At 65.4% G+C, this 56,626-nt stretch carries 51 protein-coding genes and 1 pseudogene (1 of these 52 only partly in view); 20 read left to right on the top strand and 32 right to left on the bottom strand.

Features of this window, described 5'->3' with window-relative positions; translation table 11 throughout:
• From ABL840_RS29905 to ABL840_RS29895, 3 genes are all read left to right on the top strand, one after another.
• Positions 1–681: the 3' end of an RHS repeat-associated core domain-containing protein gene (locus ABL840_RS29905; RefSeq protein WP_418116059.1), read on the top strand. It extends 4,074 nt beyond the left edge of the window; only the last 681 of its 4,755 coding nucleotides appear in the window; the start codon falls outside the window, past its left edge; it ends in the stop codon at positions 679–681.
• Positions 678–1,073 carry an immunity 50 family protein gene (locus ABL840_RS29900; RefSeq protein ID WP_093301823.1) on the top strand — a complete coding sequence of 132 codons (396 nt, stop codon included), beginning with the start codon at positions 678–680 and terminating at the stop codon, positions 1,071–1,073. The genes ABL840_RS29905 and ABL840_RS29900 overlap by 4 nt, the downstream gene beginning before the upstream one ends.
• A gap of 197 nt (positions 1,074–1,270) precedes the next feature.
• Positions 1,271–1,702 (top strand): hypothetical protein, encoded by a 432-nt coding sequence (locus tag ABL840_RS29895; protein ID WP_143042933.1) that lies wholly within the window; start codon positions 1,271–1,273, stop codon positions 1,700–1,702.
• 270 nt (positions 1,703–1,972) lie between these two features.
• Here ABL840_RS29895 and ABL840_RS29890 read toward each other — a convergent pair whose 3' ends face one another.
• The 10 genes from ABL840_RS29890 to ABL840_RS29845 form a co-directional block, all read right to left on the bottom strand.
• Positions 1,973–2,677: a GntR family transcriptional regulator gene (locus tag ABL840_RS29890; RefSeq protein WP_093301822.1), complete on the bottom strand. Its 705-nt coding sequence runs from the start codon at positions 2,675–2,677 to the stop codon at positions 1,973–1,975.
• A 20-nt stretch (positions 2,678–2,697) separates the two neighbouring features.
• Positions 2,698–4,044 (bottom strand): C4-dicarboxylate transporter DctA, encoded by a 1,347-nt coding sequence (locus ABL840_RS29885; protein WP_093301820.1) that lies wholly within the window; start codon positions 4,042–4,044, stop codon positions 2,698–2,700.
• Positions 4,045–4,268: 224 nt separating this feature from the next.
• Positions 4,269–4,721, bottom strand: a complete 453-nt coding sequence (locus ABL840_RS29880) for an SRPBCC family protein (RefSeq protein WP_093301819.1) — start codon at positions 4,719–4,721, stop codon at positions 4,269–4,271.
• A gap of 122 nt (positions 4,722–4,843) precedes the next feature.
• Complete coding sequence (locus tag ABL840_RS29875; protein ID WP_176947466.1) at positions 4,844–6,004, bottom strand: ABC transporter substrate-binding protein; 1,161 nt, start codon at positions 6,002–6,004, stop codon at positions 4,844–4,846.
• Between the two features lie 38 nt (positions 6,005–6,042).
• Positions 6,043–6,369: a hypothetical protein gene (locus ABL840_RS29870; protein ID WP_093197362.1), complete on the bottom strand. Its 327-nt coding sequence runs from the start codon at positions 6,367–6,369 to the stop codon at positions 6,043–6,045.
• A 6-nt stretch (positions 6,370–6,375) separates the two neighbouring features.
• Positions 6,376–10,908, bottom strand: a complete 4,533-nt coding sequence (locus ABL840_RS29865; protein WP_093301817.1) for an RHS repeat-associated core domain-containing protein — start codon at positions 10,906–10,908, stop codon at positions 6,376–6,378.
• Positions 10,909–10,937: 29 nt separating this feature from the next.
• Positions 10,938–11,375 (bottom strand): DcrB-related protein, encoded by a 438-nt coding sequence (locus ABL840_RS29860; RefSeq protein WP_093301815.1) that lies wholly within the window; start codon positions 11,373–11,375, stop codon positions 10,938–10,940.
• 30 nt (positions 11,376–11,405) lie between these two features.
• Positions 11,406–11,870, bottom strand: coding sequence for a hypothetical protein (locus ABL840_RS29855; RefSeq protein ID WP_418116058.1), 465 nt, complete (start codon positions 11,868–11,870; stop codon positions 11,406–11,408).
• On the bottom strand, positions 11,854–15,027 hold the full coding sequence (locus ABL840_RS29850) for a type VI secretion system Vgr family protein (RefSeq protein ID WP_093301814.1): 3,174 nt from the start codon (positions 15,025–15,027) through the stop codon (positions 11,854–11,856). The genes ABL840_RS29855 and ABL840_RS29850 overlap by 17 nt, the downstream gene beginning before the upstream one ends.
• A 25-nt stretch (positions 15,028–15,052) precedes the next feature.
• On the bottom strand, positions 15,053–15,535 hold the full coding sequence (locus tag ABL840_RS29845; protein WP_093197348.1) for an Hcp family type VI secretion system effector: 483 nt from the start codon (positions 15,533–15,535) through the stop codon (positions 15,053–15,055).
• A 376-nt stretch (positions 15,536–15,911) separates the two neighbouring features.
• On the opposite strand from ABL840_RS29845, the gene ABL840_RS29840 reads away from it, so the two are divergent.
• The 3 genes from ABL840_RS29840 (at position 15,912) to ABL840_RS29830 (ending at position 20,388) form a co-directional block, all read left to right on the top strand.
• Positions 15,912–16,298, top strand: coding sequence for a tripartite tricarboxylate transporter TctB family protein (locus ABL840_RS29840; protein WP_093197345.1), 387 nt, complete (start codon positions 15,912–15,914; stop codon positions 16,296–16,298).
• A gap of 10 nt (positions 16,299–16,308) precedes the next feature.
• The gene (locus ABL840_RS29835) at positions 16,309–17,829 is read left to right on the top strand and encodes a tripartite tricarboxylate transporter permease (RefSeq protein ID WP_093197342.1); all 1,521 of its coding nucleotides are present in this window, start codon (positions 16,309–16,311) and stop codon (positions 17,827–17,829) included.
• Positions 17,830–18,252: 423 nt separating this feature from the next.
• A complete protein-coding gene (locus ABL840_RS29830; RefSeq protein WP_418116057.1) occupies positions 18,253–20,388 on the top strand; it encodes a DNA/RNA non-specific endonuclease in 2,136 nt (711 codons plus the stop codon).
• Between the two features lie 22 nt (positions 20,389–20,410).
• Here the strand turns inward: ABL840_RS29830 and ABL840_RS29825 are convergent, their stop codons facing one another.
• Positions 20,411–20,779, bottom strand: coding sequence for a hypothetical protein (locus ABL840_RS29825; protein ID WP_176947465.1), 369 nt, complete (start codon positions 20,777–20,779; stop codon positions 20,411–20,413).
• A 131-nt stretch (positions 20,780–20,910) separates the two neighbouring features.
• Positions 20,911–22,260, bottom strand: a complete 1,350-nt coding sequence (locus tag ABL840_RS29820) for an MFS family transporter (RefSeq protein ID WP_093301811.1) — start codon at positions 22,258–22,260, stop codon at positions 20,911–20,913.
• Between the two features lie 483 nt (positions 22,261–22,743).
• On the opposite strand from ABL840_RS29820, the gene ABL840_RS29815 reads away from it, so the two are divergent.
• Complete coding sequence (locus ABL840_RS29815; RefSeq protein ID WP_093301809.1) at positions 22,744–23,499, top strand: SDR family oxidoreductase; 756 nt, start codon at positions 22,744–22,746, stop codon at positions 23,497–23,499.
• A 20-nt stretch (positions 23,500–23,519) separates the two neighbouring features.
• Here ABL840_RS29815 and ABL840_RS29810 read toward each other — a convergent pair whose 3' ends face one another.
• The 3 genes from ABL840_RS29810 to ABL840_RS29800 all read right to left on the bottom strand — a co-directional run bounded on the left by ABL840_RS29810 (position 23,520) and on the right by ABL840_RS29800 (position 29,966).
• On the bottom strand, positions 23,520–24,152 hold the full coding sequence (locus ABL840_RS29810; RefSeq protein WP_093301808.1) for a response regulator transcription factor: 633 nt from the start codon (positions 24,150–24,152) through the stop codon (positions 23,520–23,522).
• Positions 24,149–26,329, bottom strand: coding sequence for an ATP-binding protein (locus ABL840_RS29805; protein WP_093301806.1), 2,181 nt, complete (start codon positions 26,327–26,329; stop codon positions 24,149–24,151). The genes ABL840_RS29810 and ABL840_RS29805 overlap by 4 nt, the downstream gene beginning before the upstream one ends.
• An 88-nt stretch (positions 26,330–26,417) precedes the next feature.
• Entirely contained in the window at positions 26,418–29,966 is a 3,549-nt protein-coding gene (locus ABL840_RS29800) for an indolepyruvate ferredoxin oxidoreductase family protein (RefSeq protein WP_093301804.1), read from the bottom strand.
• Between the two features lie 268 nt (positions 29,967–30,234).
• On the opposite strand from ABL840_RS29800, the gene ABL840_RS29795 reads away from it, so the two are divergent.
• From ABL840_RS29795 to ABL840_RS29755, 9 genes are all read left to right on the top strand, one after another.
• Positions 30,235–31,122: a LysR family transcriptional regulator gene (locus ABL840_RS29795; protein ID WP_093197325.1), complete on the top strand. Its 888-nt coding sequence runs from the start codon at positions 30,235–30,237 to the stop codon at positions 31,120–31,122.
• A gap of 109 nt (positions 31,123–31,231) precedes the next feature.
• The gene (locus tag ABL840_RS29790; protein ID WP_093301802.1) at positions 31,232–34,030 is read left to right on the top strand and encodes an ExeM/NucH family extracellular endonuclease; all 2,799 of its coding nucleotides are present in this window, start codon (positions 31,232–31,234) and stop codon (positions 34,028–34,030) included.
• Between the two features lie 620 nt (positions 34,031–34,650).
• Positions 34,651–34,920, top strand: coding sequence for a hypothetical protein (locus ABL840_RS29785; protein WP_093301801.1), 270 nt, complete (start codon positions 34,651–34,653; stop codon positions 34,918–34,920).
• Positions 34,921–35,221: 301 nt separating this feature from the next.
• Positions 35,222–35,581, top strand: a complete 360-nt coding sequence (locus ABL840_RS29780) for a hypothetical protein (RefSeq protein ID WP_143042932.1) — start codon at positions 35,222–35,224, stop codon at positions 35,579–35,581.
• A gap of 118 nt (positions 35,582–35,699) precedes the next feature.
• Entirely contained in the window at positions 35,700–36,029 is a 330-nt protein-coding gene (locus tag ABL840_RS29775; protein ID WP_143042931.1) for a hypothetical protein, read from the top strand.
• Positions 36,030–36,853: 824 nt separating this feature from the next.
• On the top strand, positions 36,854–37,582 hold the full coding sequence (locus tag ABL840_RS29770) for a hypothetical protein (protein ID WP_143123838.1): 729 nt from the start codon (positions 36,854–36,856) through the stop codon (positions 37,580–37,582).
• Between the two features lie 38 nt (positions 37,583–37,620).
• Complete coding sequence (locus ABL840_RS29765; protein ID WP_093301798.1) at positions 37,621–37,941, top strand: hypothetical protein; 321 nt, start codon at positions 37,621–37,623, stop codon at positions 37,939–37,941.
• Positions 37,942–38,230: 289 nt separating this feature from the next.
• Entirely contained in the window at positions 38,231–38,782 is a 552-nt protein-coding gene (locus tag ABL840_RS29760) for a DUF4304 domain-containing protein (protein ID WP_093301796.1), read from the top strand.
• A 121-nt stretch (positions 38,783–38,903) separates the two neighbouring features.
• Entirely contained in the window at positions 38,904–39,224 is a 321-nt protein-coding gene (locus ABL840_RS29755) for a hypothetical protein (RefSeq protein ID WP_143042929.1), read from the top strand.
• A 128-nt stretch (positions 39,225–39,352) separates the two neighbouring features.
• On the opposite strand, the gene ABL840_RS29750 is transcribed toward ABL840_RS29755, so the two are convergent.
• Positions 39,353–39,577, bottom strand: coding sequence for a hypothetical protein (locus ABL840_RS29750; protein ID WP_093301795.1), 225 nt, complete (start codon positions 39,575–39,577; stop codon positions 39,353–39,355).
• Between the two features lie 2 nt (positions 39,578–39,579).
• On the opposite strand from ABL840_RS29750, the gene ABL840_RS29745 reads away from it, so the two are divergent.
• Positions 39,580–40,557: an IS5 family transposase gene (locus ABL840_RS29745; RefSeq protein WP_418115967.1), complete on the top strand. Its 978-nt coding sequence runs from the start codon at positions 39,580–39,582 to the stop codon at positions 40,555–40,557.
• Between the two features lie 92 nt (positions 40,558–40,649).
• Here the strand turns inward: ABL840_RS29745 and ABL840_RS29740 are convergent, their stop codons facing one another.
• From ABL840_RS29740 to ABL840_RS29710, 7 genes and pseudogenes are all read right to left on the bottom strand, one after another.
• Positions 40,650–40,955, bottom strand: a complete 306-nt coding sequence (locus tag ABL840_RS29740) for an SMI1/KNR4 family protein (RefSeq protein ID WP_093308113.1) — start codon at positions 40,953–40,955, stop codon at positions 40,650–40,652.
• 93 nt (positions 40,956–41,048) lie between these two features.
• Positions 41,049–41,546, bottom strand: coding sequence for a hypothetical protein (locus tag ABL840_RS29735; RefSeq protein ID WP_143043091.1), 498 nt, complete (start codon positions 41,544–41,546; stop codon positions 41,049–41,051).
• 118 nt (positions 41,547–41,664) lie between these two features.
• Positions 41,665–42,258, bottom strand: coding sequence for a DUF4272 domain-containing protein (locus ABL840_RS29730; RefSeq protein WP_093308114.1), 594 nt, complete (start codon positions 42,256–42,258; stop codon positions 41,665–41,667).
• Positions 42,189–42,947: a transposase gene (locus ABL840_RS29725; RefSeq protein ID WP_418116056.1), complete on the bottom strand. Its 759-nt coding sequence runs from the start codon at positions 42,945–42,947 to the stop codon at positions 42,189–42,191. Before ABL840_RS29725 ends, ABL840_RS29730 begins: the two co-directional genes overlap by 70 nt.
• Positions 42,948–42,951: 4 nt before the next feature.
• A pseudogene (locus tag ABL840_RS29720) lies at positions 42,952–43,203 on the bottom strand (transposase); the annotation flags it as partial.
• A 428-nt stretch (positions 43,204–43,631) separates the two neighbouring features.
• Complete coding sequence (locus tag ABL840_RS29715; RefSeq protein WP_418116055.1) at positions 43,632–43,910, bottom strand: transposase; 279 nt, start codon at positions 43,908–43,910, stop codon at positions 43,632–43,634.
• 93 nt (positions 43,911–44,003) lie between these two features.
• Positions 44,004–44,435 (bottom strand): hypothetical protein, encoded by a 432-nt coding sequence (locus ABL840_RS29710; RefSeq protein ID WP_143043076.1) that lies wholly within the window; start codon positions 44,433–44,435, stop codon positions 44,004–44,006.
• A gap of 43 nt (positions 44,436–44,478) precedes the next feature.
• Here ABL840_RS29710 and pyrF point away from each other — a divergent pair, with 43 nt between their 5' ends.
• The 3 genes from pyrF to ABL840_RS29695 all read left to right on the top strand — a co-directional run bounded on the left by pyrF (position 44,479) and on the right by ABL840_RS29695 (position 46,259).
• Positions 44,479–45,183, top strand: coding sequence for an orotidine-5'-phosphate decarboxylase (pyrF, locus tag ABL840_RS29705; RefSeq protein WP_093308073.1), 705 nt, complete (start codon positions 44,479–44,481; stop codon positions 45,181–45,183).
• 119 nt (positions 45,184–45,302) lie between these two features.
• Positions 45,303–45,731, top strand: coding sequence for a hypothetical protein (locus tag ABL840_RS29700; RefSeq protein ID WP_143043077.1), 429 nt, complete (start codon positions 45,303–45,305; stop codon positions 45,729–45,731).
• Between the two features lie 132 nt (positions 45,732–45,863).
• A complete protein-coding gene (locus tag ABL840_RS29695) occupies positions 45,864–46,259 on the top strand; it encodes a hypothetical protein (RefSeq protein ID WP_418116054.1) in 396 nt (131 codons plus the stop codon).
• Positions 46,260–46,429: 170 nt separating this feature from the next.
• Here ABL840_RS29695 and ABL840_RS29690 read toward each other — a convergent pair whose 3' ends face one another.
• Genes ABL840_RS29690 through ABL840_RS29650 form a run of 9 tightly spaced genes read right to left on the bottom strand, consistent with a single transcriptional unit; the run spans position 46,430 to position 56,563 of the window.
• Positions 46,430–47,326 carry an NAD(P)-dependent oxidoreductase gene (locus ABL840_RS29690; protein WP_093197301.1) on the bottom strand — a complete coding sequence of 299 codons (897 nt, stop codon included), beginning with the start codon at positions 47,324–47,326 and terminating at the stop codon, positions 46,430–46,432.
• A 9-nt stretch (positions 47,327–47,335) separates the two neighbouring features.
• Positions 47,336–48,790 (bottom strand): aldehyde dehydrogenase family protein, encoded by a 1,455-nt coding sequence (locus ABL840_RS29685; protein ID WP_093308063.1) that lies wholly within the window; start codon positions 48,788–48,790, stop codon positions 47,336–47,338.
• 25 nt (positions 48,791–48,815) lie between these two features.
• Complete coding sequence (locus ABL840_RS29680) at positions 48,816–50,237, bottom strand: amidase (RefSeq protein ID WP_093308065.1); 1,422 nt, start codon at positions 50,235–50,237, stop codon at positions 48,816–48,818.
• 4 nt (positions 50,238–50,241) lie between these two features.
• Entirely contained in the window at positions 50,242–51,735 is a 1,494-nt protein-coding gene (locus ABL840_RS29675; RefSeq protein ID WP_093308066.1) for an ABC transporter substrate-binding protein, read from the bottom strand.
• 49 nt (positions 51,736–51,784) lie between these two features.
• Entirely contained in the window at positions 51,785–52,600 is an 816-nt protein-coding gene (locus ABL840_RS29670; protein WP_093308068.1) for an ATP-binding cassette domain-containing protein, read from the bottom strand.
• A complete protein-coding gene (locus tag ABL840_RS29665) occupies positions 52,597–53,592 on the bottom strand; it encodes an ABC transporter ATP-binding protein (RefSeq protein WP_093308070.1) in 996 nt (331 codons plus the stop codon). The genes ABL840_RS29670 and ABL840_RS29665 overlap by 4 nt, the downstream gene beginning before the upstream one ends.
• A gap of 5 nt (positions 53,593–53,597) precedes the next feature.
• Positions 53,598–54,494, bottom strand: a complete 897-nt coding sequence (locus ABL840_RS29660; RefSeq protein ID WP_093197286.1) for an ABC transporter permease — start codon at positions 54,492–54,494, stop codon at positions 53,598–53,600.
• Positions 54,491–55,441 (bottom strand): ABC transporter permease, encoded by a 951-nt coding sequence (locus ABL840_RS29655; protein ID WP_418116053.1) that lies wholly within the window; start codon positions 55,439–55,441, stop codon positions 54,491–54,493. The genes ABL840_RS29660 and ABL840_RS29655 overlap by 4 nt, the downstream gene beginning before the upstream one ends.
• Before the next feature lie 36 nt (positions 55,442–55,477).
• A complete protein-coding gene (locus ABL840_RS29650; protein ID WP_093305574.1) occupies positions 55,478–56,563 on the bottom strand; it encodes a tartrate dehydrogenase in 1,086 nt (361 codons plus the stop codon).
• Between the last annotated feature and the right edge of the window lie 63 nt (positions 56,564–56,626).

Below are 56,626 nucleotides of genomic sequence, written 5' to 3'. Positions count from 1 at the left end.
AAGGAAGAGATCGCTTTCTACCAGTGCGACCATCTGGGCACACCGCAGGAGCTGACGGATCATGAGGGGCGTGTGGTCTGGTCGGCGAGCTACAAGGCTTGGGGTGAGGCGAGGCAGGCGATCAGCGAGGCTGGCAGGAAAGCGGGGTTCCGGAATCCGATTCGGTTTCAGGGGCAGTATTGGGATGAAGAGACGGGGCTGCATTACAACCGGCATCGGTACTACGACCCGCATGGTGGACGGTTCGCCTCAAATGACCCTATTGGTCTGGCAGGGGGGACAAACCTCCATCTGTTTGCGCCAAATCCAGTGCAATGGGTTGACCCATTTGGGTTTACGTGCCACTCCACGAGGCGTGCTAGTTTGAGGGAGATTCGCAGGCAGCTTGGCATTCCGATATCTCGGCAACCTATAAAGCAAAAAATGATCCCGCTGACCGACTCAGCAGGTGGCTGGATTTTGGGAAGTAACAAGAAACCAGTTGTGACCCGAGAGCTAACTTATCAAGTCAATGGAAAGAATATAGTTATTCAAGATCATTCTGCTGGGCACTACTACGGCGAAGATGGGGTTGGCGATCAACCATCGCATCACAATGTTCGCCCCGAGGAAAACACCCGGACAGGAAAGGTTGCCATGATGGATGACCATTATTATTTTAATTGCCGGAACAAAAAATGAATTTACCCCGAAAGATGTTAAATCCGCAGGCGCTACTTTCTCTTTATGGGGAATTTCCTTCTTTGAGTGGTTCGGAAATAATTGAGTTTTTGTTGAGACGCGATGAGCCTCATGCTTTAATAAAGGTTATGACAGAAAGCAAACCCAAATATGCACCAGTCAGGTGGCCTAAAAATTACGACGTGATTTATCTGGGTTTTTCATTCATTGGGGTAAAGAGAATGGCTGCGAGCAATTGGGGGCGTGCAAACGTCGTGGATCAATTTGAATTCGAAGAGATGGATGCACTGATGTCGATACGAGTATCTTGTAAAAATGGATTTTCGATTTCTCTGGATTGCGACTGGATTTCGATTGACAGCGTTGTTCCCGGATGCATTGGAAGCCCGTAGCGGCACCACATCGGGTCGTGTCGGAAAATGCAAGGACTAACGAAGTTGATAAGAATTTACGGTGCGAGGCTTGGTGAGCTACAAGACTTGAACTGAGGCAAGGCGGCTACTAGACAGGCGAGCAGGAAAGCGCGATGTCGGAATTCGATTCGAGAGGCATGAAGAGATTTGGGTCATTGCAGCCGACTGAATGAGGTATGAAAGTCTTGTTTTCTAGAGTTGATCCATTTTCCGAGCCTCAGGGTTTTGATATGGGGGATTTTTCGATTGAATTCGAGGGTAAAAAAATTTCTTCCCAAGGAGATGCTCGAAGTTTGATGATGATTTATATAGCAATTCCCGATTTGATATTCGGTGTTCTGGGGTTGCAAGGTGGGCGCGGGATCTACAGTTTCGTGGGAGCGGATTCCTCTTTTTCGGTGAGATTTAAGTCTAGAGGGAACGAGTTTGAAGTTTCGCAGCGCAAGGCAGTAAAAATAATTTGCGACAAGGTTGATTTTTTGAGCGCCCTTTGCGCTGGCGTAGATGATTTTCTTGTATCAGGAAATGAATTGAAAATTTCTGACTCGATGCACTCTGATCTTCACACTGCTATCGAGAGGTTGAAGCAAACCAAACTGGGGAAGTGAATTTGTCGAAGCTCTTATTCTGCGGTGCTGTGAGAGTGACGTGATGAGCGTATTGGGGCCGGTTGCGGGCCGAACCTGTGCTATTCGCCATATTTGTGCTTTTGCCGTAGAACAGATCGGGGCGTCCGCTTCTGCCCCAATACAACTTTCCGGGCACACCGCAGGAGCTGACAAATCACGGCACGCCTATAGCTCGGCTGGCCACGTATCAGGGCGGGACTCGCGCCGTTCCCGGCCGCACCAGCGTTGCGGGGCGCAAACCCCCGCGACTCACCGCCGCGCGCGCGGCAACGCCACCGGTGCCAGCGTAGCCTTGAGCCTGCTGGTCGCATCCGGCTCCGCCGCCGCATCCACCTCCAGCGCCCGCTCGACATTGCCAATGTGCTCCAGCATCAGCTGCCGCGCCCCGGCCGTGTCCCCGGCTTCGAGCGCCGCGACGATCGCCCCGTGCTCCGCGCACGACTGCCCCGCCTCGTGCTTCGACTGGTAGAGCGTGGCCGCCAGCGTGGTGCGGGCCGTGAGATCGCGCAGCACGTCGACCAGCAACTGGTGCCCCATCTGCTCGGCCAGGCAGACGTGGAAGTCGGCCAGCAGGAAGGCGCGCGTGGCGGCGTCGGCGCCTTCGATGGCGCGCTGCTCGTCGGCGATGTGGTCGCGCAGCTTGCGGATCACCTTCGAGAGCGGCCGGCCCGCGCTGGCCTCGAGGATGCCGGCCTCCACGATGCGCCGCGCCGAGAAGGCGTCGCGCGCCTCTTCGGCCGAAGGCTCCACCACGTACCAGCCGCGGCGCGACTGCACCTCGACGAAGCCGCGCGCCTGCAGCTGCATCAGCGCCTCGCGCACCATCGTGCGGCTCACCGAGAAGTTCTCGGCCAGCGCCTGCTCGCCCAGCCGCTCGCCCGGCGCGAGCTTCTGCGCGAGGATGGCCTCGACGACGCGTTCGGCGATGACGGTGGGGCTGACGTCGGCGGGCATGTTTCTCTTCTGTTCCCTGTTCAGTGGGCGCTCGATGCGGAGGCGGTGGCCGTGGTGTTTACCACGGCTGCGTCTTCGGCCTCGGCCAGCGGCTCGTCGTCGGGCGAATAGGTGCCGTCGAGCACCGCGTGTGCGCGTTCGCGGTCGATGTCGCCTTCCCAGGCGGCGATGGCCACGGTTGCCACGCAGTTGCCGATCAGGTTGCCCAGCGCGCGGGCGATGCCCATGAACCAGTCGACCGACAGCACCAGCACCAGCCCGATGGCGGGGATCGCCGGAATGGCGTGCAGCGTTGCCGCCAGCACCACGATGGCCGAGCCCGGCACGCCGTGCGCGCCCTTGGAGGTGACCAGCGCGATCGCCAGGATCGTCATCAGGTCGGCCATCGAGATCGGCGTGTTGGTGGCCTGCGCGATGAACACGGCCGCCAGCGTGATGTAGATCGAGAAGGCGTCGAGGTTGAACGAGTAGCCCGTGGGAATCACCAGGCCCACGGTCGAATCGCGGATGCCCATGCGGCGCAGCTTGGCCATGACCTGCGGCAGCACGCTGTCCGACGAGGTGGTGGCGAACACGATGGCGAGCTCCTCGCGCAGGTAGCGCAGCAGCTTGATCAGGCTGAAGCCCGACATGCGCATCACCAGCCCGAGCACCACGAACACGAAGACCAGCACCGCGCCGTAGAAGAGGGCGACCAGCATGCCCAGCTGCTTGAGCGAGCCGATGCCGTACTGCCCCACCGTGAACGCGATGGCGCCCAGTACACCCAGCGGCGCCAGCTTGATGATGATGCCCATGATCTTGAAGAGCACCAGCGAGAGCGCGTCGACCACCACGGCCACCGGCTTGCCGCGCTCGCCGAGCAGCGTGAGCGCGCAGCCGAAGAGCACCGCGAACAGCAGCACCTGCAGCACGTCGCCGGTGGCGAAGGCGTTCACCACCGTGGTCGGGATGAGCTTCATCAGGAACTCGACCGTGCCGCCGCTCGTGAGCTTGTCGGCGTTCGAGGCATAGGCGCTCATCGCGGCCGGATCGAGCTTCGACGGGTCGACGTTCATGCCCGTGCCCGGCTGGAACACGAAGGCCAGCACCAGGCCCATCGCCAGCGCGATGGTGGTCAGCACCTCGAAGTAGATGAGCGATTTCACGCCCACCCGGCCCACGCGCCTGAGGTTTCCCGCGCCGGCGATGCCATGCACCACCACGCAGAACACCAGCACAGGGATGATCATCTTGATCAGCTTGATGAAACCGTCACCGAGCGGCTTGAGCTTGACGGCGTACTCGGGCGCAAGAAGCCCCGCGAGCACGCCGAGCACCAGCGCGATGACCACCTGACCGAATAGCGATTTGGCGAAGCGGGGCATGAAGTCTCCTGTCTGTCTGTCGTGTCTGGGTTTTGCATGCAAGCAATGCCATCTCTTGCATGCAAGAAATGTAGGCAAGACAAACGAAGAGGCGTCAGAGGGTATTCCCGGGCGTAGGCCGGGGGAATCAAGGCGTGGAGTCGCCTTTGGGGAGATGGGGCCTGCTGCCGGAGCGGGTTCCGGCAGCAGGGTCACGGGTTCGCCGCAGCGAAGCCCGTGGGCGCTCAGCCCGGGATGTTCGGCTCGACCAGCTGGGCCAGCGAGACCAGCGACTCCTGCCAGCCCAGGTAGCACATCTCGGCGGGAATCACGGCGGGAATGCCTTCCTGAACGATGGAAACGTCCGTGCCGCAGGACACGGCGGTCAGGCTCACGGTCGTCTGCATGGTGCCCGGAAGGTTGGGATCGTCGAAGCTCGCGTCGTACGCGATGCGGGTGTGCGGAACGAGCTCCAGGTACTTGCCGCCGAACGAGTGGCTGTGGCCGGTGCCGAAGTTGGTGAAGGACATGCGCCAGATGCCGCCCACCACCGGCTCCATCGCGTGGACCTTGCCGGTGTAGCCGAACGGGGGCAGCCAGCGCTCGAAGGCGCCGGGCTGGGTGAATGCGCGATAGATGCGCTCCGGCGGGGCGCGCAGGACACGGTGCAGGCGGACGGTATTGGTGTTGGTAGCCATGGTTGATTACTCCTGAAGAACCGAGGATGACCCTCAGCAGCACGTCGGGCGAGCGTGAGGAGAATCGACATGCCGGGAGATAGGTGAAAACCCTGGTCCGGTTCCGCGCCGCTTCCCTTTTCTTACCTGCAGTCGTTCCAGTAGGCGTCGACGTTCGCCTCCAGCGGCGTCGCGACCCGCTTCAGCGACGCGCGGCCCTGGGCGTCCCTGGCGACGACGAAGACGTGGCCGTCCTGGACCGGGAAGCCGTTGCGCAGGAACTTGAAGCCGCTGCGCACTGACGGAAAGTCGGCCCTGCTGAGTGCGTTGCGCAGGTCGCTGCGATTGGCGACGGAGCCTCCGGTTTCCTTCAGCGCGCTGTCGATGAGGAGTGCCGCATCGAAACCCTGCGCGGCGTACTGCGACGGGATGCGCCCGTACTTCCTTTCGAAGGCCGGAACGAAAGCCTTGTTCGTCGGGCTCGGCAGGTCGGGGCCCCAGACCGAGCCCGCCAGCGCGCCGAGCGCGGCATCGCCGAGCAGCGGCAGCGTCGTGCCGTCTACGGTGCCGATGGTCAGCAGGGGAGTCTTGCCCAGCAGGCCCGACCGGTTCATCTGCCTGATGAAGTCGACGCCCATCTGGCCCGGAAGAAAGGCGACCACCGCGTCCGGCGCGACGGACTTGATCTTCGCCAGCTCCGCCGAGTAGTCGGCCTGGCCGGGCCGGGCGTGGAGTTCGCTCACCACCTCGCCCGAATAGAAGTGCCTGAAGCCCCGCAGCTGGTCCCGGCCCGACGGGCTGTCTGGCGCCAGGAACAGCGTTTTCCACCAGCCCTTGTCGACCGCATACCTGCCCACGATCCCGGCCTGGTACTCGTCCTGGGACGAGGTGAAGACGAACCTGTTGTTGCACTGCCTGCCAGCGAGCGGCGCGGGGCCGGCGTTCGAGCCGACGAACAGCACGCCTGATTTGGCGAGCGGCCTGGCCATTGCCATCATCACGTCGGAAGAGGTCACGCCGGTGATGAAGCTGACCTTGTCCTTCTGGACCAGGTTCTCCACCAGCTGCGCACCGAGCTCGGGGTCCTGCCGGTCGTCTTCCTTGACGACCGCCACGGGCACGCCGCCTAGCATTCCGTTGCGCTGTTCCACGGCCAGCATGAAGCCGTCGTACTGGTCCTGCCCGAGTGCCGCCGAAGGTCCGGAGAGCGTGCCGATGAAGCCGATCTTCACCTGGGCTGATGCGGCCAGCGCAGCGGTGCAGAGGGCGCAGGCGAGGAGGACCGAGCGGATGCGGTGGATCAAGAGGTTCCTTGTGACGAGCGAAAGAGGCCTGCGCAAAGTCAGTCGCCGAAGGCCACGAGCCCGCAGCCCTTTCCCACCGCGGCTTCGAGAAGCTCGCGCATGGCGGCGAATGCCGCGAGCGCCTGCCGGTTTCCCGACAGCTCGCCTGCATTCACCGTGAAGACCTTCAGCAGCGTCGCCACCTGCGCAGGCTCGAGCATCGAATCGTCGGAGTACCTGAGATCGGCGCCTGCCTGCCTGCCCTTGTCGAACAGGGCGGCGAGCGAACGATGCGCATCGAGATCGATGGAGCCGGCGAACTCCAGGCTGCCGGGGTCTTCCGGCATGGCCTTGGTGGAGGAGGGCGCGTAGTAGATGTCCAGCATATGCAGTCAGTCCAGCGGGTGGAAGGTTTGGACGGTCCCGTCTTCGTTCACGGTCGCCCGATAGCGTTTGTATTCTCCGCCGTACTTGAGCCTGGACTCGAAGACCGGCTTGCCCTCGTAGCTCGACTCCTTGCCGTGCTTGAGTGTCTTGCCGAGCATCGAGGCGATGTCGTCCTGGCTCATGCTCGAGTTGAACTTCGACTTCTTGGGGAATCGCAGCGGGTCCACGTGCCGGTCGTAGATGTGCTTCCAGCCCGAAGCCGCATTGCCCTGCTCGAGCACGAAGTTGCGGCTGCCCCGGTTGAAGCCGACCGGCCGCGCGAGAGTCTCGCCGCAGATCCAACCCAGCGGGTCGATCCACCGGATCGGGTTGGGCGCGTAGCCGTGCAGGTTGAAGCCCCCGGCGAGCCCGATCGGATCGGGACTGATGAAGCGCCCGATGTCCGGGTCGTAGAAGCGGAAGGTGTTGTAGTGCAGCCCGGTGTCGCGGTCGAGGTACTGCCCCTGGAAGCGCAGGTTCTGCTCCACCGGTCGTGGCGCTTCCTCGCCCTGCCGGACGGGGCGGCCGTCGAGCGCGGTGACTTCCCATTGCTCGGCGACGGTCGCGCCCCAGGTCCTGTAGCTCGCGCGCCAGCACAGGTTGCCGTCGTCGCTGCTCAACTCCTCCGGCATGCCGGCGGGGTCGTTGTGGAAGTGCAGGACCTGCGCGGAGGGCAACGAGGCTGACGACACCGCCGCCGCAGGCGACGTCCTCGCGTCCACGCGCGCCATGGGCACGTGGCTGTCGGGCTCGTACACGTAGCTGACGACCTGCGAACCCCGGCGCTCCTCGATCAGCCGCAGCCCCTCCCAGATGAAGCGCGTGGTGCCGAAGGCATCGTGCCTGGCCACGCGGCGGCCCATGGCGTCGTAGTCGAAGCGCGCGACCTGGGTGGTGGCCTCATGCGTGTGCGGGCGTCGCGTGGTGTGCACGGCAACGAGGCGGTTCTCGTCGTCCCATTCGAAGCGCTGCTCGGTGTGCCTGCCCGACTTCTTGCACGCGAGCCGGCCGTGGCCGTCGTAGATGTAGCGCTTGTCCTCGAACACGCGCACGAGGTTGTCGCGCACATAGCCGCGTACCTCGCCGCGCATCTCGCCCCGGGGCGCTGTGGCCAGCGACGCATCGAGCAGGTTGCCGGCCGGGTCGTAGGCAAAGCGCTCCTGGTTGGCTGCGTCGCGCACGGCCTGCGCTGCGGGCAGCGGCATGCGCACGGTTTCTTCGATGCGGCCCGTGGCGTCGTAGCGATGGCCGGTCGCGCCTTGCAGCGAGTGGCGGCTCTGGCGCAGTTCGCCCGTGGGGTCGTAGCTGTATTCCTTCATCAGGCCGTCGAGCAGGCGGGCGTCGGCGGTGCCCGCGCTGTCCATGGCCTGGCGCCATGCGGTGTCCCGGGTGGTGAAGGAAGAAGCCAGCGACCCCGGCCGGCTCCAGGCCGCGGCGCGGCGCCCCAGCGGGTCGAGCGCGAAGCGCGTGGAGAGCGTGCCCTGGCTGCGCGCGATCTCCCTGTGCAGGTCGTCGCGCTCGATGTCGCTGATGAGCTGGTGCACGGCCGGCGCGTCGCCGCGCTGCAGCGAGAAGTTGACCTGGTGCAGGTGCCCCGAGCCGTAGTGCAGGTAGTTCAGCGCGCGCAGCTCGTCGGCCTGATCCGCCAGCGCGGGCAGCAGGGTCCGCGTGCGGTTGCCGAGCGCATCGTGTTCGTGGCGCAACTGGTGGCGCTCGCCGGTGACTTCGTCGATGGCCGTCTCGCCCACCAGCCGGCCGAGCCTGTCGTAGGCGAAGCAGCTGCGGTGCAGCGCGCGCAGCTGCACCGATTTGCCCTCGGCCAGCGGGCTCACCACTTCCAGCTTGACGGCGTCGATGAGCTGGTCGAGCGCGCTGTAGCGATAGCGGTAATGGTGCGTGGCCGTGCGCTTCTCCACGAGCCGGCCCACCGCGTCGCGGACGAGCTCGGTGCGCAGTGGCTGCGCCGCGCGGCGCGGGCCGGCCTGCGGGGCGTCGGGCGCGAGGTCTTCGTCGCCGATGCCGGGATGGTGGGTGATGGCGACCGGCCATCCGCCGGCGCCGTACTCCAACTGCACGCGCGTGCCGCCCACGCGGCGCTCTTCCACCACGCGGTCGGCGTCGTCGTACGCGAACTCGAAGCGCAGGCCGTTCTCGTTGACCAGCGACTGCAGCCTGCGGGCGCTGTCGTAGTTCCAGGCGACGTGCCTGCCCTCCGCGTCCTGACGCCACAGCGGCTCGCCGCGGCGGCCGAGTGCGAACCGGGTGGTGCGGCTCAGTGCGTCGGTGCTTGCGAGCAGCCGGCCCGCTGCGTCGCGGTGGAACGCCTGGTGGCTGCCGTCGGGTTGCGAAACGCCGAGCAGGCGCCCCATGGCGTCGTGCGTGAACCGCGTCTGCTGGCCCGCGGCGTCGGTCAGCGTCTTCAGGTATCCACGGTCGTCGTAGGCATGGCGCGTGGTCTTGCCGGAGCAGTCGGTGTGCGCGACGAGCTGGGCGCATTCGTTCCAGCTCAGCTTGCTGACGCCGCCCCTGGCATCGGTGATGGCGATGGGCAGGCCGCGCCTGTCGTAGCTGTATTCGGTGACGTGGCCGAGCGGATCGGTCTCGCGTACGAGGTTGCCCTCGTCGCTGTAGGCATAGGTCCAGGCGCTGCCGTCGGGCAGGGTTTCGCGCCAGGGCAGGCCGAGCTCGGTCCAGCCGGTGCTGTGCGTGCGGCCGAGCGCGTCGGTGCGGCTGCTCATGAAGCCCTGCGAGTCGTAGGTGCAGCGGGTGACGGCACCGCCGGGCTCCGTCATCGCCACGAGCTGGTCAAGCTCGTCGTAGTGCGCCCGCCAGTGCCGGCCCGAGGCGTCGGTGTACGAGAGCAGTCGGTGCTGCGCGTTCCAGCGCCAGGCGAAGACGCGGCCGAACTGGTCGACTGCGCGGGTTTCGCCGAAGGCTTCCGGGCCTTCTCCCTGCAGCGGAGAGAAGTCGACGTCCCAGCTCTCGCCGTCGTTGGTCCAGTGGCGGCGCACGCGCGCGTCCTTGCCGGTTCCGGTCCACGCGTAGTGGCACTCGAGCCCCGCGGCGTCGACGTGGAAGTTCATGAGGCCGCTCTGCACCTTGCCCTGCGCTTCGTAGCCGAAGCGGCGAACCACCTCGCCGTTGCGGTCGGTCACCTCCAGCAGCCGGCCTTCCGCGTCGTGCCGGTAGGCCACCAGCAGGCAGGGCGTTTCGCCCGGCGCGCCTGCCGCGAGGCGGACCGCGCGCAGCTGCCGGCCGTCGCCCGCGTAGTCGAGCGCGAGCAGGCGCCCGGTGCTGTCGGTCAGTTCGCCCAGCCGGCCTTGCGCGTCGTGGCGCAGTTCGATGAAGTTGCCGTTGCGGTCTTCGAGCCGCGAGAGCTTCAGTGTCTGTTCGCGCGGCAGGTCCTCGCGCGGCGGCTGGAAGATGAAGAACAGCCCGCCCGGTACATGGATGAAGTAGTGGCCGCTCTCGGTGCGGCACAAGTCCAGGCCGTCGCGCGGGCTGTATTGCCGCGTGCCGGGTTCGATGTCGGGCAGCTCCAGCAGCCGGCCCTGTTCGTCGACGAGCGTGAGCACAGGCTCGCCCGCCGCGCCGGTGCCGGGGCGCAGCTCCATCGCGTAGGGCAGGTTCCAGCCCTGTCCCAGCGCGCCGTCGCGGCGCAAGTCGTGGCTGCTGTAGAAGCGCTGCCATTCGATGGGCAGCGGCCCCGGCAGGGTGAAGTCGAGCTCGCTCTCGCCGCCCAGGAACTTGCCGCCGGTCGCCGCGTGCACCGGGTTGCCGAAGGAGCTCACCATGCCGTGGATGCCCATGCCCAGCCCCACGGCGCCTTCGATCAGGCAGGGCAGGGCGTTCCGGCCCTGCCGCGCGAGCTTCGGCAGGCAGCGCAGGCCCTTGTAGATCATGACCACGTTGAAGATGGTCACCAGCACCTTCGAGATCAGCGGCACCTCGTCGGCCACCTCGCGCACGCGCGCGGTCGGCCCGCCGATGAATACGGTGCGCGAGCCCTCGCTGATCTTGGCGCCGCACTCGGTGTGGTCGTCCTTGCGGGAGGCCACGCCCATGTTGATGAAGACGGTCTCGGAGCCTTCGGCCAGCAGGATCTGCGGCGAGTCCCTGGAGCAGCTCACGGTGTCCATGGGCACGTCGGGCGAGGCGCGCGCCGCGCCGGTGGCCTTGCTGTCGATGAACACGTCCGACGAGCCGCTGGTGATCGCGCCGGTGACGGTGAGCGTCTCGGGCACTAGCGCATCGGCGGCAGCCTCGCCGAGCCCTGCGCCGATGTAGCCGCCGGCGGCACGCGCGCCCACGACCACCAGCCCGGCCACGAGCGGCCCCGCCAGCCCGCCGGTGCCGACGATGGCCGCCGCGGCCAGCCCCGCCGCGAAGCCCACGGCGATGCCGCCGATCAGCCCGCCGGCGAACTTCGCCCAGAACCGCGCGTGCGCATTCGTGTGGGCGATGGGGTCGTGCAGGCGTGCTGCGGGCTGGCCGGCCATGGTGCGCTTGCGTGCGTGGCTTGGCGGCGTCAGCCTCGCGGCTGGAAGCTCGCGAGTGCCCGCTGCCAGATCGCGATGCCCTCGGTGTCGAAGGGCAGGGGGCTGCTGGCCGTGAGGATCAGCACGTTCCGGCTCGAGGCCGACGGAAGGAACACGGCCTGCCGCTGGTGCAGCGCCTGCCCGTTCTGCCTGAACTGCGTGGCGAGCTCGATGCCGCGCAGGTTCAGCATCGGCGAGCCGATGGCGACTTCGCCGCGCGACAGTTCCTTGAGCTGGCTCACCTGCCGCGTGAGGTCGTTCATCTGGCGCGTGACGAACTGCGGAAGGGTTTCCTGCGTTCGCAGCGCGTCGCGGCTCACGACGAGCGTGGTGCCCGAGCCGTCGGGCATCGCGAGGACGTTCATCGAGCGGTCGATGCGGCCGTCGTCGGGCACATCGAACTGGCCTTCCTGGATGTGATAGTTCATTTTTTTCTCCCAGCCTTTCGGGCGTGCCGCCTATGAGGGGTCGAAGGCCACGTGGGCCAGGCAGTCGGGGTTGCGCTCCGTGAAACCGAACGACAGCCGGCCCCAGCCGAGCGTGGCGGTATGGGTGGTGGCCTCGTCGAGCGACCGGCCGCGCGGCACTCCGGTGATCTCCAGGTTCGCGTAGTGCTGGCGAACCTCGGCCATCGGTACGCAGCGCCCGCCCAGTTCGAGAGCCAGGAAGCCCGGGTGCGGTCCTTCGCGCTTGATGCGAAGGTCGATGCGTGCGAGCTCGGTGCCATCCCCGAGGCGCACTGGCGTGCCCTCGAAGAAGCGGAACACGTCGCCGCCCTCCGCGTGCGTGTCGCTCAGGGTGGTGGAAAGCGTGCGGCCGACCTTCTGCGTGGAGAACGGCAGTTGCGCCGCCAGCGCTTCGATGGCCTGCCAGAGCGTCATGGCCGTGGCCTGCGGATTCACGGGTTCAGTGCTTGCCGCCATGGGTCTTGTCGTAGGAGTTGCCGTAGTACAGGGTGTATTGCTCGCCGGTGGTCGAGGTGTTGAGCGTGCCGTAGTAGCTGCCGGCCGCGGCTCGCGCGGCCTCCCGGGTACCGCCCTTGAGCATGACGTTGTAGGCATCGTTGAACGCGGCCACGTTCGTCGGGTTCGCTCCCTTGAGGATGTCGACCTTGGCCGCGCGCCAGACTTCGCGCTGCACCTGGATCTGGTTCAGCGCGGCCTCGCCCTCGGAGCTGAGCATGCTGTTGACGAAGGCGCTCTTCGAGGAAACATCGGGCTTGAACTTGTACGAGTAGACCGCGTGCCCGACCTCGTGCGACAGCGAGGCGGTGGTCCTGTAGGGGTCGCTCTTCTCGTTGCCGTCGATCACGATGCGCTTGACGCCGGAATTGGTGTTGGCATATGTGCCGCCGCCCGCGGCTCCATAGCCGATCTTCCATCCCTGGCCCTGCAGGAACTTGATCTGGTTCTGCAGCGTGGGCGATCGCGCCGAGATGGCATCGACGCCCTTGCCAAGACCGGTGGTCACGTAGCCAGGCGGCGCGGCGGCGGGTACGGCGCTCTCGGACGCGCCGGCCGACGTGGCCGCCGCCGCGGGTGCCACCGGCACAGCTTCCTCCACCACGGCTTCTTCGGCCTGGCTGCCGATGGGCGCTTCGCAATTCAGAAAAATCTTCCCGCCCCGCTGATCCAGGTTGTCCGTGAAGTTCACCAGTCCCTTCACCCCGTTGATCTTCACCGTCCCATCCGCCAGCAGCACGATCGACGACTTGCCGCAGATCAACGAGATGCTGGTCTTGGCCGTGACGAACACGTCCTGCTCGGCCGCCTGGACGAGCACCGACTTCTGGCCGGTGAGGTTGGCGTTGGCCGTGGTCGAAGTCACCGAGGCGTCGGTCTTCGACACCAGGTTGATCGCACCGGCGCTGGCGTGCGAGACGATGTCGCCGTCGGACACCACGTTGACCTGCCCGCCCTCGCTCACCTGCGTGAGCATGCCCTTGGCGGCCAGCTGCGTGAGCTGGGCGCCGGTGGTCATGGTCATCGCCGAGGTGGAGCGCATCGACACGCTCTGTCCCGAACTCATGACGATGGGCCGGGGGCTGATCATCGTCTGGCCCTCGGGGCTCACGATGGAGACCACGGGCTTGTCGATCCTGCGCGAGAGGTCGAGCATCTGCTGCGCATCGGCCATGGCCGGGTCGGGGTCGTCCGAGACGCCGGTTTCGGGCGATCCGCCGGCGGCCAGCGCGGTGATGGCCTGCGAGATGCCGCCCACCGACTGCACGCCCTGCACCAGCCCCGAGAGCAGCTGGTTCTTGCCCTGTGCCATGGCGCTCACGAGCGACTTGGTTGCCGCCACGGCCTGCCCCGCGGCCTGCATGAGCGCGCTGCTCTGCGCGAGCGTGGCACCCATGTGCTCGTGGCCGTCGGGGTTGTCGCGCGAGGTCTTCTGCGCGAAGTCCTGCGTGTAGGTGGTCAGCAGCAGGCCCTTGTCCGCGCGGATGGAACCCCACTCGTTGGTGCGCAGCTCGAAGCCGTAGCTGCGCTGCACGCCAGAGCCCTGGTTCATCAGGTAGCCCATGTGCAGGTGGGTGTTGCCGTGGTCGGTGGAGAGCTCGATGTGCTCGGTGCCTCGGCTGTCCTCGAATCGCAGCATGTGCTTGCCGCCGCCGCCCTTGCTCCAGTTGGTCTGGAAGCCGGTCTGGGTCTTGTGGCGCGGCAGCTCCCACGGCGGCATCTGCGCGGCGTTGTAGACGCAGCCGGTGACGATGGGGTGGTCGGGGTCGCCGTTGAGAAAGTCGACGATCACTTCCTGGCCGATGCGCGGGATGTGCATTGCGCCGTAGTTGCTGCCGGCCCAGGTCTGCGACACGCGTATCCAGCACGAGGAGTTCTCGTCGCGCCTGCCGTAGCGGTCCCAGTGGAACTGCACCTTGATGCGGCCGTACTCGTCGGTGTGGATCTCCTCGCCGGCGGGGCCCACCACCACGGCCGTTTGCGGCCCGGTGGTGCGCGGGCGCGGCGTGACGCGCGCGGTGCGGTAGGGCGCGCTGTCGGGCAGCACCTCGAAGGCCTGGCGGTAGCTGGTGCTGCTGGTCGATTCGCGGTAGGCCGCGTCGGCGGCGCCCGCCACGCGCAGGGCGTTCTCCTGGAAGTCGTAGGTGACGGCCTCGATCAGGTAGCGCCGGTTGTCCTCGGCGCTCGGATGGCGCGCCAGCTCGAACAGGTAGCCGGGCGCGATGTGGCGCAGGTTGCCTTCGGCGCTGACGAGCTCGCGCCGCCCGGCCAGTTGCTCCAGCCGCAGCCGCGCGTAGTTCTCGCCGTCGCCCATCTCGGTGTAGCCGCCGGGCCAGTCGTAGATCTCGAAGCTGTCGTGGCTGTGGCCCGCGGGCTGGCGGCGCAGCGTGTCGATCTCGGCGTTGGGCTTCCTGAAGTCGTAGTCGTCGGCCGCGAAGTTGCCCGGGGCGATGTCCTCGGCGTGATGCCAGGTGTCGATGAAGTCCTGCTCCAGGATCTGCGCCGCCAGCACGCCCGCGTGGTAGGGCACCTTCGGCGGTCCGGCGGGCAGGTCGGCGTGCGAGTCGGGGCCGTCGCACAGCACCAGCTGGTGGCTGCCCTTGGCGTGCGAGAAGAAGTAGTAGATGCCTTCCTGCTCCATCAGCCGGCTGACGAAGTTGAAGTCGGTCTCGGCGTACTGCACGCAGTACTCCCAGGTGCGGTAGTTGCCGCCCAGCCTGGCGTCGATGGCGAAGCCGTAGGGCGCCAGCACCTCCTGCAGGATCTGCGGCGCCGTCTTGAACTGGAAGATCCTGAAGTCCGACCGGCGCGTGGCGTACCAGAGCCACGGGCGCAGCGTGGCCTCGTACACGCACATGTCGCCGTCGTCCTTGCCGACGCAGGCGAAGCGCGCGACCTGGCCGCTGAGGAAGCGCAGGCCCGGCCCGCCCAGTTCGGTGGCGAGATTGATCTCGATGGTCATGTCCTCGCCGAGCAGTTGCTTCGGCGGGATGCCCTGCATGTCGCTCACGAGCCGCACGCGCGACTCGAACAGGGTGGAGATGCGCTCCTGTCCCGTCATCGAACGGAACTTGAGGCGCTCGCCCAGCGAGCTGTGGGCGATGAAACTGCGGGTCATCCTGACGCTCGGCCGACGGCGGGAATCAGGTCTCCTTGTTCTCCTTGATGTTCCAGGCCAGAACCGTCTCGGCGCCCTTGCCGCCCTTGTCGGTCTGTTCCCAGTACTGCTGCTTCACCTTGGCGGCCTGGAATGCGTACTGAACGAACACCGCGTCCGAGCCCTGTTCGGCCGTGTACTGCACCGAGGTCACCAGCACCTCTTCGAGCGTGACGCGGGTGTATTCGATCTGCGAGCCACCGGCCTTGCACACCGACACCTCCACCTTGCTCAGGTGCTTGCCGCTGGCGCAGTTCTTCAGCACCGACGGTGCCGCCTTGTCGATGCGCGCGAGCACCTGCAGGTCGTTGAAGCTGGCCTTGCCGACACCGCCGCCACCGCCGCTGACCATGTTGCCGGGCTGCGTCGCGCCCCACGCGAAGGACTTGATGTCCGTCCACTCCTTGTGGTTCGAGTCCTTCGATTCACCGTTCGCGCCTTCGACGCGCATGAACATGTCTACTGCCATGATTGATCGCTCCCTGGGTTGTTGCGTATGCCCGGAAGTTAAGCAAATCAGGCCCTGGCTGCCAGTGCAGAAGGTCACTGAGAAAAAAGAGCTATATGGGAAGCCGTATGGCCGGCGCGGACGGATACCGCCGATCCGGCCGGTTCCTTCCCCCCCGGGCACCGGCGCCGCGCGCTGCCCGCCCAGGCGCTGGGTACGTAGTTCCCCTCACGCCGTCGTCAGACAGCGATCAGCTAGCCCCAAGAGCATCGCATCGTCCGGATTTCCATCCGGATGGAGACGGGACCGGGCGGATTCACTCGCGCCGGTGGCATTCAACTACCCAGTACATCGGGAACGTATGAGAAACAGAAATCTTGTCAGGGGACTATTCCTCATGGCAATCGCGCTGGCCTTCGGCCTCACGGCGCTTCGCTACCCCATTGGAGACCTGAGCCGCGCGGGGCCCGGGCTCTTTCCGGCCCTCGTGAGCGGCATGCTGCTGGTGATCGGCGTGGCGACGGTGATCCGGGCCTTCTTCGTCGCGCAGGTGCCGCTGGTCTTCAACTTCAAGAACATCGGGCTCATCCTCGCGAGCCTTTGCGGGTTTGCTCTGATCTCGCAGTACGTGAACATGATCGCGGGCATCGTCTTCATGGTGTTCTGCTCGTCGTTCGCAGGCAGCTCGCCCTCGTGGGTGCGCAGCATCAAGATCTCGGCCGGCCTGATCGTGATGGCGCTGGCCCTCCAGAAACTCCTCGGCCTGAACCTGCCGCTTTACTGAGGTCACGACGATGGAAGTCCTTAACAACCTGGCGTTCGGCTTTTCTCACGCCCTGACCTGGCAGAACCTGATGTTCTGCGCCATCGGCTGCACCGTGGGCACGCTGGTCGGCCTGCTGCCCGGCCTCGGCCCGCTGGCCACCATCAGCCTGCTGCTGCCGCTGACCTATTCGATTCCCACGACCGGCGCGCTCATCATGCTGGCCGGCATCTACTACGGCGCGCAGTACGGCGACAGCGTGAGCGCGATCACGATGAAGATCCCGCATGCCAGCAGCATCGTGGCCTGCATAGACGGGTACGCGATGACATTGAAGGGGCAGACGGGTCTGGCGCTGTTCACGGCGGGCTTCTCCAGCTTCATCGGCGGCACGGTCGCCATCCTGGTGCTGTCGTTCCTGGCGCCCGTGCTCGGCGAGGTGGCCTTCCTGTTCGGTCCCGCCGACTACGTCTCGATGATGCTGGTGGGCTTCGTGTGCGTGAGCTTCGTGACCACGGGCAGCCTGCTCAACGGCCTGGCCATGTGCATGATCGGCGTGCTGCTCGGAACCATCGGCACCGACGTGAACAGCGGCATGCAGCGCTTCACGCTGGACCTGCCTTTCCTGGTGGACGGCGTCGGCATCGTGAGCATTGCGCTGGGCTGCTTCGGCATTGCCGAGATCACGAAGAATCTCGACTCGCGTGAAGAGCGCTCGCCCTTCAACGGCAAGATCAACCTGATTCCCACCTGGGCGGAGTTCAAGCGGATCATTCCCAGCGCATTGCGCGGCAGCGTGGTCGGTTCATTCCTGGGCATCCTGCCCGGCGGCGGCCCGACGATCGCGCAGTTCGCGGCGTATGCGATCGACAAGAAGGTCAGCAAGTACAAGCACGAGATCGGCTCCGGCTGCATCGAGGGCGTGGCCGGACAGGCTGCAGCCGACGAAGCGGCAGCGCGCACCAGCTTCATTCCGCTGATGAGCATCGGCATCCCCGAGAACGCCGTGATGGCGCTGATGCTGGCCGCCTTCATCATCAAGGGCATCCAGCCCGGACCGAACATGATCGGCAGCCACCCCGAGCTGTTCTGGGGCCTGGTCGCCAGCATGTGGATCGGCAACGTCTTCCTGCTGGTGCTCAACGTGCCGCTGGTGCGCTACTGGCTGTCGGTGTTCAAGATCCCGTACAGCGTGCTGTTCCCGTCGATCCTGTTCTTCTGCTGCATCGGCACCTACAGCGTGAACAACAACCTGGAAGACGTCTTCATCACGGCGGCCTTCGGCTTCATGGGCTACATGTTCATGCGCCTGGAGCTGGATGCGGCACCGCTGATGCTCGGCTTCATCCTCGGGCCGATGCTGGAGGAGAACTTCCGCCGCGCGATGCTGCTGAGCCGCGGCAGCTTCGGCACCTTCGTCTCCCGGCCCATCAGCGGCACGCTGCTGAGCCTGATCGCGGTCTTCGTCGTGTGGCAGGTCGTTTCGTTCGTCCTCCAGGCGCGGAAGAAGACCGCTCCGGCGGTGCCCGTGGCGCTCGAGCCGCAGGAGTAGCGCGAGAGCACGCGGCGAACGCACAAGCCAGCGGCGCTGTCGGCACCGCCCGGAAACCGGGTCGGCGCCGACAGCGCTTTTTCTTTTCCGGACGGGGCGGGTTGCCCGGCGGGTTTCAGCCCGGGAGTCGCGCGAAGCGGGACGGCAGGTATCGTTTCACGGAACTCCCTCCTGAACTTCACTGCGAATTCACCCACGGCGCGCACACTGCGTCCCGACAGCGGTTCGGCGCTGGTAGAGGCCAGGGAGAAAAAATCCGCTCAGGGAACCGCCTCGATGCCGACCGCTGTCGCCTTTCTTCCCGCACCTCGCACGGCCCTGCACCAGGCCGGACTGTCATCCGGATGACGCCATCGGCCGCTTCAATGAACCGCAGTCGCGCGGTTCATGTCCAAGTCCCGCGCCTTCACAAGGAGGAACGCCGTGAACGAGGAAGCGATCGACGCCTTCAAGGCCAGCCTGCAGAGTACCGCCGCCGAGCGTGAACAGGTGAGGAAGCTGGTGGCCGAGGGCCGCTGGCGCGATGCAGAACCTGACGTCGAACGCTCGCGCGCCTATGCGACGCGCCATCGAACGCTCATGTCGTCCAGCGGCGCGGAGTCCATCACCGGCGCCACCGAGGATTTCCAGCGGGCCAGCTTCCTGTCGCAGGGAGCGCGCAGCGCCAGGGCCGTGGGCTACGTCGAGGTCAACTACGGGACCAGGGCGGAGATCGGCACCGGCTTCATGGTCAGCCCGGCGCTCTTCATCACCAACCGCCACGTCATCCAGCACGAGTCCGCGGCGCGAGGCACGCAGGTGACCTTCTTCCGCGAGCTCGACGAGCGCGGCGTGCCGAGGCCCACGACCACCTTCCTGCTCGACCCCGACCGCTTCGCGCTGTTCTCGCCCGACGACCAGCTCGACTACGCCCTCGTCGCGCTGGGCCGTAGGCAGTCCGGCGAGGCCGAGGCCGGCGACCTGGGCTTCTGCGCGCTCTCGGACCAGCCGGACAAGCATGTGCTCGGGATGAACACGAACATCGTCCAGCACCCCTCGGGCTGGCCCAAGATGATCACGGTGCGCAACAACATCCTCACGGCGCGCACCGACCGCACGCTGCTGTACGAGACGGATACCGAGCAGGGCTCCTCGGGTTCGCCGGTGTTCAACGACGACTGGCAACTGGTTGCGCTTCATCACTGGGGCGAGCCCTTCATCGATCGGAATGCCCTCGGCGACAAGGCGCCGGTGAACGTGAACGAGGGCGTTCGCATCAGTGCCATCTATCGCGACCTCGCCAGTCGCCTGAGTGGGCTGCCGGCGCAGTGGCAGTCGCTGCTGCGCGATGCGCTTGCGCTCGGAGACCCCGGCAGCGCAGCCGCCGTGGGAAGCGACCGCAGGCTATCGCCGCCCCGGCCGTCGGCACGGGAGGCCAAGGAAGTCGAGATCACGAACCCAACCACGGAGCTTCACACCATGGACACCCCGAGCAGCGCATCGCCTTCCAGTTCCATCCGGCTGACCGTGCCCATCGAATTGACGATCAGCATCGGGCAGGCGGTGCAGGCGCAGCCCGTCGTCGACGACGCCTCCCGGTCCTCGCTTGCTTCCACTTCATTGCAGCCGAAGGTGCTGGCCCGTGGCGCCGAGGCCGTGCAGGTCGACCAGGACTACGGCAACCGCAACGGCTACGACTCGGCGTTCGTTCCCGGGCTGGAGTTGCCTCTGCCGCAGCCCTCGCCGGCTCTGGCGAAGCAGGTCGCCCCGCTGAGGGCGGAGGAGCCCGATGCCGCCGAGGGCGAGCTGAAGTACGAGCACTTCAGCCTGAAGCTGAACAAGTCGAAGCGCATCGCGCTCTTCACGGCAACCAACATCGACGGCGAGACCTATCTCGAAATCGACAGGAAGACCGGCCAGCCCAACGCGTCCGAAGGAGAGGTCTGGTTCAAGGACCCGCGCGTCAGCGCGAGCTTCGTGCTCGACCAGAGCTTCTACTCGGCATGGTCGACCTACTTCGACCGCGGCCACCTCACGCGGCGCACCGATCCGACCTGGGGTTCGGCGGAAGACGCCGCGCGCGCCAATGCCGACACCTTCCATTTCACGAACTGTTCGCCGCAGCATTTCAGGTTCAACCAGAGCGCGAGGTACTGGCAGGGGCTGGAGCGCTACGTGCTCGAGAACGGCACGCTCGCGGGCGACGTGCGGCGCAGGCTGGCCGTCTTCCAGGGGCCGATCTTCGACGACAAGATCGACCTGTGGGCGGACGACGTGCAGATCCCCTCGTCGTTCTTCAAGGTCGTGGTCTGGAAGGGGCAGGCCGGTCCCAGGGCCGTGGGGCTGGTGGCCGATCAGTCGAAGCTGCTCTCCGAACCCCGGCGCAGCCTGGGTTCGCCACAGGCGCTGGCTTCGGTGGACGTGAACCAGTGGCGCGTGCCCATCGAGAAGATCGAGGCCCGGACGGGGCTCGATTTCGGCGAACTGGTCCGGGGCGCCGACACCATCGCCGACGACGGCCAGCCGCGCGTGGGCGAGGGGCTGGTGCTCGTCAGGAGCTTCGAGAGCATCCGGCTCTGAGCGATGCCCTGAGCGAGCAGTCTCAGCCGAACGTGGTCGAAGGAGCTTCCGGCTCGTAGCGCAGCGCGGCGTCGTGGGTGGGAATGGGCTGCGTCAGGATCTGGGCCAGCCAGTGGTCGAGCGTGTTGCCCGGCGGCGGTGCGGGGCGCTGTTCGCGCAGGGGCTTCGCCATGGCGGTTGCATCGCGCGAGATCGGGCTCACCTCGTCGGGAAACCACCGGAAGATGTCGACCCGGCTCCTGTAGCCGTCACCCGAGCGCACGAAGAGAAAGCCCTGTCGTGCGTTGCCTTCCGCATCCACCGGAACACCGGCCGCCCGAAGGGCCTTGACCCTGGCCTCCGTGTCGAGGTCGAACGGCAGCTTCAAGGTGATGGTTGCGTTGTGGACCATCCGTCTCGCCATGGCTTTACCCTCATGCTTTCTGGTGGATCGATCGATTCGAAAAAGCTTTCCCGGGATATCGCTTCGGGAGGTGGCAAGCCTCCCGGCGGGGCGATGGCGCCCCTGTCTGCCTGCCTGTGCTACTTGTCGTGGTGCAGATAGCTCGCCTGCTTCGGCAGCAGCAGGCTCACGGTGAACGCCACGACCATCATGGCCGTCACGTACCAGTAGAAGTACGACTCGTGCCCGATCGACTTCAGCCCCAGCGCCACGTACTCGGCGCTGCCGCCGAAGATCGCGTTGCCCACCGCGTAGGAGAGGCCGACGCCCAGCGCGCGGATCTCGGGCGGGAACATCTCGGCCTTCACGATGCCGCTGATCGAGGTGTAGAAGCTCACCACCGCCAGCGCCAGCGTGATCAGCAGGCCGGCCGCCAGCGGGCTGCCCACGTTCTGCAGGTTGCTCAGCACCGGCACCGTCATCAGCGCGCCCAGCGCGCCGAACAGCAGCATGTTGCTGCGGCGGCCGATGCGGTCCGACAGCGCGCCGAACACCGGCTGCATGCACATGTAGATGAACAGGCAGGCCGTCATCACGTTGCTGGCGGTCTTGATCGACATGCCGGCCGAGTTCACCAGGTACTTTTGCATGTACGTGGTGAAGGTGTAGAAGATCAGCGAGCCGCCGGCCGTGTAGCCCAGCACCACGAAGAAGGCGCGCTTGTGGTGGGTGAACAGCTCGCGCATCGTGCCAGCGCCCTTGGCGGCGCGGGTCTTGGTGCTGGCGGTTTCGGTCAGCGTGCGGCGCAGCAGCAGTGCGACCACAGCAGCCACGGCACCCAGCACGAAGGGAATGCGCCAGCCCCAGGCCTTGAGCTCGGCCTCGTCCAGCAGCTGCTGGAGCACCACCACCACGACCACCGCGAGCAGCTGGCCGCCGATCAGCGTGACGTACTGGAACGACGAGAAGAAGCCGCGCTGGCCGCGCATGGCCACTTCGCTCATGTAGGTGGCGGTGGTGCCGTACTCGCCGCCCACCGACAGGCCCTGCAGCAGCCGTGCGGCCAGCAGCAGTGCCGGAGCGGCCGCGCCGATCTGCGCGTAGGTGGGCAGGCAGGCGATGACCAGCGAACCCACGCACATCATGACGACCGAGGTCACCATCGAGGTCTTGCGGCCCTTGCGGTCGGCGATGCGGCCGAACAGCCAGCCGCCGATCGGGCGCATCAGGAAGCCGGCGGCGAACACGCCGGCGGTGTTCAGCAGCTGGACGGTGGGGTCGGACTTGGGGAAGAACGCCGGAGCGAAATAGATGGCGCAGAAGGCGTAGACGTAGAAGTCGAACCACTCCACGAGGTTGCCGGACGAGGCGGCGAAGATGGCGAAGATGCGCTTGCGCTTTTCCTCGAAGGTATAGGGAGTGTTGCTGCTGGTGGCGGGTGCCGCGTCGGCGCTGGAAGCACCGGCGGCCGCGCTTGCGGTGGCGGTCATGAAAAGGGGTCCTTGTCTCTGGCTGGGGCCCGCCGCGTTAAGAAAAAAGTCACGCGGAGGCCGTTCGGCCGAGTCTGTCCGCCTCGGGTCGCGCTGTCGTCCGTAGCTGGGGGCGGGGCGTCTACGTATCGATACGCAAGGGTAAATACCTAGAGAGGCCTGGAGGTCCGGCGGGCCGGGCATCGGGAGCAGGGGCTTGACGGCCGTAAGGCGCCTTGCCGACAATCCGCCCGCAGCCGCCGTCACCAGATGGCGCTTCCGTAGGCGTTACCGTCATCCAACGCGTCCTTCGTCGAGAGGGTCCCAGCAGGGAAATCTCGAAGCATCGAAAGGCGCCACGGTATGCCCCCATCCTCCTGCCTCGCGACCGCCCGATCGAGACGCCCATACGCGCCGTCTTGCCGTGGCCGTTCGCGAGTCCGGCGTTCCAGGCCTGCCGCCGCCTTTCGAGTCATCCGACTCAACGAAAGAAAGGCAGCAACCATGAACACGACAGGCAACACCATTCTCGTCACCGGCGGCACCAGCGGCATCGGCCGCGCGCTTGCCGAAGCCCTGCTGGCGCGCGGCAACCGCATCATCGTCACGGGGCGGCGACAGGCCCTGCTCGACCAGATCACCGCGAACCGTCCCGGCTTCTTCGGGATACCGCTCGACATCGACGACCCGGCAGCGCTGTCGCGCCTCGCCGACGAGGTTCGCGCGCGCTTTCCCGAGCTCAACGTGCTCGTCGCCAATGCGGGGATCTCGCAGGCGGAGGACATGACCGCCGACAGCTGGGACGCTTCCGGCGCCGAGGCGATAGTGCGGACCAACGTCCTGGGCGTGCTGCGCGTGACGGCGGCGCTGCTGCCGGTGCTGAAGCGGCAGCCGGGCGCCACGATCATCGCGACCAGCTCCAACCTCGCCTTCGTGCCCCGCGCCGACTTTCCGGCCTACTGCGCCAGCAAGGCGTTCCTGCACTCATGGCTCCAGTCGCTGCGCCATCAGCTGCGCAAGATTCCCGTCGAAGTCCTCGAGCTTGCGCCGCCTTACGTGCAGACGGAACTGACGGGCGCGGGGCAGGCGTCCGACCCGCGCGCCATGCCCGTGGCTGCGTACGTCGCGGAGGTGATGCAACTGCTGGAGCGCAGGGACCATCCCAGGGGCGAGTTGCTTGTCGAACGCGATCGAGCCCGGCGATGGGCCGAGCGCGACGGTCGCTACGAGGCCACCTTCGAGGCCATGAATCCGCGTTAGAGCGCTCGCGCCGGCGCTACCTACAGCGCATGCTCCCGCAGAAACCGATCCAGCTGATGGCTGTTCGCCAGCCCCAGCTTCGCGAACACATGCGCCCGGTGCGTTTCCACCGTGCGCTGTTCCAGCGGCGCGAGTTCCTGCGCGATCTGCTTGTTGGGCTTGCCCTCGGCCACGAGGCGGGCGATCTGCATCTCGCGCGGAGTGAGCTTGTCCCACAGGGCCTGCGCGGCCTGGCGGGCCTGGCGGCGGGCGGCGACTTCGCCGGCCTGCTGCAGGGCGCGGGCGATGGTGTCGAGCAGGCGTTCGTCGTTGCAGGGTTTCTCGAGCCAGCCGAAGGCGCCGTTCTGCACGGCCTCCACGGCCACGGGAATGTCTCCGTGGCCCGACAGGAAGATCACCACCAGCGGGCTCTCCTGCGTGCGCAGCGCGTCGAACACCTGCAGGCCGCTCATGCCGCCCAGGCGCAGGTCCAGGATCACGCAGCCGGCGCGCTGCAGGTCGGTGCCTTCGAGAAAAGCCTCGCCCGAGGCGAAGGTCTGCACCGCGTACCCGCGCGACAGCAGCAACAGGCCCAGCGAGCGGCGCACGGCCTCGTCGTCGTCCACGATGCACAGGTTGTTGGCGGGAGCGCTCGCTGCGGTGGTGGCGTTCATGGCGGAGAGATTTCCAGCTCGAGTGTGAAGACTGTGCCACCGCCGGGTCGGTCGGCAAAGTACAGGCTCCCCCGGTGTGCTTCGACGATGGTGCGGCAGATGTTGAGGCCCAGGCCCAGCCCGCCGGTCTTGGTGGTGAAGAAGGGCGAGAACACCTGGTCGGCCACGGCCGGGTCGATGCCCGGGCCGCGGTCGGCAACGCGGATGTGCATGCGGCCTCCCTCCAGCCCGGCCTCGACTTCCACGACCCGCTGCTCCGGCGGCACGGCCTGCATGGCGTGCAGGCTGTTCGACAGCAGGTTCAGCAGCACCTGCTCGAGCAGCACGCGGTCGCCGCGCACGTCGGGCAGCCCCTGCGGAATGCGCAGTTCTGCGCGTGCCTGGCGCATGCGGATCTCGCCCTGCAGCAGCGCGAGCGCGTTGCCGGCCAGCGCGGCGACCGCGCAGTCTTCGGTGCCGACGGTGCGCTGGCGCACGAAGCCGCGGATGCGCCGCACGATCTCGGCGCTGCGCCGGGCCTGCGTCATGGCCTCGTCGAGGCTGCTCACCAGCAGCTGCTGGTTGCCCTGCTCGGCAAAGGCCTTGGCGGCGCTCGCGAAATTGCTCAGCGCCATCAGGGGCTGGTTCAGTTCGTGCGCCAGGGTGGATGCCATCTCGCCCAGGCTCGCGAGGCGCTGGGCGTGCTGCAGCTGCTCGTCGTTCTGGCGCTGCCGCAGCTCGGCGCGCTTCTGCTCGGTGATGTCCACCACCGAGCTCATCCAGCCGCTGTGCCTGCCGTCCGCATCGATCAGCGCGGCGGTGTAGACCATGGTGATGACCTCGTGCCCGTCGCGGTGCCGCAGGCGCGATTCGAAGCCCGAGCGCGCGGGCTGACCGCTCATCATGGCGTCGTACTGCCGCCAGTGCTGGGTCACGTCGTTCGGGTGCCAGTAGGGGTAGGGCGGCAGCTTGCCCAGCAGCTCGTCGGCGTCGTAGCCGGTCATCTCGCAGAAGGCCGGGTTGACATAGATGATGCGGCCTTCCAGGTCGCGCGCGCGCATGCCCACCAGCAGCGAGTCTTCCATCGCCTTGCGGAAGGCATGGGCCTCGTCGAGTTCGTGGGTGCGTTCGCGCACGCGCAGCTCCAGGTCGCGCCGCGCGTCGCGCTGCTCGGCGAAGCGGCGTTCGCGCAGCTGCCAGTACAGGCCGGCGAGCAGCAGAACCACGGCCAGCAGCAGGCCCAGCATCCAGGCGCGCTCGCGCGCGACGTCCACGTCGGCGTGGTCGGCCATCACGGTCAGCGTCCAGCCCAGGTCGGGCAGGCGCTCGTCCACCGCGAGGAACTGGCGCGGCCGGCCGCCGACGCTGGCGCGTACCAGATAGCTGTGCGCGCCTTCCTCGTGTTCCACTTTCCACGGCACCGCCTGGAAGCTGGTGCGCGTGCCGTACTGCTGGTCGCGCCGCATGCCCTCGAGCTCGGCGGCTGCCAGGGGGCGCGTGGACTGGTACATCCACGACGGCACCGAGCTCAGGAACACGACGCCGCGCGCGTCGGTCAGCAGGATGGGGTCGCGCACGAAGGTCCATGTCTCCTGCACCTGGCGCAGGCTCACCTTGACCGTCAACACGCCGCGCACCTCGCCGTCCGTGCCGCGCACCGGCGAGGAGATGAAGAGCCCGGGCTCGCCGGTCGTCTGGCCCACGCCGTAGAAGAGGCCGTTGCGTCCCGCGCGTGCGTCGATGAAGTAGGGCCGGTTGGCGTAGGACTGGCCGACGAAGCTCTGCGGCGTCGCCCAGTTGCTGGCCGCCAGCGTGAGGCCCTGCATGTCGATCAGGTAGAGCGCGTCGGAGCCGGCACGGCGGTTCACCCCCTCGATGTAGAGGTTGGCGCGCTGCTTCGCGGCCGGGTCGCCCGGATGGTCCAGCGCGGCCAGCACGAGCGGATGCAGGCCGGTGGTGAAGGGCAGGTAGTTGTACTTGCCGGCGGCATCGCGCAGGCCGAGCACGTGCACTTCCATGGCGCGCCGGATCGAATCGGCCTGGAAGTTCGCCTCGCGGCGCGCAGCCCACTGGCCGGCCAGGCCGATCAGCAGCAGGGCCAGCAAGCACGCTGCCGTCCAGGCGACCACGTTGCGGCGCCGGCGGCGCGGGCTGACGGCCGGGGAGGGCGTTGGCGTTTCGGGAGTGGTGGGCGGCATGGGGGAACAGGGCCGACCGGCGCGGCGGACGGATTTTGCCCTGATCCTCCCGACAGAGCTCTTGCCGCTCGCCCTCTGCCCGGTTCGCTCAGGCCGCGACCGGCTGCAGCTGCCTCGGCGCACGTTGCGCCGGGGTCGCGTCCAGCTGCCTTGCCAGCGCCTCCCAACGCACCCGCGCCGACACCACGCTTTCCTGCTTCACGTGCCCGAAGCCGCGGATCTGCTCGGGCAGCCGCGCCAGCGAGAGCGCCGTGTCGAAGTCGATGGTGTCGAAGCGAGCGAGCAGGCCCTCGACCATCGCACGGTAGTCCTCGGCGAGCTGCCGCTCCATGCGCCGCTCGGCGGTGCGCCCGAACACGTCGAAAGCCGTTCCGCGCAGGCCGCGCAATCCGGCGAGCACGCGGAACGCGCCCATCATCCAGGGCCCGAAGCTGGTCTTCACCGCACGCCCCTCGGCGTCGCGGCGACCCAGCACCGGCGGCGCGAGATGGAAGCGCAACACCGGCTTGCCCTCGAACTGCTCGCCGAGCTTTTCCATGAAGCGCTTGTCGGTGTACAGCCGCGCAACCTCGTACTCGTCCTTGTAGGCCATGAGCTTGAAGAGGCCCGACGCGACCGCCTTCGCCAGCACATTGCTGCCGCGCTCGCGCTGTTCGACTTCGCGCACGCGTTCCACCAGTTCCGCATAGCGCTCCGCATAAGCGGCGTTCTGGTACGAGACGAGGAACTCAGTGCGGCTCTTCACCAGCGCCTCGAAGCTCTGCGGCCGCTGCAGCGCGACCACCTTCTGCGGCGAGGCTTCGCGCGTCACCGCAGCGAGGTCGAGCGCCGCCTTGCGGCCCCAGCGGAAGGCCGACTGGTTCGCCTTCACCGCCACGCCGTTGATCTCGATGGCCTTGTCCAGCGCCCCGGCCGACAGCGGCACGAAGCCCTTCTGGAAGGCGAAGCCCAGCAGGAACAGGTTGGCCGCGATGGCGTCGCCCATGAGCCGCGTGGCCAGTTGCGTCGCATCGACGAAGTCGGCGCGGCCTTCCACCGATTCCTCGATCAGCGCGCGCACCTGCGCGGCCGGGAATTGCCAGTCGGGCTGCTGCGCGAAATGCCCCGTGGGCTGCTCGAAGGTGTTGACCAGCGCGTAGGTGCGGCCCGGCCGCATCCGCGCGATGGCGTCGGGCGCGCCGGCCGTCAGCATGTCGCAGCCCAGGATCAGGTCGGCCTCGCCGGTGGGAATGCGCTGCGCCTTCAGCTGAGAGGCGTCACGCGCGATGCGTACGTGCGAGGTCACCGAGCCGTTCTTCTGCGACATGCCCGTCATGTCGAGCACGCTCACGCCCTTGCCTTCGAGGTGCGCCGCCATGCCGATCAGCGCGCCGATGGTGATGACGCCCGTGCCGCCGATACCGGTGATGAGGATGTTGTGCATGCCCTCGAGCGCGAGCTGCTTCGGCTCGGGCAGCGGTGCCTCTTCGGCTGCGGCCTTCGCGGCGACCGGCGCTTGCTTGCGCGGCTTCACGCCTTCCACCGTCACGAAGCTGGGGCAGAAGCCCTTGATGCACGACTCGTCGGCGTTGCAGGCGCTCTGGTCCACGGCGCGCTTCAGGCCGAGTTCTGTCTGCTTCGGCAGCAGCGCGGTGCAGTTCGACTGCTCGCCGCAGTCGCCGCAGCCTTCGCACACCGCGTCGTTGATGAACACGCGCCGCGCGGCCTGCGGAAACTCGCCTTTCTTGCGGCGGCGGCGCTTCTCGGCGGCGCACACCTGGTCGTAGATCAGCACCGAGACGCCCTCGAACTCGCGCAGCTCGCGCTGCACGGCGTCCATGCTGTCGCGGTGGTGCACGGTGAGCACGAAGCCCTCGCGATCCGGCGGCAGCACGCTGCGGTCGGCCCAGCGCGACGGGTCTTCGGCCACAAGCGCGAGGCGCTTCACGCCCTCGGCCGCCATCTGGTGCGCGATGCGCGGCACGGTGATGGGGCCGTCCACCGGCTGCCCGCCGGTCATGGCGACCGCGTCGTTGTAGAGGATCTTGTAGGTGATGTTCACGCCCGCCGCCACTGCGGCGCGGATGGCGAGCGAGCCCGAGTGGTAGTAGGTGCCGTCGCCCAGGTTCGCGAACACGTGCCTGCGCTTGGAGAACCACGCCTGCCCGAGCCACGGCGCGCCTTCGCCGCCCATGTGCGTGGTCGTGCGGTTGTGCTCGGGGTAGATGGCGGTGGCCATCACGTGGCAGCCGATGCCCGCGAGCGCGAGGCTGCCTTCGGGCACCTTGGTCGAGGTGTTGTGCGGGCAGCCCGAGCAGTACCAGGCCGGGCGCGAGGGCGTGGCGACTGCCTTGCCGAGCACCACGTCCTTCGCGTCGAGGATGGCGAGCCGCATGCGGATGCGGTCGCTGGTGTGAAAGCGCGCCACGCGCCCCGCGATGACGCGCGCGATCTGTGCCACCGAGAAGTCGGCCGTGGCCGGCAGCAGCCACTTTCCGCGCGGATGCGCGCCCCATTCGCCCTGCTCGTCGAATTTGCCGATCACGCGCGGGCGCACGTCCTCGCGCCAGTTGTAGAGATGCTCCTTGAGCTGGTATTCGACGATCTGGCGCTTTTCTTCCACGACCAGGATCTCCTCGAGCCCGTCGGCGAACTCGCGGATCGAATCGGGCTCCAGCGGCCAGGGCATCGACACCTTGAAGAGCCTGATGCCGATGCGCGCGGCTTCGTCGGCGTCGATGCCCAGTTCTTCCAGCGCCTCCAGCACGTCGCGGTACGACTTGCCCGAGGCCACGATGCCAAGGCGTGCCTTCGGCGAATCGATGGTCACGCGGTTCAGCTTGTTCTCGCGCGCATAGGCGATGGCTGCGTAGATCTTGTAGTCCTGCATCAGCGCTTCCTGCTTTCGGGCCTGCACGCCGAGCGTGTCGGTCGACAGGCGCGCGTGCACGCCGCCGGGCGGGAACACGAAGTCCGAAGGCAGCCGCGTGTGCACGTCGAGCGCACCGGCCGGGATGGAGCCCGAAGACTCCACCGTGTCCGCCAGCGCCTTGAAGCCCACCGGCAGGCCCGCGAAGCGCGACATCGCGAAGCCGTGCAGGCCGAGCTCGATGTACTCCTCCACGCTCTGCGGATAGAGCATCGGGATCATCGACGCGGCGAACAGGTGGTCGCTCTGGTTGGGCAGCGTCGACGAAGACGCGCCGTGGTCGTCGCCCGCCACCAGAAGCACGCCGCCGTGTGGCGAGGTGCCCGCGTGGCTCATGTGCTTGAACACGTCGCCGCAGCGGTCCACGCCCGGCGCCTTGCCGTACCACATGGCGAAGACGCCATCGACGGCGGACTCGCCCGTCAGGTGCACCTGCTGCGTGCCCCAGACGGCGGTGGCGGCCAGCTCTTCGTTCACGCCGGGCAGGAACTTCACGGCGTTGGCTTCGAGCTGCGGCTGCGCCTTCCACAGTGCTTCGTCGAGGCCGCCGAGCGGCGAGCCGCGGTAGCCCGAGACGAAGCCTGCGGTGTTCAGCCCGGCCTTCTGGTCGCGCCACTTCTGCACGAGCATGAGGCGCACCAGCGCCTGGATGCCGCTGAGGTAGATCCGGCCTTCGGTGGCCGTGTATTTGTCGTCCAGCGCAACGCTGGCCAGTTCGTGGGATGCCATGACTGAAAAAGACTCCGGGTAGGACTCGTTGGAATGCGGGCATGGCCCCGGTAGAGGGCCGGCTCGCCGAACGCTCCGGCGGGGTAGACGCCGGAACAGCAACGATTCTTCCGCGCTGTCTACGGAAAGTGCTTCTTCGTTTGGGCAAAGCACGGCGCATTCCGGAAGATCTGTCTCTTGCGGGTGCGATCCGCCGAAAGTATTTCGGCCGAGGCCATGGCCCCTGCTGGCCCGACAATGTCGGCCTCGCAGACCGACCCCGAACCCCATGAGACCCGACCTCGATTCGCTGGCGCTTTTCCTGCGCGCCATTGAGCACGGCAGCCTGTCGAAGGCCGCGGCCGAGAGCCACATGGTGCTGTCGGCCGCCAGCCGCCGGCTGGCCATCCTCGAAGAGCACCTCGGCGTGGCGCTGCTCAACCGCACCTCGAGGGGCGTGACGCCCACCGGCGCCGGCGAATCGCTGGCCGTGCATGCGCGGCAGATATTGCGCGACGTCGACCGCATGCGCGCCGACCTCTCCGACTACGCGCAAGGCGCCACCGGCCGCGTGCGGCTGCATGCCAACGCGTCGGCCATGGGCCAGTTCTTGCCCGACGACGTGGCGAGCTTCCGCCAGCGCTACCCCGAGATTCGCGTGAGCGTGGAGGAGCACCGCAGTGTCTACATCGTGCAGGCGATTCGCGACCGGCAAGCGGATGTGGGCGTCATTACCAGCGAGGCGGCAGACCCGGCGCTGCACTTCATTCCGTACCGCACGGACAGGCTGGTGGCCATCGTGCGGCAGAAGCATCCGTGGCGCGGGCGCGAGGTCTCGTTCGAGGAACTGCTCGACTACGACTTCGTCGGCTTGGAGGACGACTCGGCCATCTCCCGCACCATGGAAGACGCCGCGATGAGCGCGCGCAAGGTGCTGCGCCTGCGCGTGCGGGTGAAGAGCTTCGAGGCCGTGTGCCGGATGATCGAAGCGGGCATGGGCGTGGGCATCCTGCCCGAAGGCGCCGCGGTGACCTATCGCAAGGAGATGAAGCTGCGCTTCATCAACCTCACCGATGCGTGGGCCTCGCGCCGCATGTACCTGTGCACGCGGCAGGAGGCGTTGAGCTTTCCGCAGCGGCGGCTGGTCGATCACTTGCTGGCGCGCGGCATGAGCTAGCGGCTGCGCTATTACCCAGGCGTGCCTGGGGTGTCTCGGGGGTTACACACAAGAACCATAAAAACGGCCGCGGTTCGCTTGCCGGCCCCCACAACAAGAGAGACCCCAAATGACACACCGAGGACGAGGATCGAGGCCCGCGTGGCCGTTCAAGACATTGGCGCTGACACTGGCCATCTTGCTGACCGCTTGCGGCGGCGGTGGTGGTGGCAACGCTTCCTTTCCACTGACTCCCCCGTCCTCGGGCGGCACGCCGCCAGCGGCGCAGCCTGAAGATCCCGCGCCAGTCACGCCTCCGCCCACATGCGCCGCGGCCATTCCGGCCGGCGCGCCGCTCGCGGCCATCTCTTCCGTGCAGGGCACGGGCAACATCAGCCCCATGGCCTCGCAGGCCGTGACCGTGCGCGGCGTGGTCGTCGGAGATTTCCAGAACACCGGCACCACTTCGGTGAAGCTGAATGGGTTCTTCGTACAGCAGCTCGTGCCCGATGCCGACCCGATGACCTCGGAAGGCGTCTTCGTCTATGCGCCGAACAACGCCACCCGCGTGGCGGTCGGCGATTACGTGCAGGTCACTGGCGTGGTGGCCGAGTTCGGCCAGACTGCCGGTGTGGGGGCCAAGCCTGACAGCATCACGCAGATTGCCGGCACGACCCCGACCCCGCTCGCCATCAGCGTCTGCGGCAGCGGCGTGGTCGTCAAACCCACGCAGATCACACTGCCGGTCGCCGACGAGTCCACGCTCGAGCGCTACGAGGGCATGCTGGTCGAGATCGCGCAGCCCCTGGCCGTGACCGAACTCTTCGAGCTGGGCCGCTACGGCCAGATGGTGCTGTCGCTCAACGGGCGCCAGTTCAACCCGACCAACGGCAACGCGACGGCAACCCATGCGCAGAACCTGCTCTCGCGCATCGTGCTGGACGACGGCGCCTCGGTGTCCAACCCGAACCCCATTCCCTACCTGAGCGCGGCCGGCACCGACGGCACTCGGCGGATGGGCGACACGACGCAGAAGGTCACCGGCATCCTGAGCCACAACTTCGGGGCCTATCGCATCCAGCCGACGGTGGCACCGGTGTTCGCGCAGGCCAACCCGCGCCAGCCCTCGGCGCCGGTGGTCGGCGGCTCGCTCAAGGTGGCCAGCCTCAACGTGCTCAACTACTTCACCACCTTCGTGGACGGCACGAACTCCACGGGACAGACCGGCCAGGTCTGCCTGCTCGGCACAGGAGTCGCAACGGACTGCCGCGGCGCGAACAACCTGAACGAGTTCAAGCGGCAGCAGGCCAAGATCGTCGCCGCCATCGCGGGGCTCGACGCCGACGTGATCGGCCTGATGGAGATCCAGAACACCGACGTCGCAACGAACGACCTGCTGGCAGCCCTCAACGCCAAGCTCGGGCCGAATACTTACGCGGCAGTCAACAGCGGCGTGTTCGGCACGGATGCGATCAAGGTCGACATCCTCTACAAGCCCGCGAAGGTCCAGCGCGTCGGCAACGTCGTGCTGCCGACCGGCACCGACCTGACGGACTACACCGCCGCCAGCGGCCGGCCGCCGCTGGCCCAGCGCTTCAGCGCGGCGGGCAACAACGGTGGCTTCTGGTTCGTGGTCAACCACTTCAAGAGCAAGGGCAGCTGCCCCACCTCGGGCGACGTTGACCAGGGCCAAGGCTGCTGGAACCTGGCGCGCACCCAGCAGGCCACCGCGCTCAACAGCTTCGTGAGCAAGCTCAAGGCCAAGGGCACGACTGGAGAGAGCGACGTGCTGATGATGGGCGACTTCAACAGCTACCTGCTGGAAGACCCGACCAAGGTGCTTGAAGGCGCGGCCAACGAGAGTCTGCTCAAGCGCATGCCCGCTGGCGACCGCTACACCTACGTGTTCGGCGGCGAGACCGGTGCGCTCGACCACGCCTATGCCTCTGCCTCCCTGGCTTCGCAGGTCAACGGCGTGAGCGTGTGGCACATCAACTCCGACGAGCCGACCGCGCTCGACTACAACACCGACTTCACGACCGACGACCGCTACGCGCCCACGCCGTTCCGCGCGTCGGACCACGATCCGGTGCTCGTGGGCCTGAACCTCGCGGCCGATGCTGCGGTGGTGGAGCCCATCGTCAGCGCCTCGATTCCGGCCTCGGCGAAGATCGGCGAGACCTACAGCGTGGACATCACGGAAGCCATTCCTGGCGGGGCCAACACGATGACCTCGCTCGTGGTCGACTGGGGCGACGGCAGTCCTACCACCACGGCAACCGGTACTGGCGCGGTGACGCACACCTACGCGGCAGCGGGCACCTTCAGCGTGACGGTCACGCTGACCAACTCCGCCGGCCAGACCGCGACGAAGACGGGCAATGTGAATGTCACCACCACGGTCGTGGTGCTGCCGCCCGGCCCGCCGGACCTTTTCTTCAGCGAGTATGTGGAAGGCTCGTCGAACAACAAGGCGATCGAGCTCTACAACCCGACCGCCTCGGCGATCGACCTGAGCCTCTATGCCGTCAAGCTGTACTCGAACGGAGTGACTGCGCCGACGAGCACGCAGGCGCTGAGCGGCTCCCTGCCGCCTGGCGGCACGATCGTGTTGGCGCACGCCAGCGCCACGGCTGCCTTCAAACCGGCCGGCACTCAGGACAGCGGCGTCGCCAACTTCAACGGCGACGACGCCCTGACGCTGGAGAAGTCGGGCACGGTCATCGACCGCATCGGCCAGGTCGGGTTCGACCCCGGAACCGAGTGGAAGAGCGCCAACGGCGCAAGCACGCTGAACCAGACGCTGCGCCGCAAGCCCACCGTCAAATCGGGCGATCCCAATCCGGACATCGCTTTCGATACGGCGACGCAATGGGACAGCTTCCCCATCGACACCTCCGCGGGCCTGGGCTCGCACACGGTGAACTGAGCTTGGCCAGTGGGCGCCCTAATGCGGGCGCTCCGAGAGTTTTGGAGACGTTGCGCTTGCTCGGCGCAACGCTTCGACGCCGCGCCTTTGCGAGCACCTCTGGGAGCACGTAGGGTTTGACGCCAGCGCGCTCGGCACATGTTGGTGTGTGGGGTTCAGGGTCATTCAGGGCGACGCTCACGCCGACGGGTACCTTGCTCCGCGAATGTCCTCCGCCCTTCGGGCTCCCCCTTTATTTCGCTGCGCAAGGCACCCCATCGGCGTGTGCGTTTGGAGCCGCTGCTGAGTGATGCGACGCGGGGCTCGCGAGGTCTGCGCGCGGCGTGTTGCGGAAGCTGCATTAGTTCGCAGTCTCCGCGACTTCGTGCTGTGGCAGCGGCTGCTTCGCCGGCTTCTTCTCTAGAGTGAATGCCCCTGTCACTCGATACCCCACCAAGGGGAGCAGAAAGGCGCCACCCACCCAACTCAACCGATGTTCGAAGGCTGCTTGCCTCGCGGCAGGTCGTCGGTGCGAAAGCAGCGATGCAGATGCGAGGTATCAAAAGGCGACGGCCGGGATGTAGCGAGCACCCCAGCCGTCTAACCAAGTTCGTGCACTACCTTGGAAGGAACGCACAAAAATGGCTACCAAGACTATAGCCCGGCCAACTACGCCGGTAGATTCCGAAGACAACGCCCAAGACCCGGCGGATCTTCTTGAAAACACCCTGTCTCAACTCGAAGCTCTCCTGTGGGTCTGCCACGGGCAAGACGTCGACTGGTGCAGCGGGGATGGGCCTCGACGATTGGACAACCTGCTTTGGCTTGCGGCCGAACTGGCTCGCAAGGCTGGGGAGTTGTTCCAGATGAGCGAGAAGGCGCGACACGGAGCGTCTGAAACCGGCGGCTAGCGGCTGGTCTGCGGGCTGCGTGTTTCGCGGCCCGTGGGGGCTTTGGGGTACGACGGCCGAAGTCTTTGCGTGGTGGAAATCCGTCCGCGCCATACCGATCCTCGGCAAACGCTGCGAGCAGCCGCTCTGCAGCAGTTGCTGTTTTCTGTTGGGGGCGTGCCAAACTTCGGCATCTGGCCAGTAGCGAGTCAGACTACATTCACCAGAAATCGGCCGGCGCCCATCAAGGAAGGTGCGTTGGGAGTTTCAACCATTGGCTTGCCTTGTGTGGCCCCAGACAGCACCTATAACGCCAACAAAGATGTCAAACCAAGAAACCGAATGGAACGGCTCCAAGCTTTTCGTGACCTCAACACTTCTGGCTAGAAAGCTGTGGCAAGCCGCATCCATCGACTTGTTTCTAGGCGAAAAATGCCTACTCAAGACAGGCGGAGTGTTCAAGCTTGTCGGCACGCACTCGGTCGAGTTCGAGCATGAAGGAACTCGCCATCGGGCCACCCTGTCCTGGGGCCGCGCCGGCTTCCGCTCCTTTCCAATTAAGGTCGAGATTGATGGTGCTCCCCTCCTTGAGGGGCACGTCGTCAGCAGCAACTGGCTTCTCTCGTTTTGGCCGTGGTTGGTAGTAGGAGGCCTGATCTCTCATTGGGCGTGGAGACAGTGAGGAGAACGGCTGTTCGCGACATTGGTGCGGCCAACTGCATTCGGCCAAGAGCAGCTGCTCAACACGGCCTACTCTCGTAGTGGTCGAGTTCAAAAAAAATCACATCTCGCAATAACGTATGAAACGAATTCCAGATCGCTACGTCCCCGACGATTGGACCGAAGAAGGAGCCAAGATTCTTTCCGAAGCAAGCCTTGAGAAAATCAAGAATGCGTTGGCTAGAGGTCCTGTCATTGTTCAGCACTGGTTCTATCGAGGAGCGAGTTGTCCACGTGTCGTTTCGTTCGAGGACCTCGAAGAATTTAAGGCCTACCTGGAACAGCATGCAATTCCGGGGGATGCCTTTGAGGTCTGGCGCTTCAACGAGGTCTGCAAGACGGAAAACGTGCTCGCTGAAGGTAAGTTGCATGACACGGATGGCTGCGTACCTAGGGGTGGCGCCTACTGATGACCGCCGCGTCCGGCTGCGGCCGGCCAGAACCCGACATTCATCTTGCCTGCCAAAATGAAGCTTTGACCAACGATGAGACGCCGTATCTCGCCTGCACTTATTGCGCTTGGCGCGGTGGTCGTCTTCGGCGTTACGAGTGTGCTGGTCGGCTATGGCTCCGGCTGGCTCGGTTCGCGGCTGGAGGCAAGGTGTCAGACGTACTGCGCGACCCAACGGAAGCAAGGTCAGATGGTGCCGGTCTATCCAAAATCCATGACCGGCTCCCGCGACGGGCCCACCGAATGTCGCTGCCGATAGTCGTCCCCTCGGCCAGAAGCGGAAGTAGAAGAGCGCCCATGACTGCTGAAGACCATGTCGAAGGCTTGGAAGGTTGGTTCCGGCCTTGGAACGAGCACGATCTGGCGGCAAGACCGTTCGTGAAGATTGGTGGGACATACACCCTCTACACGGGACGCCTGACGGAAGCTGAGGTCGCAACGCTGGGCAGGCTACTTCTCGGATTACCGGGAGCACGACCAGGCTCAATGGGCTTCTTCTGCGATCCCTCTGGTGGCCCATGCTTTGAAGCGTCGTTTGAGCCATCAGGCGTAACCGTCGAGGGTCAAGCGTCACCGGAACAATGGACTGCGTGGGACACAGCGTTCAGAGCGGCCGTTGAGGAAGCCAAGCTGCCACGCTTCCCAGCATAGAGGCGTAGGTCAGTTTGGGACCCTTTGCGCCAGCAGTTCGTGCGGCTACAGTCGGCCAAGACCAGTCGTTCGAAGCGGCTTCCTATTTTTTGAGCTTTCGTGCTCCTGGTATCGATCCTCATTGATGAAACCATGACCAATTGGAGCAAGTTGCAGCACGCTTATGGCAGTGCTGGTGATCTCCCTGCGTTACTTGGCGCTCTATCGCCTAATGCAGAGGATCCCGTGTGGGACGAGCTTTGGGGACGCGTCTGTCATCAAGGCACCGTCTACTCAGCCAGCGCTCCCGTATTGCCGTATCTACTGTCGGCCGCACGTGAGTGGCCACCAGTTGCCCGCGTCACGCCGCTGTCTCTGGCTGGAGCAATCGTGATTTCGCCAAATGTTTCAGGTAACCACGATCTGCAGCCCCATCGCTCGACCATTGAGGGCCTTCATAGGCTCGCGACCGAGACGACAGCAAGCATCGGGCTGTCGTCTACCGATTTCATCTATCTTCTGCAGGCTGTACTCGCCCTCGAAGGTGACTTGCTGTGGGGGCAGCATCTGCACAGGCTCGCCAGCGGCGAATTCGAGGGCAAATGCACGTTATGCGGAATTGGTCTTCTTGTCGGGGTTGGTCAATATGGATCATTTGTTGCATCAGAAGATTGGATCAACAAACCAACGGCGCCCCGGAACCCACTTCAGCCAAGCAGGGTCGGGGACCTGGATGAAGTGGCGAGGCGACTGCACAACTATGCTCTTGCAGCGTCGCAGAAGGAAGTCGCCCAACGGGTGCCATACGTTTTTGGTGTGGGCGCCTGCCCCAAATGCGGAAAATCCTTCGAAGTCGCCAAGGCGATCGCAGCGGTCGACTGACGGCCAGGAGCAGTCCTTCTGAACGATCCTTCAAGTAAATGCAACGCGCCCAATCGTACTGGTCACCTCGCCTACTCAGGCTCAACGTCAGCACGGCCTTCCTATTGATCGCGCTGGTCGAGTTGCCCATAGCTGCTTGGTGGGTCAAGGTGCCGTTATCGCTGGAGGGGGGACCTGCTTCCTGGCTTCTGCCATGGCTGCTCTACGACTTCATTCCGAGCTTCTTCATCGTTGCTTTTGTCGCGGCGGGAATCACCGGCATCGCTGCTGCAGTACAGCGCAGGTGGCGTCGCATACCTCAACTTTGCGCAGAGATGGCAATTTGCGTCCTCGCGGCATTCAATCTTCCCGCGTACTAGTTCACTCGCCCTGTTGATCGGGGAACTTTGCTGCCATCGATACGTGTGCCCGCTTCCGACACCGGTATACGCTTGGCTGGGGGCCTTTGCGCCGGCCGTGCGTAAGGCCACAATCGGTCATTCAATTTGGCAACCAAATTTCGAACTAGGAGCGAGTCATGAGCGTAGCTGTGATCGTCGAAGGCCGGTCTGGTTGCGCTGCCATTACGCTCACGCCCCCTCGGGGTTCGGACTCTCGCTTACTCGGCACGCTCCAGCGGGGACGCGATATTGATTCACTGGAGATGACATGAAAGAGGTCTTGAAGAAGGTGGCACCGAGCCTTCGAGCGCTCGGCTTCCGGGGCTCTGGTCAGAACTATCGGAAGCAGGAAGGAGATTTCGTTTTCGTCGTTAACTTCCAGGGAAGCAGGTGGGGCGAGGATTTCTACGTCAACCTCGGGGCCCATCCCGTGTTTATTCCAGCCGAGGGGGGCGCGGATCTGTCAAGGCTGAAGGAGTACGACTGCATGTTGCGGCGGAGAGTCGGCGATGCTTGGCCGCGGCAGATGCCCGACGAACTCTTCGTCCAGCTCGAGGCTGCGATTCTGGGGGCTCAGGCCGAGTTCTTTGGAGCGGCCCAGACCTTAAGGGGTGCGCTGGCGACCGACGGTCCGGATAAATTGCTAGGCAAATTTAGCGTCGGGACGACGAAAGCCCGCGCGACCCTCCATCTGGCTCGTGCAGCTGTAAAGCTCGGTCACATAGAGTTGGCTCGCGCATTAGTTGGCTGCGGCTTGGAACTGGCGGGCGACCGTGGCACCATGTTGACCGCCGAGCTTGGACGAGTCCTTGGCGAATAGCGTTGCGCAGCGCGTCCGACTAGTTTCGGCCGAGAGCGGTCGTGCGGCATCAGCGTCGTCACTCGCATGAGGGATCTTGCCGCGGCCGGTTGCACAATTGCTGCTCACAGGAGCGGACCGGATGCCAGCCATTCACCTCGTCGAACGCCTCGGAAACACCCACAAAGTCAAAGACGCCGCTCACCCGCACGAATACGACTGCGGCTATTGGGTCGTCTCAGTGCCGACCGCCGAACGGCTCGTGGCAGAGGGTGGAAACCTTTACCTTCATGACGGCCAGAACAAGCCGTCCAGATTCGGCGGAAAGATCATTGGCTTTCGTGTACATCAAGGCGGCCCTGAGAATGGGCGCCTTGTTTTCCGCATCCAAGTGACGCCAGAACACAGGGGCGTGAAGACGGGGCGGGAAGGCTGGGGAAACGAGAAGAAGATTGTTTGGTAGAGCTTCCGTGCAAGCCTTTGCAAAGGCGCAGGCGTCGCGCGGCTGAGTTGCTGAGAGTCCGCTTCGGAATGTCGCGAAGGACCGTAGTGGGCCCATTGCAGACCTTTCCGCCAGCGGATAGCAGTCGTTCAGTTTGATGCAAGCCTGTCTTTGAACTGCGTGAAATCTGTTCGGTAGACATCGGCGATGTTCGTGCCGACAACCTCATAGGCGCCTTCCATGTGATGGTGGAACGCGATTACCTGACCCGGCTGCTTCCAGTTGATGCCCCACAGCTCGTCGCTAGGGAAGGTCTGATCAAGTCCACGGATGGCCGCTCTGAACGTTGAACACGCACGCTGAAGGAGGACCAACGATGAGCCAGATCAGTTTTTCGGATGCCGAGCATGCAGGCAAGAGGAAGAAGACGCGCCGGGAAGTCTTCCTTGCCGAGATGGAACTGGTCGTGCCTTGGAAGGCGCTACTCAAAGTCATCGAACCACACTACCCGGTGGCGGGGCGAGGACGCCGACCGTATCCGCTCGAAGCGATGCTTCGTGTGCACTTGATGCAGAACTGGTTCGCGTTGAGCGATCCGGCGATGGAGGAAGCCCTGTACGAGATCACCTCGCTGCGCACGTTCGCAGGCCTGGGCATGGAGTCGATTCCCGATGAGACGACGATCCTGAACTTCCGCCACTTGCTGGAGGCCAGCGATCTGGCGGAGGACATCTTCAAGCAGGTCAACGCCCACCTGGCCAGGAAGGGGCTGCTTCTGAAGAGAGGCTCCATCGTGGACGCCACGATCATCGCGGCGCCCAGTTCGACAAAGAACGAGAGCGGCGAGCGAGATCCGGAGATGCACCAGACGAAGAAGGGCAACCAGTGGCACTTCGGGATGAAGGCGCACATCGGCGTGGACGCGGACTCGGGGCTGGTGCACACGGTGACGACCACGGCCGCCAACGAGGCAGACGTGGAGCAGGTGAGCGACCTGCTGCACGGCAAGGAGAGCGAGGTGTGGGCAGACTCGGGCTATCGCGGAGCACAGAGTCGGGTGAAGCGCAGCGTGCAGTGGCACATTGCAGGCAGGCCCAGCGACATGGCGAAGATGCCCGAGGGCCGAGCCAAAGCCAGAGCGCGCAAGCAGGAATACCAGAAGGCCAGCATCCGGGCAAAGGTGGAGCATCCGTTCCGGGTGATCAAGCGGCAGTTCGGCTTGGCGAAGGTGAGGTTCAGGGGGCTGGCCAAGAACACGGCGCATGTGATCACGCTGTTTGCACTGTCGAACCTGTGGATGGCCAGGAAGAAACTGATCGCGATGCTGGGACAGGTGCGTCTGCAGACGGCATGAAGGGCCGCAGGGCCTCTCAAACGCATGGGATGCTCGGTGAGACGAGCCTGTGAGCGCAACGACCAAATACGCGCGCTCGCCATCAAGCCAATTTACGACTTGATCAGACCTTCCCTAGTAGAGCTGCCGAAGAAGACAAAGGGCTTGAGGTCAAACTCTGGCCTGAAACCTTCCCATTCCGCCCAGAGCGTCTTCGTAAGGCTGACCATAGATTCTTCGACAGACAGCGGCAACAAGTAGGCGGCATTCCCGAGGTTCTCTCTCACTCCGTCCGCCTCGAGATAGAGTGCTCGAAGTTCATCGGGAAAGCGCACCCCCAGTTTCGCTTCGGCGTCGGCAATCACGTCTGCGGAAGTTGGGGGGCCGTACAGCCAATCGGGGTAGTGTTCTTTCAGCATACTTCTAGAGTACCCAAGTTGAGGCGTGAGCGCACCAAGTGCCTGCTTCGGAGCGAAATGATGCCCACCAGCGAGTGACGGCATCTGGCCGAACTAGGACCTTCCCCTTGGATGCGTAGGCCACCGATATTCAAGCTCCTCAGCTCCCATAGAAGTTTGAAGAGTCGATTCGACTGGAGGAGGCGGTCCGCCTTTGAACACGTGCACGTAGCCACGCTTGATCTCCCAAGTCATGCTGCGAGCAGGACTCAAGCCAAACTCAATGTGAAGCTGAACCCTGTCCCAGTAGAGACGCCGAAGCAGGTTCTCGAATTTGTCGAGCCATGTTCCGATGTCTGAGTCAATTTCTTTCAGACCTGCAGCAAAGTGAATGGGCCTGCCCCAGTAGGCGATCATGGGCTCCCCTGAAGGGACTAGTCCGAACATTCTTCGGCTCAGGGGCGGCCAATCATCTTGGGCGGGCAAGCGATCGATCACCATCTCGTTGTATTTTTGAAGAGCCAGAACTTGCTCTTCAAACGGTACATCAGCGCCAGAAGGGTTTTGATTCGCTTCAGCGATGTAGCCGTAGACATAACTTGGAAATCCCATCCTCTCACCCCCTAGAAATCGCACGACTACCGATGATGCTTGATCCTGGTCGCCGCCGAATCAAGAATATGGTCCGGGCGAAATTTCTGCGATGCCATCGAAGGTCTGCTTCTGGCCGCTAGGTGTCCGTCGTTACTTGGTCCCAAGACTGGCCACAGTAGCCAACAAGCCAATTGATCGCATGGTGACGCTCCTGCACGACCTCAGCATCAAGTTCCGGAATCTTCGGACGATAGTCCGGGTGCGAAAAACCTCGCTGTCGAGCTACAACATGCAGATCCTGAAGCTCGTAGGCGGCAGCGAAAAGTTCACCGTCAGACCTAAGCCGAGCAGTTTCACAGAACTCAGACGCCGACTCGTCACCGTATGGAGGCAGAAGTCTCTCGATGAATGCTACCTTGCCGCCAGGGGTCGGAAACGGAAGCGCGGGAATCTTATGCAAGGCCCACAGAAGAACGACTAAACGTTCAGATTGCCAAGAGAAATTGATGGCCATCTGCTCGCTCGCAGCACCCGTCATTTGCGCGCGCTCGTTCGGTGTTAGCTCGTCGGAAAGACTCATTGCAGCGAGCCAATCCATGAGTTCTTCACATGGTGCGCCAAAGGCCGAGGCGACCACAGCGCCAAGAACCAGTGTGCGATTCAAGACATCTTGAAGTGGGCGAACGACGTCGTCCTCATCTCCGCCAATTTGGTTCGATAGCGCGGCCATGGCTGATTGTTATAGCCTGCGTAGGAACGAGCACGCACTCTTACAACGGTTTGTTGCGACTCAATCACGAAGGTCGGCTTCTGGCCGAGGCTGTGTGGAAACGGCCTGACTTGCGAGTATGCCGAACCGGCGACTGATTCATCCAGTTGTTGTGGGCCGCTGGACGCGCAGCGTGGCACGCCCGAGGGGCAAGAAGGCAAGCAAAGGGGCTCATGGATCAATCTCATCGCCTTCATCGTTCTGCTCATGCCCAGTATCGAGATCACCCGCTTCATGTTGTAGGCCAGCACGTGCAGGCTCATCTCAGTGCCCACGTTCGCCAGCGTTTTGGTGAGGAAGTGGGTCGAACCCATCCAGTGTTTGAGCGTGCCGAAGACGTGCTCGACGGTGCGCCGTCGTAACGTCATTGCATCAGGCTTGCGATCCAGTCGCTGCTGCGCGCGCTCGAGCACCGCTTCGTGCTCCCATCGCCGCACTCGCCGATAGGCACTGGGTGTGCACTGAGGCTTCAGCGGGCAACTGGGGCAGGCGCTGGTCCAATATAGGTGTGCATGCAGGCCGCTCTTCTCCACAGTGCTGAACCTGAAGATGGCCCGTTGTCCTGCTGGGCATAGGTACTCGTCGTCCTTCGCGATGTAGATGAAGTCGCTCTTGTCGAAGCGACCGTCCGCCTTGGCGCCGGAGGTCATCGGCTTGGGCACGTAGGCCGCGATGCCCATCCTCACAAGCCTTGAGTTCCGTGCCGTTGAAGTAGCCGCGATCAGCAAGTGCTTGCAGCTTGGTTTTGTTCATCGCTTCGCGCGCAGCGTTGGCCATCTTGCTCAGCTGCGCGCGGTCGTTGCCGACGTTGGTCACCTCGTGCGCCACGATCAAGTGGTGCTTCGCATCGACCGCCGCCTGCACGTTGTAGCCCACCAGGCCCGAGCCCGTGGCCTGTGAGTTCATCGAGCGCGCGTCAGGGTCAGTGAGCGAGCGTTGGCCGTCGGGCTCGTCCTTCAGCTCTTCTCGGGTGTCGTCGAGCTGCTTCATCTGATTGCGCAGCTTCTTGATCTTGTCCTGCAGTCGCTCGGTCTTGGCTTCAACCTCGGCAGGCTGGGTGCGATCGGCCGTCTCCAGGGCGTCTAGGTAACGCTGGATGCTCTGCTCGATCTGCTTCTGGCGCCCGTCGATCTTGCCGGGTGTGAAGTTGCGGTCTCGACTGTTGACTGCCTTGAACTTGCTGCCATCGATGGCCACCACAGCGCTGGTGAACAGCTTGAGCTCGCGGCACAGGATGATGAATTGACGGCACGCGTTGCGGATGCCCTGGCCGTTGTCCCGACGGAAGTCTGCGATAGTCTTGAAGTCAGGCGCCAATCGGCCGGTGAGCCACATCAGTTCCACGTTGCGCTGCGCTTCGCGCTCAGGCGCCGGCTCGACTGAATGCGGTTTAGATAGCCGTAGATGTAGAGCTTAAGCAGCACCGATGGGTGGTACGAAGGTCGTCCGGTTGCTGCTGGCTCGACACCTTGGAAGCCCAACGCGTGCAGATCAAGCTCCTCGACGAAGGCATCCACGACTCGCACCGGGTTGTCTTCGCCGATATAGTCGTCCAGGCACTCTGGCATCAAGGTCACTTGCCGCCGGTCCTCGCTCTCGATGAATCGCCTCATGAGCCACCACCTTGTTCAGACGGGTTGGCTCAATATAGGTGACCATCGAGGGTGTTTCCACACAGCCTCGGCCGCATTCTGCCTTCCCCGGCTTCAGGCTCTGCTTTGCCAAATCAGTGCGGCGCCAAGCACGATGAGTGCCACCACAAACAGCCCGAAGAATGAGTACCAGCCTGCCCGGAGGACAGAGCAATAGGCAATGAACATTCGGTCATGCGTCATGAGGTACGAGCGTCGGTCCAAGAACTCGAAGAAGCTTCTGCTTGCGGGCGTTCTGGCAAGCCATATCCAAGCTTCGGGCTGCCCCCAACTGGCCCAGACTTCCGGAAATCTTCTGCGAAGGATGATCGCCATGATGACCGTTCCAGCGCACACGGTCGCCCCCAACGCGAAAACCGCGTAGACAAGAAGCTGTAGGGCGTTCTGCATCAGGCGTTGAGGGCAATTGGGACGCAGAGATGAATGTCTGGAACTGGCCGCATTCTGCCTGTCAGCTGATAGGCTGCGCATGTTCGCCCAGTTCACGGTTTCTCTCGGAGCGCAGGGTGTAGACATTGAGGACAAGTCAATGAGCACGGACAGCCGCATCATCGTTTCGCTCGACTTCCCTACCGCCGCATTGGCGGCGGACCTCGTGAAGCAGTTGGGCGCAGCCACTACGTTCTACAAGGTAGGCCTGCAGCTGCTGACGGCAGCAGGACCTTCGGTCGTCCGCGAGCTTGTAGATGCAGGGAAAAGTGTTTTCCTGGACCTCAAGCTGCTGGAAATTCCAAGCTCAGTGGCTGGCGCGGTGACGGCAGCCGGACATCTGGGTGCTTCGATGGTGACTGTGCACGCCTCAGGCGGTTCCGCTGTGCTTCGCTCGGCAGTTCAAGCCGCGAGCCAGTTCCCTCAACTAAAGATTCTTGCGCTCACCGTCATCACCAGCATGAGTGAACAGGATTTGAAAGAGGTAGGTGTCGCCTCGACGGTTCCAGAGCAGGTCGCACGACTGGGCCGTCTTGCAACCGCAGCCGGTTGCCATGGCGTTGTAGCGTCCCCATTGGAGGTGAGGCTGCTTCGTGAGGTCTTGTCGCCCGGTGCCCTTATCGTGACGCCAGGTACGCAGCTCTCAGGCGATGAACAAAATGACCACGTGAGGGCTGCGACTCCCACGCAGGCAATCGGGGCTGGCGCGACGCACGTGGTCATCGGCCGACCCATATCGCGTGCCTTGAATCCCGCTGCCGTGTTCGCGGCAGTGCGCGCTGAGCTGGCTACCGCCATCCAGTGACGCTGAAGCGGCCAGGCTGATTTGGACCACCGATCGAGCAAAGCGATCAACGGTTGCCCAGCGCCGGCCCTGCCGATACGACTGTCGAAATGCGGCGGGATCGAGCCAAGGCGGCGTTCGTGCCCGTGCAGTTCGACGCCACGACCTCGCAGGCAGCATCGGATATCCGCGTGCCGATGCTCTGGACCGCAGGCCTGCGATCCGAGGTGTGGGAAGGGCCGAGATTCAGCGGAAACGTGGGTTACGTCTGCGCGGAAATCAACGGGCCGTTTACAAGCGCCGTACGCACGACACAGCGCAATACAAGCAACTGCACCGTGGCCTTCATAGTGCTCTTCCGCCGTCGCCGGCGCGTTGCTACGGAGTTCGCCCAAGCCACCCCACAACGCCCTTCGGCCACCTTGCCGGAGGGCCATCGGAGCACAAGTCGTGTCGTCGCCGAAAAAGAACGCCGCCTTCCTCGTCTCGATCTCGGGCCACCACCTCCCGGCATGGCTGTGGAGCGCAGGAAGAAGCAGGCCTCGTTCGCGTGCACCGGCCGGATCTAGCGCTTAGAAAAGTAGCGCTTTTTAGTTAATGCCATGTAACGCCATCGGGCGTTACCGACAGGCCAACCAGGCGCTTGGACGCACGCGCAGGGCTGAACGCACGCCGACTGCACGACGTCAGAGAGGCATGTCATGTTCACACGCTATGTCGTCCGCACCCTGCTTTGCATTGCCGCCGTGCCGGCCATCTCCGAGGAGTCCGTACCCATCCATGGCCGGGTGTTTCTGACCAAAGCCGAGGTAGAGACCACCTTGATCGGCAAGCCCATCGTTTCAAGCAATCTTTCGACCGGCATGGTCTCGCGCTGGCAGTTCTATTCGGATGGCCGCGTCGACTTTGTCAATCAAAGCGGGCCCGGCAAGGCGTCGGGCAAGTGGGTTCTCAACCCCGACGGCTCGATGTGCGTGACGATGATCTCTCGAACCGGCTGCCGCTACTGGTTCAGGAACGAAAAGGACGGTGGCATTGCGAATGCCCAAACCAGGGAGCCGAATGCGCCTACCGTGGCTGAGATACGGTTTGAGTGATGGTGCGAGATTGGGTGGTTCGAGCTGGGATGGACGAGGTCCGGCAAATGTTCAGTGTTGCGCCCGCGCATATCCATCCGCAATCCGCCGCAGCGGTCGAACCACGAACTTCATAGCCGCACGCGCCCCGAACAGCGAGCGGCCCGCACAGAGCAAGTGCGGGCAAGAGATCAGCGCAACGCTTCAACCAGATCGAGCACCATCCGGTCACCACCGAACTTCTCGACCCCGTGAGTCAGCAGCGCATCCACAGCCTGCGCAATGCCATGGCTCGAAGAAGACTGCTCCGCCATGTCGTTGTAGTACCCCAGGTCCTTCTTCGCATTCGCCATCGAGAACTTCAGCGAATCGGTGCTGCCCGTCAGCAGCTTGGGCTTGACGCGTTCCAGCGCCACGCCGTTGCCGCCGCCCTTGGCGAGCACGTCGACGAACACGTCGGGCTTCACGCCGGCGCGCTCGGCGCAGGCGGCCGCCTCGCACAGCAGCGCCACGGTGCCCAGCGACACGAAGTTGTGCAGCAGCTTCATCGCGTGGCCGGCACCGATGCCGCCCACGTGCGTGATGTTCTCGGCGAAGCAGCGCAGCAGCGGCAGGCAAGAGGCCAGCACTTGCTCGTCGCCGCCCACCAGCAGGTTCAGCCGGCCTTCTGCGGCTTCCTTCGCGGTGCGGGTCATGGGCGCGTCGATGAACTTGCCGCCCTTGGCGCTCACTGCTTCCGCGACCTTGGCGGTGGAGGCGGGCACTGCCGTCGAGCAGTCGATCACCACGGTGCCGGGGCGCAGCGTGGTCAGTGCGCCGCTGTCGCCGAGCATCACGGCCTCGACCTGAGGGGTACCCGTGACGCACAGGATCAGCACGTCGACCTGCGCGGCCAGCGCGGCCACGTCCTTCACCGAGGTGGCGCCGGCCTTCAGCAGGCCGTCGATGGGCTGGTTGCCCGCGTGCTCCAGCACGGTGAGCTGGTGGCCGTGCTTGACGATGTTGCTGGCGATGCCATGGCCCATGAGGCCGACGCCGACGAGGCCGACCTTGCGCGGCGCTTGCTGTTGTTCAGTGGTGGTTGTCATGTGTTGTCTTCATCCGTGCTTGATGGCGATGGTCTTGAGGGTCGTGAATCCGAGCAGGGCCTCGAAGCCCTTCTCGCGACCGAAGCCGCTGGATTTCACGCCGCCGAAAGGCAGTTCTACACCACCCGCCGCACCGTAATTGTTGACGAAGACCTGGCCGCAATGCAGCTTGTGCGCCATGCGCAGCTGGCGCGCGCCGTCGCGGGTCCACACGCCGGCCACCAGGCCGAAGTCCGTGCCGTTGGCCAGGCGCACCGCCTCGGCCTCGTCGGCGAAGGGCGTCACGGCCAGCACCGGGCCGAAGATCTCGCGCTGCGCGATGTCGCTCTCGTGCGGCACGTCGCGGAACAGCACGGCCTCCTGGTAGTAGCCGGTGGACGAAGCGTTGGGCGACACCGTGCCGCGCGCCGCCACCTTCAAGCCGGCGGCCTCGGCGGTCGCGACCATGTCGCGCACCTGGCGGAACTGCTTTTCGTTGATGAGCGGACCCATGTCCAGGTCTTCGGCGGGCGTGCCCGCGCGTACGGCGGTGAAGCGCTTGGCGAGGCGCTGCACCACTTCTTCATAAACCGACTGTTCCACCAGCACGCGGCTGCCCGCCGAACAGGTCTGGCCGGCGTTCTGGATGATGGCGTTGAGCAGCACCGGCTCGGCCGCGTCGAGATCGGCGTCTGCGAACACGATCTGCGGCGACTTGCCGCCCAGCTCCAGCGTTACCGGGCAGTGGCGCTCGGCCGCGGCCAGGCCCACGCTGCGGCCGGTCATGGTCGAGCCGGTGAAAGAGATGTGGTCGATGCCCGGGTGCGCGCACAGCGCGGCGCCGGCTTCCTTGCCGTAGCCCGTCACCACGTTGAGCGCGCCGGCCGGAAAGCCCACTTCGGTCGCGATCTCCGCCAGGCGCAGCAGCGACAGGCTCGCATCTTCCGCCGGCTTCACCACGCAGGCGTTGCCCGCGGCGAGCGAGGCGCCCACGCTGCGGCCCGCGATCTGCATCGGGTAGTTCCAGGGAATGATGTGGCCCGTCACGCCGTGCGGCACGCGCACCGTCAGCACGGTGTAGCCGCGCTCGTAGGGCAGGGTGTCGCCGTGCAGCTTGTCGCAGGCGCCGGCGTAGTACTCCATGTAGCGGGCCAGCGCGGTGGCGTCGTTGCGCGCCACGCGCAGCGCCTTGCCGGTGTCGCGCGCCTCGAGCTGGGCCAGCTCCTCGTGGTGCTCCATGACGGCTGCCCCGAGCTTGGCGAGCAGGCGGCCGCGCTGCAGCGCGGTCATGCCGCCCCAGGGGCCGTCGAAGTTCTCGCCCATGGCCTGGCGCGCGGCGCGCACGGCGGTGTCCACGTCTGCGGCGGTGCCGCGCGCGATCTCGCCGAACTTGCTGCCATCGCTCGGGTCGATCACGTCGATGGTGGCGTTGCCTTCGGACTGCACGCGGCGTCCGTCGATGTAGTGGGCTGCTGTTGCGTTCATGGTGTCTTGTCTCCTGGGGGCCGGGTCAACGGGTCGCGTTGGGTTCCGGCCAGGGTTTCTGCGTTTCGCGGATCTGCTCGAAGGCGCGGCTGAACTGCAGCACGCCCAGGTCGTCGAAGCGACGACCGGCAATCTGCAGGCCGATGGGCAAGCCTTCGGCCGAGTAGCCGCAGTTGATCGAGGCAGCGGGCTGCTCCGACATGTTGTAGGGCACGGTGAAGCCGATGTGCTCCAGCGGCAGCATCGGGTCGTTGGTCGGCGAGGCGTGGTCGGCCGGCGCGGGCATGTTGGGCGACACCGGCGAGATCACGAAGTCGTAGGCCTTGGTCGCGGCGATGGCCGCCGCGCGCGTGGCGATGAACTCGCTGTAGGCCTCGAAGATGTGCGCGCCCGAAAAGCCGGCCGCGCTCTCGGCCCATTCGCGGATGTACGGCAGGATCTTCGCGCGCTTCTCCGGCGCCATAGCCTGGATGTCGATGCACGAGCGCATGCGCCAGAAGTGGTCCATGCCCTTGAGCATCTTCGGCGTCATGAAGGCCGGGATTTCCTCGACGTGCGCACCAGCGGCCTCGATGTGCTTCGCCGCGCGGCGCACGGCTTCGGCGATCTGCGGGTCCAGCGGCAGGCCGCAGCCCGCGTCCATGTGCAGCGCCACGCGCTTGCCCTTGATGAACGACGGATCGACCTCGAAGGCATTCCAGTCGATGACTGGCGGCGGCAGTTCGGAATAGTCGCGGTCGTCGGGCTGCGCGACCGAAGCCATCATCAGCGCCGAATCGGCCACGGTGCGGGTCATCGGGCCGGCACAGCGGCCCATGTAGGGAGAGCTCAGCGGAATGCGGCCGAAGCTGGGCTTGAGCGTGTAGATGCCGCACCAGCTCGCCGGCAGGCGCAGCGAGCCGCCGATGTCGGTGCCCACGTGCAGCGGGCCGTAGCCGGCGGCGGCAGCAGCACCGGCGCCAGCGCTGGAACCGCCGGGCGTGCGCGACAGGTCCCACGGATTGCGCGAGAGCTCATGAAAGCTCGACAGCCCCGACGACAGCATGCCCAGGTCGGGCATGGTGGTCTTGGCGACCAGCACGGTGCCGTCTTCCTTCAGGCGCGCGGCGGGCGGCGAGTCGTAGCTCATCGGCACGAGGTCGTAGGCGGCGGTGCCCAGCGGCATCGCATCGCCCTTGGTCGCGAGGTTGTCCTTGATGGTCACGGGCACGCCGTCGAGCGTGCCGAGCGGCTTGCCGGCCAGCCAGCGTGCCTCGGAGGCGCGGGCTTGTTCCAGCGCCAGTTCGGGGCGGAAGAGCCAGGTGGCATGCAGCTCGGGCTCGTAGGCCGCGATGCGCTCGTTCACCGAGCGCGCCACTTCCACCGGCGAGAGTTCCTTGGAGGCATAGGCCGCGTGCAGCTCCTGCACGCCCAGGGAATACAGGGGCTTCGATGTCGACGTGCTCATCGCATCAACCCCACGAGATCGCGGCCAGGTCGTTCACCACGATCGGCATGCTCGGCCACAGGCCCTTCACTTCCTTGCGCGCGATGGTCGGGAACACCGCCTGGTAGAGGAAGCCGTTGACCGCGTCGGTCGCAAGCATGCGCTGTGCATCGGCCAGCAGGTCGGCGCGGCGCTTCTTGTTCTCTTCGTTCTGGATGGTGACGAACAAGTCGCGGAACTTCTTCGAGTCGTAGCCCCAGTAGTAGTCGGGCTCGGTGTACTTCACCAGGTCGAAGGGCTCCACGTGCGCGACCATGGTCAGGTCGAAGTCGTGCGCACCGCCGAAGGTGCCGCTGAGCCACTGGGCCCATTCCACGTTCTGGATCTTCACGTTGATGCCGATCTGCGCGAGCTGCGCGGCGATCACCTCGCCGCCCTGGCGGGCGTAGGAGGGCGGGGGCAGTTGCAGGCGCAGCTCGAGCGGCGTCTTCACGCCGGCTTCGGCCAGCAGCTTCTTCGCCTTCTCCACGTCGAAGGGGTTCATCGCGGTGGTGTCGATGAAGCCCGGCGCGCCCAGCGCGTAGTGGCTGCCGATGGGCCTGCCGAAGCCGTCGGCCGCGCCCTGGATGATCGCGTTGCGGTCGATGGCCGCCAGGATCGCGCGGCGCACGCGCACGTCGTCGAGCGGCTTCTTGCGGTTGTTGATGGTCAGGATCACCTTGCCGCGCGTGCCCACTTCGATCACCTGGAAGCGCGCGTTGCCCTTGAACTGGCTCACCGAGCGCGTGCCGGCGCGCGGGAAGATGTCGATGTCGTTCGACAGCAGCGCGGCGGTCTGCGCGGCCGTGTCCGACATGAAGCGGAAGACGAACTTCTCGGTCTTCGCGAGGTTCGGGTCGCGGTAGGTCGGCGACTTCACCAGCGTGCACGAGGCGCCGCGCTGCCATGCGCTCAGCTTGTAGGGGCCGGTGCCCACGGGAGCGGTGGCGTTGGTCTCGGCGCTCTTGGGCTCCACGATGCAGGCGGTCGACTGGCCGAGCATGAAGGGCAGGTCGGGGTTCGACAGCGTGCTGTTGACGCCCACCGTGTGCTCGTCGAGCACCACGGTGCCGATCTCGCTGAAGAAGCGCTTGTCCTTGTTCGTGCTCTTGGCGCCGCCCGCGCGGTCGAAGGAGAACTTCACCGTGTTCGCGTTGAAGGGCTGTCCGTTCTCGAAGCGCACGCCCTTGCGCAGCTTGAAGACGAAGGTCTTCATGTCGGGCGAGGACGACCAGCTCTCCGCCAGCATCGGCGTGACCGAGCCGTCGGCATTCACCTTGGTGAGCGTTTCGAAGATGTTGTACTGCGTGATCTCAGCGATGGCCGATGCGGCGCCGCTCGTCGGGTCCAGGCCCGGCGGTTCGAGCGGCATGCCGATCGTCAGCGTGTTCTTGCCGGCCTGAGCACGGGCCTGGGGCAGGAAGACACCCGGGATCGCCGCGGCCATGGCGGAAGTCATGAGTGTGCGTCGCTTCAACATTCGATAGTTCCTGGAGGTGAGTGTGGAAAAGGAAGGAAAGCCGCCCCGGCTAGCGGGAGGGCGTATGCAGGACGGCGGAAAGCAGGGTGCGCGTGTACTCGTGCTGCGCGTGCTCGAACAGGTCGGCTGGACGGCCGCGCTCCACGATGCGGCCCTTGAAGACCACGCAGACTTCGTCGCACAGGTGGTTGACCACCGCGAGGTCGTGGCTGATGAGCAGGTAGCTGATGCCGAACTGCTGCTGCAGGTCCTGCATGAGGTTGAGCACCTGGGCCTGCACCGACACGTCGAGCGCGCTGACGGGCTCGTCGGCCACGATGAGCTTGGGGCGCGTGATGAGCGCGCGCGCGATGGCGATGCGCTGGCGCTGGCCGCCGGAGAACTCGTGCGGGTACTTGTCGAGGTCGGTGGTGCGCAGGCCTACTGCGGCCAGGCTTTCCGAGGCGCGTTCGCGCTGCTCCGAGCGGCTGGTAGCGGCCAATGCCTCGAGCGGCTCGGCAACGATGCGCGCGACGGTCTGGCGCGGATCGAGAGAGCCGTAAGGGTCCTGGAACACCATCTGGAAGTCGCGCCGCGCCACGCGCAGTTCTTCCTTCGACAGTGCATGCAGGTCGCGGCCTTCGAGCGAGACGGTGCCCGAGGTGGGCGTATCGAGTGCCATCACGAGGCGCGCGATGGTCGATTTGCCCGAACCGGATTCGCCGACGATGCCCATGCTCTGGCCGGCCTGCACCTCGAAGCTCACGCCGTTGAGCGCCTTCACGGTCGGCGGCGGGCCGAAGAGCTTCTCGCGCGGTAGCGCGTAGTGGCGATAGAGGTTGTTCACGGCCAGCAACGGCTGGCGGGCGGTGGCTGACTGGCTCATGCGGCGGCGGCCCTGGCGTTCGATGCGGCGATCTCGCCCAGCCGCAGGCAGCGCACCGTGTGGTTGTTCGGCAGCAGCGTCTCACGCGGCTTCGTGCTCTGGCACAGGTCGATGGTGTGCGCGCAGCGGCCGGCGAATGCGCAGCCGCGGGGCATGTCGACCAGCTCCGGCACGCTGCCCCTGATGGTGGGCAGCCGGCCGGCGCGCACCGCGCCGAGGGCGGGGCGTGCCGCGAACAGGCCACGGGTGTAGGGATGGGCGCGACTGGCGAAGACGGCGTCGGTCGGTCCGCTTTCCACCGCGCTGCCGCCGTACATCACGAGCATGCGCTTCACGCTGCTGGCGATCACGCCGAGATCGTGCGAGATCAGGATCAGCGCCATGCCCATTTCCTTGACCAGGCCCTGGATCAGGTCGAGCACCTGCTTCTGGATGGTCACGTCGAGCGCGGTGGTCGGCTCGTCGGCGATCAGCAGGTCGGGGCCGCAGGCAAGCGCCATGGCGATGCCGATGCGCTGGCGCTGGCCGCCAGAGAACTGGTGCGGGTACGCATCGAGCCGCGAGGCCGCGTCGGGGATGCCCACGCGCTCGAGCAGGTTCAGCGCCTCCTTGCGGGCCTGTTCCTTGGTCAGGCCGCGATGCAGCCGCAGCGGCTCGCCCACCTGGCGCGCGATGGTGTGCACCGGGTTCAGGGCCGTCATCGGCTCCTGGAAGATCATGCCGATGCGGTTGCCGCGGATCTCGCACATCTGCTTTTCGGGAAGGCCGACCAGCTCCTGCCCGTCGAGCTTGATGCTGCCCGCGACCTTGGCGCTGGAGGGCAGCAGGCCCATCAGCGACATCACGGTGATCGACTTGCCGCAGCCGGATTCGCCGACGATGCCCAGCGTCTCGCCGCGTTCCAGCGAGAACGAGATGCCGCGCACGGCCTGCGCCGGCCCGCGCTGGGTCTGCAGGCCGATCTGGAGGTTGTTGACTTCGAGAAGAGGCATATCGCTTAGCGGGCGCGTGCGAGGCGCGGATCGAGCAAGTCGCGCAGGCCGTCGCCGAGCATGTTCAGGCCGAGCACCGCGAGCGCGATGGCCATGCCGGGGAAGACGGCCAGCAGCGGCTGCTGGAACATGAGGGTCTGCGCTTCACTGAGCATGCGGCCCCACGAAGGTTGCGGCGGCTGCGTGCCCAGGCCCAGGTAGGAGAGGGCGGCTTCAGCGAGGATGGCGATGGCGAAGCGGATGGTGATCTGCACGATCAGCACGGCCGAGATGTTCGGCAGTACGTGCTGCATGGTGATCGAGAAGCTGCCCTTGCCGCAGGCGCGCGCGGCGGCGACGTACTCGCGCGACCAGATCGCATTGGCCGACGCACGCGTGATGCGCGCGAAGGTCGGGATGTTGTAGATGCCGATGGCCACGATGGCATTCACGATGCCCGCGCCGAAGACGGCCGTCATCATGATGGCCGAGAGGATGGCGGGGAAGGCCAGCGTGAAGTCGGACAGCCGCATCACCGCTTCTTCGACCCAGCCGCGCTTGGCGGCCGCGAGCAAGCCCAGGGCAGTGCCGACCACGAGGCCGATGCCGACCGCGATCACGCCGACCAGGATGGATGCACGTGCACCGACGAGCAGCAGCGAGGCCACGTCGCGGCCGAAGGCATCGGTGCCGAGCCAGTGCGAGCCGGAGGGCGCCTGCAGCTTGTTCGCCATGTCCATGCCGTAGGGCGAGTAAGGCGTCCACAGATAGGACAGCAGCGCGGCCAGCACCAGCAGCGCGGCGAGCACGCCGCCGATGCAGAAGCTGCGGTGACGCAGCGCGCGGTGCCAGAAGCCGGGGGCTTTCAGTGCTACGCCGGTGGCGGCGGGCAGCGCGCCGGAGGTCGGATTGATGGCGCTCATATGTCGCTGGCCTTGATGCGCGGGTCGATGACGGCGTAGAGCACGTCGACCACGAAGTTCACGATGACCACCATGGCCGCCAGCAGCATCACGCAGTTGCGCACCACGATCAGGTCGCGGTTGCTGATGGCCTGGAAGATCAGCCGGCCCAGGCCGGGAAGATAGAACACGTTCTCCACCACGATCGTGCCTGCCAGCAGCTCGGAGAACTGCATGCCCATGACGGTGATGACCGGGATCATCGCGTTGCGCAGCACGTGCGTCCAAAGCACCATGCGCTGCGACACGCCCTTGGCGCGCGCCGTGCGCACGAAGTCCTCGCGCATCACCTCGAGCACGGCCGAGCGCGTGATGCGAGCGAGGATCGCCGCCTGCACCACGGCCAGCGAAAGGGCAGGCAGCAGCAGCGACTTGATCCCCGCGAAGATGCCTTCGCCCCAGCCCTCGAAGCCGCCGGCGGAGAACCACTGCAGCTGCACCGAGAACACCAGGATCAGCAGGATGGCGAACCAGAAGTTCGGGATGGCGATGCCGACCTGGGCCATGCCCATGAGGCCGACGTCGCCGAGCTTGTTGTGGCGGGCCGCGGCCGTGACACCGACCAGCAGTGCGATCACGACCGTGAAGGTCATGGCCAGCACGGCCAGGGGCACCGTCAAGGCGAGGCGTTCGAGGATGAGGTCGAGCACCGGCGAGCTGTAGGCGTAGCTGTCGCCGAGGTTGCCGGTGAGCAGGCCGCCGATCCAGTGCCAGTAGCGCGTCCAGGCGGGCTGGTCGAGGCCGAGCTTGGTGGCCAGGGCGGCGACGGCCTCGGGCGAGGCGTCGGGGCCCATGAGCATCTGCGCGGCGTTGCCGGGCAGGATCTCGAGCACGAGGAAGACGATGACCGAGGCGCCGATCAGGGTGCCGATCAGCGTCAGCGTGCGCTTCAGCAGGAACAGGCCCATCTCAGCCCCTCAGGTTGCTACAGGGGAGGCAGGGCGTCATGCTGCCGAGATGCATTCGGCGATCGCGCGGCCCACGTCCACCGTGTTGGCCGTGCCGCCCATGTCGCGGGTGCGCGGGCCTTCGCTCAGTACGGTCTCGATGGCCGAGAGCACGGCAGCCGAGGCTTGCGCGTAGACGGGGTCGTCACCGCCGAGGTGGTCCAGCATCAGCGCGGCCGACCAGATCTGGCCGATGGGGTTGGCGATGCCCTTGCCCGCGATGTCGGGCGCCGAGCCATGCACCGGCTCGAACAGCGACGGGAACTTGCGCTCGGGGTTGAGGTTGGCGCTGGGCGCGATGCCGATGGTGCCGGTGCAGGCCGGGCCCAGGTCGGACAGGATGTCGCCGAAGAGGTTGGAGGCCACGACCACGTCGAACCAGTCGGGGTGCTGCACGAAGTGCGCGCACAGGATGTCGATGTGGAACTTGTTCGTCGCCACGTCGGGGTAGCGCGTGGCGATCTCGGCCAGGCGCTCGTCCCAGTAGGGCATGGTGATCGAGATGCCGTTCGACTTGGTGGCGGCCGTCAGGCTCTTGCGCTTGCGGCGGTTGGCGAGCTGGAACGCGTAGTCGATGATGCGGTCCACGCCGGTGCGGGTGAACACCGCCTCCTGGATCGCCATCTCGCGCGGCGTGCCTTCGAACAGGCGGCCGCCCACGGAGGTGTATTCGCCCTCGGTGTTCTCGCGCACCACCAGGAAGTCGATGTCGCCGGGCTTGCGGTGCGCCAGCGGGCCGGGCACGCCGGGCATGAGGCGCACGGGGCGCAGGTTCACGTACTGGTCGAAGTCGCGGCGGATCTTGATGAGCAGACCCCACACGGCGATGTGGTCGGGCACCTTGTCGGGCGCGCCGACCGCACCGAAGTAGATCGCGTCGTGGCCCTGGATCTTGTCGGCCCAGTCGGCCGGCATCATCAGGCCGGTGCGCACGTAGTGGTCGGAGCCCCAGTCGAAGTGGTCGTAGGAGAAGTCGATGCCGAAACGGCGACCGACCGCGTCGAGCACGCGCAAACCTTCGGGCATGACTTCGACGCCGATGCCGTCTCCGGGAATGACGGCGATTCTGTGTTTTTTCTGCATTGACTCAACCTGTTCCAAGTTCGTTTCGTTCGGGGGCGCCCACGCTCGTGACGCGGGGCTCTC

It is taken from the genome of Variovorax sp. NFACC27 (assembly GCF_048301545.1).
Classification (GTDB): domain Bacteria; phylum Pseudomonadota; class Gammaproteobacteria; order Burkholderiales; family Burkholderiaceae_C; genus Variovorax; species Variovorax gossypii.
Note: the sequence above shows the minus strand (reverse complement) of the source record. Positions and strands in the feature narration are given on the sequence as shown.

Excerpts from the sequence above, each read along its gene's own strand:
- ABL840_RS29890 (WP_093301822.1), bottom strand. The coding sequence starts at position 2,677 with ATGCCCGCCGACGTCAGCCCCACCGTCATCGCCGAACGCGTCGTCGAG.
- ABL840_RS29755 (WP_143042929.1), top strand. The coding sequence starts at position 38,904 with ATGCCAGCCATTCACCTCGTCGAACGCCTCGGAAACACCCACAAAGTC.
- ABL840_RS29785 (WP_093301801.1), top strand. The coding sequence starts at position 34,651 with ATGGCTACCAAGACTATAGCCCGGCCAACTACGCCGGTAGATTCCGAA.
- ABL840_RS29685 (WP_093308063.1), bottom strand. The coding sequence starts at position 48,790 with ATGAACGCAACAGCAGCCCACTACATCGACGGACGCCGCGTGCAGTCC.
- ABL840_RS29885 (WP_093301820.1), bottom strand. The coding sequence starts at position 4,044 with ATGCCCCGCTTCGCCAAATCGCTATTCGGTCAGGTGGTCATCGCGCTG.
- ABL840_RS29865 (WP_093301817.1), bottom strand. The coding sequence starts at position 10,908 with ATGGCCGGCCAGCCCGCAGCACGCCTGCACGACCCCATCGCCCACACG.
- ABL840_RS29675 (WP_093308066.1), bottom strand. The coding sequence starts at position 51,735 with ATGTTGAAGCGACGCACACTCATGACTTCCGCCATGGCCGCGGCGATC.
- ABL840_RS29735 (WP_143043091.1), bottom strand. The coding sequence starts at position 41,546 with ATGGGATTTCCAAGTTATGTCTACGGCTACATCGCTGAAGCGAATCAA.
- ABL840_RS29765 (WP_093301798.1), top strand. The coding sequence starts at position 37,621 with ATGCAACGCGCCCAATCGTACTGGTCACCTCGCCTACTCAGGCTCAAC.
- ABL840_RS29840 (WP_093197345.1), top strand. The coding sequence starts at position 15,912 with ATGGCAATCGCGCTGGCCTTCGGCCTCACGGCGCTTCGCTACCCCATT.
- ABL840_RS29660 (WP_093197286.1), bottom strand. The coding sequence starts at position 54,494 with ATGAGCGCCATCAATCCGACCTCCGGCGCGCTGCCCGCCGCCACCGGC.
- ABL840_RS29680 (WP_093308065.1), bottom strand. The coding sequence starts at position 50,237 with ATGAGCACGTCGACATCGAAGCCCCTGTATTCCCTGGGCGTGCAGGAG.
- ABL840_RS29725 (WP_418116056.1), bottom strand. The coding sequence starts at position 42,947 with ATGACCTCCGGCGCCAAGGCGGACGGTCGCTTCGACAAGAGCGACTTC.
- pyrF (WP_093308073.1), top strand. The coding sequence starts at position 44,479 with ATGAGCACGGACAGCCGCATCATCGTTTCGCTCGACTTCCCTACCGCC.
- ABL840_RS29900 (WP_093301823.1), top strand. The coding sequence starts at position 678 with ATGAATTTACCCCGAAAGATGTTAAATCCGCAGGCGCTACTTTCTCTT.
- ABL840_RS29670 (WP_093308068.1), bottom strand. The coding sequence starts at position 52,600 with ATGAGCCAGTCAGCCACCGCCCGCCAGCCGTTGCTGGCCGTGAACAAC.
- ABL840_RS29855 (WP_418116058.1), bottom strand. The coding sequence starts at position 11,870 with ATGGCGGCAAGCACTGAACCCGTGAATCCGCAGGCCACGGCCATGACG.
- ABL840_RS29860 (WP_093301815.1), bottom strand. The coding sequence starts at position 11,375 with ATGAACTATCACATCCAGGAAGGCCAGTTCGATGTGCCCGACGACGGC.
- ABL840_RS29795 (WP_093197325.1), top strand. The coding sequence starts at position 30,235 with ATGAGACCCGACCTCGATTCGCTGGCGCTTTTCCTGCGCGCCATTGAG.
- ABL840_RS29775 (WP_143042931.1), top strand. The coding sequence starts at position 35,700 with ATGAAACGAATTCCAGATCGCTACGTCCCCGACGATTGGACCGAAGAA.
- ABL840_RS29790 (WP_093301802.1), top strand. The coding sequence starts at position 31,232 with ATGACACACCGAGGACGAGGATCGAGGCCCGCGTGGCCGTTCAAGACA.
- ABL840_RS29845 (WP_093197348.1), bottom strand. The coding sequence starts at position 15,535 with ATGGCAGTAGACATGTTCATGCGCGTCGAAGGCGCGAACGGTGAATCG.
- ABL840_RS29895 (WP_143042933.1), top strand. The coding sequence starts at position 1,271 with ATGAAAGTCTTGTTTTCTAGAGTTGATCCATTTTCCGAGCCTCAGGGT.
- ABL840_RS29825 (WP_176947465.1), bottom strand. The coding sequence starts at position 20,779 with ATGGTCCACAACGCAACCATCACCTTGAAGCTGCCGTTCGACCTCGAC.
- ABL840_RS29760 (WP_093301796.1), top strand. The coding sequence starts at position 38,231 with ATGAAAGAGGTCTTGAAGAAGGTGGCACCGAGCCTTCGAGCGCTCGGC.
- ABL840_RS29815 (WP_093301809.1), top strand. The coding sequence starts at position 22,744 with ATGAACACGACAGGCAACACCATTCTCGTCACCGGCGGCACCAGCGGC.
- ABL840_RS29655 (WP_418116053.1), bottom strand. The coding sequence starts at position 55,441 with ATGGGCCTGTTCCTGCTGAAGCGCACGCTGACGCTGATCGGCACCCTG.
- ABL840_RS29650 (WP_093305574.1), bottom strand. The coding sequence starts at position 56,563 with ATGCAGAAAAAACACAGAATCGCCGTCATTCCCGGAGACGGCATCGGC.
- ABL840_RS29715 (WP_418116055.1), bottom strand. The coding sequence starts at position 43,910 with ATGAGGCGATTCATCGAGAGCGAGGACCGGCGGCAAGTGACCTTGATG.
- ABL840_RS29695 (WP_418116054.1), top strand. The coding sequence starts at position 45,864 with ATGTTCACACGCTATGTCGTCCGCACCCTGCTTTGCATTGCCGCCGTG.
- ABL840_RS29805 (WP_093301806.1), bottom strand. The coding sequence starts at position 26,329 with ATGCCGCCCACCACTCCCGAAACGCCAACGCCCTCCCCGGCCGTCAGC.
- ABL840_RS29665 (WP_093308070.1), bottom strand. The coding sequence starts at position 53,592 with ATGCCTCTTCTCGAAGTCAACAACCTCCAGATCGGCCTGCAGACCCAG.
- ABL840_RS29820 (WP_093301811.1), bottom strand. The coding sequence starts at position 22,260 with ATGACCGCCACCGCAAGCGCGGCCGCCGGTGCTTCCAGCGCCGACGCG.
- ABL840_RS29835 (WP_093197342.1), top strand. The coding sequence starts at position 16,309 with ATGGAAGTCCTTAACAACCTGGCGTTCGGCTTTTCTCACGCCCTGACC.
- ABL840_RS29690 (WP_093197301.1), bottom strand. The coding sequence starts at position 47,326 with ATGACAACCACCACTGAACAACAGCAAGCGCCGCGCAAGGTCGGCCTC.
- ABL840_RS29730 (WP_093308114.1), bottom strand. The coding sequence starts at position 42,258 with ATGGCCGCGCTATCGAACCAAATTGGCGGAGATGAGGACGACGTCGTT.
- ABL840_RS29800 (WP_093301804.1), bottom strand. The coding sequence starts at position 29,966 with ATGGCATCCCACGAACTGGCCAGCGTTGCGCTGGACGACAAATACACG.
- ABL840_RS29745 (WP_418115967.1), top strand. The coding sequence starts at position 39,580 with ATGAGCCAGATCAGTTTTTCGGATGCCGAGCATGCAGGCAAGAGGAAG.
- ABL840_RS29810 (WP_093301808.1), bottom strand. The coding sequence starts at position 24,152 with ATGAACGCCACCACCGCAGCGAGCGCTCCCGCCAACAACCTGTGCATC.
- ABL840_RS29770 (WP_143123838.1), top strand. The coding sequence starts at position 36,854 with ATGACCAATTGGAGCAAGTTGCAGCACGCTTATGGCAGTGCTGGTGAT.
- ABL840_RS29870 (WP_093197362.1), bottom strand. The coding sequence starts at position 6,369 with ATGCTGGACATCTACTACGCGCCCTCCTCCACCAAGGCCATGCCGGAA.
- ABL840_RS29880 (WP_093301819.1), bottom strand. The coding sequence starts at position 4,721 with ATGGCTACCAACACCAATACCGTCCGCCTGCACCGTGTCCTGCGCGCC.
- ABL840_RS29780 (WP_143042932.1), top strand. The coding sequence starts at position 35,222 with ATGTCAAACCAAGAAACCGAATGGAACGGCTCCAAGCTTTTCGTGACC.
- ABL840_RS29850 (WP_093301814.1), bottom strand. The coding sequence starts at position 15,027 with ATGACCCGCAGTTTCATCGCCCACAGCTCGCTGGGCGAGCGCCTCAAG.
- ABL840_RS29740 (WP_093308113.1), bottom strand. The coding sequence starts at position 40,955 with ATGCTGAAAGAACACTACCCCGATTGGCTGTACGGCCCCCCAACTTCC.